General features: G+C 65.4%; 54 protein-coding genes, 1 tRNA gene and 2 pseudogenes (1 of these 57 only partly in view). 34 read left to right on the top strand and 23 right to left on the bottom strand.

Features of this window, described 5'->3' with window-relative positions; translation table 11 throughout:
- From QM590_RS19060 to QM590_RS19040, 5 genes are all read left to right on the top strand, one after another.
- Positions 1-1,069, top strand: partial view of a peptide ABC transporter substrate-binding protein gene (locus tag QM590_RS19060; protein WP_269595973.1) — the 3' portion only. It extends 554 nt beyond the left edge of the window; 1,069 of the gene's 1,623 nt are visible here — the last part of the coding sequence; its start codon lies beyond the left edge, outside the window; its stop codon occupies positions 1,067-1,069.
- Positions 1,070-1,216: 147 nt separating this feature from the next.
- Positions 1,217-2,140 (top strand): ABC transporter permease, encoded by a 924-nt coding sequence (locus QM590_RS19055; RefSeq protein ID WP_094612081.1) that lies wholly within the window; start codon positions 1,217-1,219, stop codon positions 2,138-2,140.
- Positions 2,133-3,071, top strand: coding sequence for an ABC transporter permease (locus QM590_RS19050; RefSeq protein WP_094638621.1), 939 nt, complete (start codon positions 2,133-2,135; stop codon positions 3,069-3,071). The genes QM590_RS19055 and QM590_RS19050 overlap by 8 nt, the downstream gene beginning before the upstream one ends.
- A gap of 1 nt (position 3,072) precedes the next feature.
- Positions 3,073-4,746 (top strand): ABC transporter ATP-binding protein, encoded by a 1,674-nt coding sequence (locus tag QM590_RS19045; protein ID WP_094638622.1) that lies wholly within the window; start codon positions 3,073-3,075, stop codon positions 4,744-4,746.
- A gap of 30 nt (positions 4,747-4,776) precedes the next feature.
- Positions 4,777-5,523 (top strand): oxidoreductase, encoded by a 747-nt coding sequence (locus QM590_RS19040; RefSeq protein WP_094638623.1) that lies wholly within the window; start codon positions 4,777-4,779, stop codon positions 5,521-5,523.
- Positions 5,524-5,882: 359 nt separating this feature from the next.
- Here the strand turns inward: QM590_RS19040 and QM590_RS19035 are convergent, their stop codons facing one another.
- Complete coding sequence (locus QM590_RS19035) at positions 5,883-6,728, bottom strand: HAD family hydrolase (protein ID WP_373454860.1); 846 nt, start codon at positions 6,726-6,728, stop codon at positions 5,883-5,885.
- A gap of 334 nt (positions 6,729-7,062) precedes the next feature.
- Between QM590_RS19035 and ssd the strand changes: the two genes are divergently transcribed.
- The 7 genes from ssd to QM590_RS19000 all read left to right on the top strand — a co-directional run bounded on the left by ssd (position 7,063) and on the right by QM590_RS19000 (position 11,668).
- Complete coding sequence (gene ssd, locus QM590_RS19030) at positions 7,063-8,178, top strand: septum site-determining protein Ssd (RefSeq protein WP_269595974.1); 1,116 nt, start codon at positions 7,063-7,065, stop codon at positions 8,176-8,178.
- Positions 8,175-9,359, top strand: coding sequence for a TadA family conjugal transfer-associated ATPase (locus QM590_RS19025; protein WP_269595975.1), 1,185 nt, complete (start codon positions 8,175-8,177; stop codon positions 9,357-9,359). The genes ssd and QM590_RS19025 overlap by 4 nt, the downstream gene beginning before the upstream one ends.
- A complete protein-coding gene (locus tag QM590_RS19020) occupies positions 9,356-10,135 on the top strand; it encodes a type II secretion system F family protein (RefSeq protein ID WP_269595976.1) in 780 nt (259 codons plus the stop codon). The genes QM590_RS19025 and QM590_RS19020 overlap by 4 nt, the downstream gene beginning before the upstream one ends.
- Positions 10,135-10,704 (top strand): type II secretion system F family protein, encoded by a 570-nt coding sequence (locus QM590_RS19015; RefSeq protein WP_411741364.1) that lies wholly within the window; start codon positions 10,135-10,137, stop codon positions 10,702-10,704. Before QM590_RS19020 ends, QM590_RS19015 begins: the two co-directional genes overlap by 1 nt.
- A gap of 63 nt (positions 10,705-10,767) precedes the next feature.
- The gene (locus QM590_RS19010) at positions 10,768-10,971 is read left to right on the top strand and encodes a DUF4244 domain-containing protein (protein ID WP_068054150.1); all 204 of its coding nucleotides are present in this window, start codon (positions 10,768-10,770) and stop codon (positions 10,969-10,971) included.
- Positions 10,972-10,994: 23 nt separating this feature from the next.
- Positions 10,995-11,306: a TadE family type IV pilus minor pilin gene (locus tag QM590_RS19005; RefSeq protein WP_269595978.1), complete on the top strand. Its 312-nt coding sequence runs from the start codon at positions 10,995-10,997 to the stop codon at positions 11,304-11,306.
- A gap of 20 nt (positions 11,307-11,326) precedes the next feature.
- Positions 11,327-11,668, top strand: a complete 342-nt coding sequence (locus tag QM590_RS19000; protein WP_269595979.1) for an Rv3654c family TadE-like protein — start codon at positions 11,327-11,329, stop codon at positions 11,666-11,668.
- 174 nt (positions 11,669-11,842) lie between these two features.
- On the opposite strand, the gene QM590_RS18995 is transcribed toward QM590_RS19000, so the two are convergent.
- Positions 11,843-13,105, bottom strand: coding sequence for an alpha-hydroxy acid oxidase (locus QM590_RS18995; RefSeq protein WP_269595980.1), 1,263 nt, complete (start codon positions 13,103-13,105; stop codon positions 11,843-11,845).
- Between the two features lie 52 nt (positions 13,106-13,157).
- Positions 13,158-15,045: pseudogene (locus tag QM590_RS18990) on the bottom strand (L-lactate permease).
- Between QM590_RS18990 and QM590_RS18985 the strand changes: the two are divergent.
- Complete coding sequence (locus QM590_RS18985; protein ID WP_269595981.1) at positions 14,963-15,730, top strand: FadR/GntR family transcriptional regulator; 768 nt, start codon at positions 14,963-14,965, stop codon at positions 15,728-15,730. The pseudogene QM590_RS18990 and the gene QM590_RS18985 overlap by 83 nt on opposite strands.
- 244 nt (positions 15,731-15,974) lie before the next feature.
- Here the strand turns inward: QM590_RS18985 and QM590_RS18980 are convergent, their stop codons facing one another.
- Positions 15,975-18,344 carry a DEAD/DEAH box helicase gene (locus QM590_RS18980; RefSeq protein WP_269595982.1) on the bottom strand — a complete coding sequence of 790 codons (2,370 nt, stop codon included), beginning with the start codon at positions 18,342-18,344 and terminating at the stop codon, positions 15,975-15,977.
- A 391-nt stretch (positions 18,345-18,735) separates the two neighbouring features.
- Here QM590_RS18980 and QM590_RS18975 point away from each other — a divergent pair, with 391 nt between their 5' ends.
- From QM590_RS18975 to QM590_RS18960, 5 genes and pseudogenes are all read left to right on the top strand, one after another.
- Positions 18,736-18,939 (top strand): cold-shock protein, encoded by a 204-nt coding sequence (locus tag QM590_RS18975; protein ID WP_005248460.1) that lies wholly within the window; start codon positions 18,736-18,738, stop codon positions 18,937-18,939.
- A 147-nt stretch (positions 18,940-19,086) separates the two neighbouring features.
- On the top strand, positions 19,087-19,674 hold the full coding sequence (locus QM590_RS18970) for a hypothetical protein (protein WP_269595983.1): 588 nt from the start codon (positions 19,087-19,089) through the stop codon (positions 19,672-19,674).
- Between the two features lie 109 nt (positions 19,675-19,783).
- Entirely contained in the window at positions 19,784-22,792 is a 3,009-nt protein-coding gene (topA, locus tag QM590_RS18965) for a type I DNA topoisomerase (protein ID WP_269595984.1), read from the top strand.
- Between the two features lie 116 nt (positions 22,793-22,908).
- Positions 22,909-22,947: pseudogene (locus tag QM590_RS25980) on the top strand (hypothetical protein).
- A complete protein-coding gene (locus tag QM590_RS18960; protein ID WP_397485500.1) occupies positions 22,944-24,080 on the top strand; it encodes a DNA polymerase III subunit delta' in 1,137 nt (378 codons plus the stop codon). Before QM590_RS25980 ends, QM590_RS18960 begins: the two are co-directional and overlap by 4 nt.
- Here the strand turns inward: QM590_RS18960 and QM590_RS18955 are convergent.
- Complete coding sequence (locus tag QM590_RS18955; RefSeq protein ID WP_121872065.1) at positions 24,077-24,595, bottom strand: CGNR zinc finger domain-containing protein; 519 nt, start codon at positions 24,593-24,595, stop codon at positions 24,077-24,079. The genes QM590_RS18960 and QM590_RS18955 overlap by 4 nt on opposite strands.
- A gap of 88 nt (positions 24,596-24,683) precedes the next feature.
- Here QM590_RS18955 and QM590_RS18950 point away from each other — a divergent pair, with 88 nt between their 5' ends.
- The 4 genes from QM590_RS18950 (at position 24,684) to QM590_RS18935 (ending at position 27,500) form a co-directional block, all read left to right on the top strand.
- Positions 24,684-25,379 (top strand): SDR family oxidoreductase, encoded by a 696-nt coding sequence (locus tag QM590_RS18950; RefSeq protein ID WP_269595985.1) that lies wholly within the window; start codon positions 24,684-24,686, stop codon positions 25,377-25,379.
- A gap of 68 nt (positions 25,380-25,447) precedes the next feature.
- A tRNA-Thr gene (locus QM590_RS18945) sits at positions 25,448-25,523 on the top strand.
- Between the two features lie 102 nt (positions 25,524-25,625).
- Positions 25,626-26,669 (top strand): zinc-binding dehydrogenase, encoded by a 1,044-nt coding sequence (locus tag QM590_RS18940; RefSeq protein ID WP_220709133.1) that lies wholly within the window; start codon positions 25,626-25,628, stop codon positions 26,667-26,669.
- Positions 26,670-26,690: 21 nt separating this feature from the next.
- Positions 26,691-27,500: an esterase/lipase family protein gene (locus tag QM590_RS18935; RefSeq protein ID WP_121872066.1), complete on the top strand. Its 810-nt coding sequence runs from the start codon at positions 26,691-26,693 to the stop codon at positions 27,498-27,500.
- Here QM590_RS18935 and QM590_RS18930 read toward each other — a convergent pair.
- From QM590_RS18930 to QM590_RS18915, 4 genes are read right to left on the bottom strand one after another with little or no spacing between them, the layout of a single operon-like run.
- Complete coding sequence (locus QM590_RS18930; protein ID WP_269595986.1) at positions 27,490-28,302, bottom strand: ABC transporter permease; 813 nt, start codon at positions 28,300-28,302, stop codon at positions 27,490-27,492. The two genes, QM590_RS18935 and QM590_RS18930, sit on opposite strands and share 11 nt — an antisense overlap.
- The gene (locus QM590_RS18925; protein ID WP_269595987.1) at positions 28,299-29,261 is read right to left on the bottom strand and encodes an ABC transporter ATP-binding protein; all 963 of its coding nucleotides are present in this window, start codon (positions 29,259-29,261) and stop codon (positions 28,299-28,301) included. The genes QM590_RS18930 and QM590_RS18925 overlap by 4 nt, the downstream gene beginning before the upstream one ends.
- A complete protein-coding gene (locus QM590_RS18920; RefSeq protein WP_269595988.1) occupies positions 29,258-30,385 on the bottom strand; it encodes a LolA family protein in 1,128 nt (375 codons plus the stop codon). The genes QM590_RS18925 and QM590_RS18920 overlap by 4 nt, the downstream gene beginning before the upstream one ends.
- Positions 30,386-30,407: 22 nt before the next feature.
- Positions 30,408-31,505 (bottom strand): DNA alkylation repair protein, encoded by a 1,098-nt coding sequence (locus QM590_RS18915; protein ID WP_269595989.1) that lies wholly within the window; start codon positions 31,503-31,505, stop codon positions 30,408-30,410.
- Between the two features lie 313 nt (positions 31,506-31,818).
- Here QM590_RS18915 and QM590_RS18910 point away from each other — a divergent pair, with 313 nt between their 5' ends.
- Together QM590_RS18910 and QM590_RS18905 are read left to right on the top strand one after the other, a co-directional pair.
- Entirely contained in the window at positions 31,819-34,344 is a 2,526-nt protein-coding gene (locus tag QM590_RS18910) for a putative bifunctional diguanylate cyclase/phosphodiesterase (RefSeq protein ID WP_269595990.1), read from the top strand.
- A gap of 47 nt (positions 34,345-34,391) precedes the next feature.
- Positions 34,392-35,483, top strand: coding sequence for a spore photoproduct lyase family protein (locus tag QM590_RS18905; RefSeq protein ID WP_317813760.1), 1,092 nt, complete (start codon positions 34,392-34,394; stop codon positions 35,481-35,483).
- Positions 35,484-35,535: 52 nt separating this feature from the next.
- On the opposite strand, the gene QM590_RS18900 is transcribed toward QM590_RS18905, so the two are convergent.
- From QM590_RS18900 to QM590_RS18890, 3 genes are all read right to left on the bottom strand, one after another.
- Positions 35,536-36,486, bottom strand: coding sequence for a manganese catalase family protein (locus QM590_RS18900; protein ID WP_269595992.1), 951 nt, complete (start codon positions 36,484-36,486; stop codon positions 35,536-35,538).
- Positions 36,487-36,596: 110 nt separating this feature from the next.
- Complete coding sequence (locus QM590_RS18895) at positions 36,597-37,628, bottom strand: DUF2087 domain-containing protein (RefSeq protein WP_269595993.1); 1,032 nt, start codon at positions 37,626-37,628, stop codon at positions 36,597-36,599.
- A gap of 61 nt (positions 37,629-37,689) precedes the next feature.
- Positions 37,690-38,058, bottom strand: coding sequence for a winged helix-turn-helix transcriptional regulator (locus tag QM590_RS18890; protein WP_269596010.1), 369 nt, complete (start codon positions 38,056-38,058; stop codon positions 37,690-37,692).
- An 81-nt stretch (positions 38,059-38,139) separates the two neighbouring features.
- Between QM590_RS18890 and QM590_RS18885 the strand changes: the two genes are divergently transcribed.
- From QM590_RS18885 to QM590_RS18875, 3 genes are all read left to right on the top strand, one after another.
- Positions 38,140-38,550, top strand: coding sequence for a RidA family protein (locus tag QM590_RS18885; RefSeq protein WP_269595994.1), 411 nt, complete (start codon positions 38,140-38,142; stop codon positions 38,548-38,550).
- Positions 38,551-38,619: 69 nt separating this feature from the next.
- Positions 38,620-39,177 carry a dihydrofolate reductase family protein gene (locus tag QM590_RS18880; RefSeq protein ID WP_269595995.1) on the top strand — a complete coding sequence of 186 codons (558 nt, stop codon included), beginning with the start codon at positions 38,620-38,622 and terminating at the stop codon, positions 39,175-39,177.
- Positions 39,178-39,217: 40 nt separating this feature from the next.
- Entirely contained in the window at positions 39,218-40,456 is a 1,239-nt protein-coding gene (locus tag QM590_RS18875) for an AGE family epimerase/isomerase (protein WP_269595996.1), read from the top strand.
- Positions 40,457-40,486: 30 nt separating this feature from the next.
- On the opposite strand, the gene QM590_RS18870 is transcribed toward QM590_RS18875, so the two are convergent.
- Together QM590_RS18870 and QM590_RS18865 are read right to left on the bottom strand one after the other, a co-directional pair.
- Entirely contained in the window at positions 40,487-40,798 is a 312-nt protein-coding gene (locus QM590_RS18870; RefSeq protein ID WP_269595997.1) for a hypothetical protein, read from the bottom strand.
- A gap of 83 nt (positions 40,799-40,881) precedes the next feature.
- On the bottom strand, positions 40,882-41,415 hold the full coding sequence (locus QM590_RS18865; RefSeq protein ID WP_068054245.1) for a CGNR zinc finger domain-containing protein: 534 nt from the start codon (positions 41,413-41,415) through the stop codon (positions 40,882-40,884).
- Between the two features lie 39 nt (positions 41,416-41,454).
- On the opposite strand from QM590_RS18865, the gene QM590_RS18860 reads away from it, so the two are divergent.
- Complete coding sequence (locus QM590_RS18860) at positions 41,455-42,456, top strand: EamA family transporter (RefSeq protein ID WP_269595998.1); 1,002 nt, start codon at positions 41,455-41,457, stop codon at positions 42,454-42,456.
- A 23-nt stretch (positions 42,457-42,479) separates the two neighbouring features.
- Here QM590_RS18860 and QM590_RS18855 read toward each other — a convergent pair whose 3' ends face one another.
- Positions 42,480-43,124: a TetR/AcrR family transcriptional regulator gene (locus QM590_RS18855; RefSeq protein WP_149406408.1), complete on the bottom strand. Its 645-nt coding sequence runs from the start codon at positions 43,122-43,124 to the stop codon at positions 42,480-42,482.
- Positions 43,125-43,197: 73 nt separating this feature from the next.
- Between QM590_RS18855 and QM590_RS18850 the strand changes: the two genes are divergently transcribed.
- From QM590_RS18850 to QM590_RS18840, 3 genes are read left to right on the top strand one after another with little or no spacing between them, the layout of a single operon-like run.
- The gene (locus tag QM590_RS18850) at positions 43,198-44,064 is read left to right on the top strand and encodes an SDR family oxidoreductase (protein WP_094638655.1); all 867 of its coding nucleotides are present in this window, start codon (positions 43,198-43,200) and stop codon (positions 44,062-44,064) included.
- A 26-nt stretch (positions 44,065-44,090) separates the two neighbouring features.
- Complete coding sequence (locus QM590_RS18845) at positions 44,091-45,581, top strand: flavin-containing monooxygenase (RefSeq protein ID WP_269595999.1); 1,491 nt, start codon at positions 44,091-44,093, stop codon at positions 45,579-45,581.
- A 39-nt stretch (positions 45,582-45,620) separates the two neighbouring features.
- The gene (locus QM590_RS18840; RefSeq protein ID WP_269596000.1) at positions 45,621-46,280 is read left to right on the top strand and encodes an NADPH-dependent F420 reductase; all 660 of its coding nucleotides are present in this window, start codon (positions 45,621-45,623) and stop codon (positions 46,278-46,280) included.
- A gap of 47 nt (positions 46,281-46,327) precedes the next feature.
- Here the strand turns inward: QM590_RS18840 and QM590_RS18835 are convergent, their stop codons facing one another.
- From QM590_RS18835 to QM590_RS18815, 5 genes are all read right to left on the bottom strand, one after another.
- The gene (locus tag QM590_RS18835; protein ID WP_269596001.1) at positions 46,328-46,609 is read right to left on the bottom strand and encodes a protealysin inhibitor emfourin; all 282 of its coding nucleotides are present in this window, start codon (positions 46,607-46,609) and stop codon (positions 46,328-46,330) included.
- A gap of 10 nt (positions 46,610-46,619) precedes the next feature.
- Positions 46,620-47,708 carry a M4 family metallopeptidase gene (locus tag QM590_RS18830; RefSeq protein ID WP_269596002.1) on the bottom strand — a complete coding sequence of 363 codons (1,089 nt, stop codon included), beginning with the start codon at positions 47,706-47,708 and terminating at the stop codon, positions 46,620-46,622.
- Positions 47,709-47,795: 87 nt separating this feature from the next.
- Positions 47,796-48,545 (bottom strand): 5'/3'-nucleotidase SurE, encoded by a 750-nt coding sequence (gene surE / locus QM590_RS18825; RefSeq protein WP_269596003.1) that lies wholly within the window; start codon positions 48,543-48,545, stop codon positions 47,796-47,798.
- A complete protein-coding gene (locus QM590_RS18820) occupies positions 48,542-49,495 on the bottom strand; it encodes a 1-phosphofructokinase family hexose kinase (protein ID WP_269596004.1) in 954 nt (317 codons plus the stop codon). Before QM590_RS18820 ends, surE begins: the two co-directional genes overlap by 4 nt.
- Before the next feature lie 55 nt (positions 49,496-49,550).
- Positions 49,551-51,224 (bottom strand): phospholipase D family protein, encoded by a 1,674-nt coding sequence (locus QM590_RS18815; RefSeq protein ID WP_269596005.1) that lies wholly within the window; start codon positions 51,222-51,224, stop codon positions 49,551-49,553.
- 54 nt (positions 51,225-51,278) lie between these two features.
- Here QM590_RS18815 and QM590_RS18810 point away from each other — a divergent pair, with 54 nt between their 5' ends.
- A complete protein-coding gene (locus QM590_RS18810) occupies positions 51,279-52,127 on the top strand; it encodes an aldo/keto reductase (RefSeq protein WP_068054275.1) in 849 nt (282 codons plus the stop codon).
- Positions 52,128-52,201: 74 nt separating this feature from the next.
- Here QM590_RS18810 and QM590_RS18805 read toward each other — a convergent pair whose 3' ends face one another.
- On the bottom strand, positions 52,202-52,840 hold the full coding sequence (locus QM590_RS18805) for a 3-oxoacid CoA-transferase subunit B (RefSeq protein ID WP_269596006.1): 639 nt from the start codon (positions 52,838-52,840) through the stop codon (positions 52,202-52,204).
- On the bottom strand, positions 52,837-53,598 hold the full coding sequence (locus QM590_RS18800; RefSeq protein ID WP_068053500.1) for a CoA transferase subunit A: 762 nt from the start codon (positions 53,596-53,598) through the stop codon (positions 52,837-52,839). Before QM590_RS18800 ends, QM590_RS18805 begins: the two co-directional genes overlap by 4 nt.
- Positions 53,599-53,741: 143 nt before the next feature.
- Here QM590_RS18800 and QM590_RS18795 point away from each other — a divergent pair, with 143 nt between their 5' ends.
- A complete protein-coding gene (locus tag QM590_RS18795) occupies positions 53,742-54,515 on the top strand; it encodes an IclR family transcriptional regulator (protein ID WP_269596007.1) in 774 nt (257 codons plus the stop codon).
- On the opposite strand, the gene QM590_RS18790 is transcribed toward QM590_RS18795, so the two are convergent.
- Positions 54,512-54,784 (bottom strand): hypothetical protein, encoded by a 273-nt coding sequence (locus QM590_RS18790; RefSeq protein ID WP_269596008.1) that lies wholly within the window; start codon positions 54,782-54,784, stop codon positions 54,512-54,514. The two genes, QM590_RS18795 and QM590_RS18790, sit on opposite strands and share 4 nt — an antisense overlap.
- A 142-nt stretch (positions 54,785-54,926) precedes the next feature.
- Here QM590_RS18790 and QM590_RS18785 point away from each other — a divergent pair.
- On the top strand, positions 54,927-56,826 hold a 1,900-nt coding region (locus tag QM590_RS18785; RefSeq protein ID WP_269596009.1), incomplete at its 3' end, for a DUF222 domain-containing protein.

Genomic DNA, 56,826 nt, shown 5'->3' with positions numbered 1-56,826 from the left:
GCTGGGATACACCGCATTCGACCCGCTGCCCGAGGCGTTCTATGCCGACCCCGACGCCTACGGCGCTCGCCCGATCGGTAACGGCCCGTTCAAGGCCGACGAGGACTTCGTTCCCGGACAGGGATTCACCGTCACCAAGTACGACGATTACGCAGGCGACAATGCGGCACAGTCCGCAGGCGTCAACTTCAAGGTCTACACCGAGGTGAGCACCGGCTACAACGACGTTCAGGGTGGCGGACTCGACGTCATGCTCGACCTCCCCGAGGACGCGTGGGCCACTGCCCGCGACACGTTCGGTGACCGGTACGGCGAGCGCGCTCGCCCGGACATCACCTCGCTCGGCTTCCCGACGTACGATCCGCGATTCCAGGATCCGAACGTGCGTAAGGCATTCTCGATGGCCATCGATCGCCAGGCCATCGCGACCGCGATCTTCACCGATACCCGCACTCCGGCAGGATCTTTCGCATCGCCCGTCGTCGACGGCTACCGCGAGGACGCCTGCGGTGCCAACTGCGAGCTCAACGCGGACGAGGCAAACCGTCTGCTCGACGAGGCCGGATTCGACCGCAGCCAGCCGGTGGATCTGTGGTTCAACGCCGGTGCGGGCCACGACTCGTGGATGACCGCCGTGGGCAACCAGTTGCGTGACAACCTGGGCGTGAACTACGCATTGCGCGGTGACCTCCAGTTCGCGCAGTACCTGCCGCTGCAGGACGCCCAGGGTATGACTGGCCCGTTCCGTTCGGGTTGGATCATGGACTACCCGTCGATCTACAACTTCCTCTCCCCGTTGTACTCGGCAGCCGCAACCCCGCCTGCAGGTAGTAACTACGTCTTCTTCAACGATCCGGCATTCGACGCCGCGCTGGCCGAAGGCAACAACGCTGCAGATATCGACGCTGCAACCGCGGACTACCAGAAGGCAGAGGACATCCTGATCGATCAGATGCCCGCTACTCCGCTGTTCTACGGCCTGAACCAGGCTGTGTGGTCCGATCGCGTCTCCGACGTCAAGATCGACAACCGAGGCAACATCATCCTCGAGGACGTCGTAGTCAGCTGACGACACACCCAGGTGGGTGGCAGCCAAGCGTGATCGGCTGTCACCCACCGGGTCTCGTTCAACCGTGGGGCGCATCCGCCCCACACCGACCTGCGCCGGCAAGACCCGAGGCGCAGGTTCGTCCCTTGTTCAAGGAGAAGACACACAGTGGGTCGCTACATCACTCGCCGATTACTGCTGACGATTCCCGTCCTGATCGGCTCCTCGTTCTTGATCTTCGCGATGGTCTACGCGCTCCCGGGTGATCCCATCCGCGCCCTCGCCGGAGATCGCCCCCTCGCCCCGGGCGTCGTTGCCCAGTTGCGAGACGAGTTCAACCTCGACGACAACCTCTTCGTGCAGTACTTCAAGTACATCGGCGGCTTCTTCCAGGGCGATTTCGGTACCGACTTCTCCGGACGCCCCGTTCTCGACACCATCGAGCGGGCACTTCCGGTCACGGTCCGATTGACCATCGTGGCCGTCGTCATCGAGACCGTCATGGGTATCGCTGCAGGCGTGCTCGCCGCCCTCAAGCGCGGATCCTTCTTCGACAACCTGGTGCTCATCTCGACGACGCTGCTGGTGTCGGTGCCGGTGTTCGTTCTCGGCTTCATCGCCCAGTTCACCCTCGGTCTCAAGTTGGGGCTCTTCCCGATCTCCGGCATCAACGACGGCTGGTCGAGTTACCTGCTCCCCGGATTAGTGCTCGCATCGCTGTCGATGGCGTACGTGGCTCGTCTGACGCGAACCTCGGTGGCCGAGTCGATGGCCGCGGATTACATCCGCACCGCGAAGTCGAAGGGAATCAGCAACCGGCGCATTATCGTTCGGCACGCGTTGCGCAACTCGCTGATTCCTGTTGTCACCTTCATCGGTGCCGACGTCGGTGGACTGCTGGGCGGCGCCATCGTGACCGAAACGGTGTTCAACCTGCCCGGGCTCGGCCGCGCCATCTACGACGGTCTCGCCCGTCAGGAAGGTGCCGTCGTCGTCGGCATCGTGACGCTCTTCGTGTTCTTCTACATCTTCTTCAACCTCGTGGTGGACGTTCTCTACGCGGTTCTCGATCCAAGGATTCGCTATGAATAAAGAAGATTCGAGCGCAGCTCAGCACGCCGCGGACGAGGGCCAGCCCGGAAACGTCGTCACCGGCGAGGCCGTCGAGCTTGTCGGTCAGGCCAGCCTGTGGGGCAACGCGTGGAAGTACCTGCGCAAGAGCCCGTTCTTCATCATCGGCACGTTCCTGCTGTTGGTGCTGTTGGTCATGGCGGTGTTCCCGCAGCTGTTCGCCCGCGGCATCGATCCGCGAGTGTGCTCGCTGTCCGATTCCGGTCAAAAACCCAGTGCAGCACACTGGTTCGGCACCGACATCCAGGGCTGCGACTACTACGCCAACGTCATCTACGGTGCGCGGATCTCGCTGTCGATCGGTGTGCTCTCGGTGATCGGCGTGCTGATCATCGGCGTCCTCATCGGTGCTCTCGCCGGGTACTTCGGCGGTGCGATCGACAGCATCCTGGCGCGCTTCACCGACGTGTTCTTCGGTATCCCGCTGCTGCTCGGTGCTCTGATCCTGCTCACCGTCACCGCCCAGCGCACCATCTTCACAGTGTCGCTGGCCCTGGTGGCCTTCGGTTGGATGACGGCGATGCGCCTGGTGCGATCGTCGGTCATCTCCATCAAGAACAGTGAGTACGTCCAGGCCGCACAGGCATTGGGAGCGTCGACCTACCGCATTCTGGTGCGACACATCCTGCCCAACGCGCTGGCCCCGGTGATCATCTACGCCACGATCTCGGTGGGTACGTTCATCGCGGCCGAGGCGACATTGACGTTCCTCGGAATCGGACTGCAAGCCCCCGAGATCTCCTGGGGCCTACAGATCAACCTCGGTCAAGCCAGGTTCCTGACGTCACCGCACCTGGTGCTGTTCCCGGCCGCGTTCCTCTCCGTCACCGTGCTGGCGTTCATCATGCTCGGCGACGCACTCCGTGACGCACTCGATCCGAAACGGAACTGACATGAGTATTCAGAAGGACACGGTTCTCAGCGTCACCGATCTGACGGTCGAGTTCGAGGTCGAGAAGGTCTGGCGCAAGGCGGTCGACACCGTCTCGTTCACGGTCGCCTCCGGTGAAGTTCTCGCCATCGTCGGTGAATCCGGATCCGGTAAGTCGACGACGGCGATGGCCGTACCAGGCCTGCTGGCCGATAATTCGCGGGTGTCCGGCAGCATCAAGCTGGGCGAGAAAGAGCTGGTCGGGCTGCCCGAGAAGCAGCTCGCACCCATCCGCGGCAAGAACGTCGCTGTAATCTTCCAGGAGCCCATGACGGCGCTCAATCCGGTGTACTCGATCGGCTGGCAGATCACCGAGGCCATCCGCGCGCACACCTCGCTGTCGAAGAAGGAAGCGAAAGCGCGGGCCGTCGAGCTGCTCAAGCTCGTCGAGATGCCGGATCCGGAGACGCGGGTCAACTTCTACCCGCACCAGCTCTCCGGTGGTCAGCGTCAGCGCGCCATGATCGCCCAGGCGCTGTCCTCGGACCCGTCGCTGCTGATCGCGGACGAGCCGACCACGGCCCTGGACGTGACGGTGCAGGCCGAGATCCTCGACCTGATGCGTGATCTCCGGAACCGCATCGACGCGTCGATCGTCCTGATCACTCACGACATGGGTGTGGTGGCCGACATGGCCGACCGCATCGCGGTGATGAAGGACGGCGTCATCGTCGAAACAGACGCTGCGCAAACCATATTCAAGAACGCGTCGCATCCGTACACGCAGCAGTTGCTCGCCTCGGTTCCACACTTGGGCAGCAGCATCGAGGCCGTGACCGCCGGGAAGATCGCCGAGCCCAGTGCCGTCGAGGAGACCCGGGCTCTGAGCATCGTCGACGGTGTCATCGAGTACCCGGGCCGCACCGTGTTTCGGGCCGTCGACGGGGTCAGCCTCGACATCGAGATGGGTGAGGTGGTCGGCCTCGTCGGTGAGTCCGGCTCGGGCAAGTCCACGATCGGCAAGGCCGTGGTGGGACTGAACAAGCTCACCGGCGGCTCGTTGTCGATCGCAGGCGTCGACATCACCAACCTGTCGAATCGCGAACTGCGTTCGGTGCGAAGCAAGGTCGGCATCGTGTTTCAGGATCCAGGTTCGTCGCTGAACCCGCGCTGGCCGATCGGACAGTCCATTGCCGAGCCGATGCTGTTGCACACCGAGCACAGTGCTGCAGACCGAAATCGAAAGGTCGAGGAACTGCTCGACCGGGTTCACCTGTCGCGGACCATGCGCAACCGCTACCCCCACCAGTTGTCCGGTGGGCAGCGTCAGCGCGTCGGTATCGCCCGGGCGCTCGCCCTGGAGCCGACGCTGCTGGTGGCCGACGAACCGACGTCCGCACTCGACGTGTCGGTGCAGGCCAAGGTGCTCGAGCTGTTCAAGGAACTGCAGCGTGAGTACGGCTTCGCGTGCCTGTTCATCAGCCACGACCTCGCGGTGGTGGAGGTACTGGCCAAGCGCATCGCGGTGCTGAACAAGGGCAAACTCGCCGAGTTCGGTACGACGGATCAGATTCTGCGTCGTCCGACCAACGAGTACACCAAGCGGTTGCTCGCGGCCGTCCCGGTGCCCGACCCGGCCGAACAGGCCAAGCGTCGCCAGGCCCGTGCCGAGCTGTTGGCGGCAGGGGCAAAGTAGGGGTGAGGGGAGGGGGTACCGTCGTCTGTCGTGACGGACCCCCTCGCCCCGCTGCTGGAATTGCCCGGAGTTGTCGACTCCGCCGAACGGGCGCGTGACGCTCTCGGCGCGGTGCATCGACACAAGGCCAACCGTCGCGGCTGGCCGGCCACAGCGGCCGAGGCCGCGGTCCGTGCGGCCCGCTCGTCCTCGTCGCTCGAGGGCGGGTCGATGGATTTCCCCCGCGAGGGCGAAGAAGGCGACCCCGTGCTCGCCGGCGCGCTTCGAGTCGCGGCAGCCCTCGATGGCGACGCCCTGCAGAACACGCTCTCGACGTGGAAGCGCGCTCCGCTGCAGACCCTGGCTCGACTCCACTTGTTGGCAGCTGCTGATCTCGTCGACGACGCCTCCGCGCTCGGTCGTCCTCGTGGTGATGCGGGGGTCGGCGAGCGACTCGACCTGCTCGCTCAGCTCGTGACCGGTGGAACCTCTGCACCCGCTCCGGTGATCGCGGCGGTGGTGCACGGTGAGTTGTTGACGCTCAAAGCTTTCGGATCGGCCGACGGCATCGTTGCGCGGGCTGCATCGAGACTGGTGGCGGCGTCGTCGGGATTCGACCCCCACAACCTCGGAGTGCCGGAAGTGAGCTGGATGCGTCGAGCAAATGCCTACCGGGACGGCGCGACCGGATTCGCCGAGGGCACGGCGACGGGCGTCGGGAGCTGGGTGATCCTGTGCTGTGGAGCCTTCGAAGCCGGTGCAGCAGAAGCGACTTCGATTGCCGAAGCCGCGGTCTAACCCACACATAAAAGGGCGGCGATGCCGACTTGCGTCGACTTCGCCGCCCGTTAGCACGGAGCGCCTGGTTACCAAGCGTGCTCAGGTGGGCTGTGATGGAAAACCACGTGGCCTCGGCGAGGGTTCGACGGTGATGAGGTCATCCCTGCAACCGGTGCAGGGTTCTTGCTGATCATCGACGAATCTCGCAGGCCCACAGCGCTTCTGCCATTAGGTGGCCGCTCCGCGTGGGTGCCTGGTGTCCGTGCTGGGAAGGGCGGTCGGGAGAGCGAATCTTCTCTTCCGATTCGTTCTTGGCCTTCCGTTCTTCCGTACGTCATTTGTACCCCGTGACGCGCCTCACATCAAGGGGTTGAGCGTCATCTTTTTCTTCGGAGCAGTCCGTAGGTGATCGCGCCGGCCGCAAGAGCGCTGAAACCTGCTGCCGCACTTGCCGCTACGGTCTTGCCGGACGGGGTCTGGATCCGTGATCGCAGCGAGACCGGGTTGGAGAACGTGAGGATCGGCCAGCCGCGGGACGCGGCTTCCTTGCGCAGCGCTCGGTCGGGGTTGACGGCCGTGGGATGCCCGACGGCGCGCAGCATCGGCACGTCGGTGATCGAGTCCGAGTACGCGTAGCTCGACGCCAAGTCGTAATCATGTTGCGCGGCTAGGGAGTTCATGGCGTCGACCTTGCCCTCGCCGTAGCAGTAGAAGTCGACTTTGCCGATGTACTTGCCGTCCACGGTCACCATCGTGGTGGCCATGCTGTGATCGGCACCCAGGAGTTCTGCGATGGGGTGCACGATCTCGTCGCCGGACGCCGACACGATCACCACATCGTGGCCGCGGAGCTTGTGGTCTGCGATCAGGTCGGCGGCTTCGGCGAACACGAGGGGGTCGACGATGTCGTGCAGGGTTTCGGCGACGACTGCTCGTACCTGTTCGACGTCCCAGCCGGCGGTCATGCTCGCGATGTGTGCGCGCATGCGCTCCATCTGGTCGTGATCGGCTCCGGAGAGCAGGAACAGGAACTGGGCGTAGCTGCTCTTGAGAACGGCGCGCCGGTTGATGAGTCCTTGGTCGAAGAACGGTCTGCTGAATGCCAACGTGCTGGACTTGGCGATGATCGTCTTGTCGAGGTCGAAGAATGCCGCGACGCGCGCTGCGCGTCGGCCGGCCGGGGCGTCGTCGGTGCTCGCGCTCTGGGTCACGTTTGTCACCATAGTGGCCGGTGGTGACCGGTGGATGTTGCGCGGCGCCACTGGCGGACTCGGTCCGAAACCGTCGAGAAAAAGCGACGGTTGAACTTGCAAACAAGGAAGTCCACGGGTGTAGTATTTGCTATGAGCCCGGTTCATTCCGGGCGGTGTTCAGCCCGACCCCCCGGGGCTGAACCAGACGACCCTCGCCTCCTCCCCCCCTGGCGAGGGTCGTCCTCTTTTCCGGGTCGGGGCAAAAACTGGTACAGCAGTACCGGTATTCATCCACAGGCCCCGATCTATCCACATTTTCCCAAGTCGCGCGCACCTCGAGCAAATTCTCACGCAGGCTTGGCGCATGGAAACGGACCTGCGCCAGCGAATCGCGCACCCGACTGTGGCGATGTCGATAGAACTTCGCGGACTCCGCGAGGACGTCTATCGAATAGCCGCGGCCGCGGATTGTGTTGTGGAAGAGCAGAACTTACTGGTCGGTATCGGTTCGGCACGGTCGATGTGGGACCGATCCGGAACAATTTTGGTCGATTTCGATTCTGCAGAGACGGCATTGGCGTCCGGATTTCCGCGACGCTCGGGCGTCATTCTGGTCACCGACGAGCAACCGACACTCGACGACTGGCGCATCGCCACATCGCTCGGTGCCGAGCATGTGATCTCCCTGCCGCAGGACGAAGACGCACTCGTGCGCATACTCGGCGAACCCGCGTCGGTGCCGTCGGGAGACGGTGGAGTGATCGCCGTGGTCGGCGCTCGCGGCGGCGCGGGCGCATCGACATTCGCTGCCGCACTCGGACTCCGCAGCAACGGCTCGGACCGACGTGCCCTCCTCGTCGAGGGTGATCGGTACGGCAGTGGCCTCGACCTGTTACTCGGCTGGGAGAACGCTCCGGGTCTGCGGTGGTCCGGCCTGGTCGTGGAAGGCGGCCGAGTCTCCGGCGACGCTCTGCACGGGGCGCTGCCTTCCCGCGGCGGGTTGTCGGTGCTGGCGCTCGGCCGATCCGAGGACCGGGGTGTCGGACTCTCGGCCGTTGCAGTGGCGGCTGTGGTCGATGCAGGACGCGCAGCGGGAGATCTGGTGGTGTGCGACGCTCCGCGCCATCCGAGCGACGTCTCCGACGCTCTGTACGCCGCGGCGGATCTGGTCGTGCTGGTACTACCGGCCGAACTGCGAGCCGTGACGTCGGCTGAGGCGGTGGCAGCGCAGGTGGTGGATCGAAACGCCAACGTCGGCCTGGTCGTTCGTGGGCCTGCGCCGGGTGGGCTGAGGGCAGACGACATCGCCGTCGCCCTCGGTCTTCCGCTGCTGACCTCGATGCGCGCCGAGCCCGCGTTGGCCGAGCGCCTCGAACGAGGAGGTCTGGTGCTGGGCCGACGGTCGCCGCTGGCCGCGGCAGCCGACGCTGTGCTCGATACGTTCGCGCACAAGCCCGGTGGTCAGCGGTGGGCGGCATGAGCGCCGTCGTCACCGCGGATCTGCTCGACCGCGTCCGTGATCGCCTGGCGGCATCGGCCGATGCTCCGGTGCCCGCGACCGTCGCCGCGGCGATTCGAGCGGAAGCAGGCGGGGTGATCGGCGACACCGATATGCTTGCGGCCCTTCGTGTTCTGCAGACCGAGCTGACCGGTGCGGGGCCGTTGGAGCCGCTGCTGTCCGAGCCCGGAGTGACCGATGTGCTGGTCACCGCACCGGATCAGGTGTGGATCGATCGTGGTCGCGGACTCGAGCGCACCGGCATCCGCTTCGCCGACGAGGCTGCCGTACGTCGTTTGGCGCAGCGGCTCGCGTTGTCGGCCGGCCGCCGCTTGGACGACGCGCAGCCCTGGGTCGACGGTCGATTGCCGGGCGTCGGGCAGGGGGCGTTCGGAGTCCGCCTGCACGCGGTGCTGGCACCGGTGGCGAGCGGAGGAACGTGTGTCTCGCTTCGGGTGCTGCGACCGGCAACTCAAGGACTCGCCGCGCTCCGTGCATCGGGAGCCGTGACCGAAGACGGGTACGAGCTGCTGCGTCGAATCGTGCTCGGCCGCCTGGCATTTCTCGTTGTCGGCGGTACCGGCGCGGGAAAAACCACACTCTTGGCCGCCCTTCTCGGAGAGGTGGATCCGGCCGAACGGATCGTCTGCGTCGAGGACGCCGCCGAGTTGGCCCCGGCACATCCGCACGTGGTCCGGCTGGTGGCCCGCGCGCCCAATGTCGAAGGCGTGGGTGAAGTATCGGTGCGGCAGCTGGTGCGTCAGGCTCTGCGAATGCGACCGGACCGGCTCGTGGTCGGTGAAGTGCGCGGGGCCGAGGTCATCGACTTGATGACGGCTCTCAATACCGGTCACGACGGCGGAGCCGGAACCATTCACGCGAACTCCCCGGCCGAGGTACCGGCCAGACTCGAAGCCCTTGCGGCACTGGGCGGAATGGGCCGAGACGCGCTGCACAGCCAACTCGCCGCTGCGGTCCAAGTGGTGTTGCACGTCCACCGAAGTTCCGACGGTACTCGACGACTACGTGAGATCGGAGTGGTCGACGTCGATCCCACCGGGCGAGTGCACATCGCGGCGGCCTGGTCGGTGACTGCCGACGCGACGCCGGGTGAAGGTCGGCTCCTCGAACTGCTCGACCGCCGTTGCGGTGACGCGCGATGACGGCGGCGGTGATGGTCCTCGCCCTCGCGGTTGCCCTGTGGCCGAGCAGTTTCCGTCGGTTGCCTGGTGAAGAACGGGCGGCTTCCTCCGCGCCGCGATGGCTGGTGCCGGCCTGCTGCGTTCTGCTTGCGGCAGGGGCGGCGTTGTGGCTCGGCGGAATCTGGGCCGTGAGCGCAGCAGCGGTGGCGGGCGGTACCGGATGGCGGCGATATCGTCGGCGACTCGAACGCGACCGGCGTGCCGACGAATTGAACTGGCTCGCAACCGGCGTCGAGGTGGTCATCGGCGAGCTACGCGTCGGATCCCATCCGGCCACGGCCAGCGCGGTCGCGGCGGACGAATGCGGCGGTATCGCGTCGACGGCACTGCGCGGTGCGGCATCGCGGTCCCGACTGGGCGGCATGGCTGCCGACGGTATCGCCTCGTCCGATTCGTTGTTGGACGCCGAGCTCGGCCGGCTGGCAGCCGCGTGGAGAGTCGCAGACGAGCACGGGCTCGCGCTCGCCGAGCTGCTCGACGCGGTCCGCGAGGACATGCTGGGACGCAGACGGTTTCGCGAACGAACCGACGCATCGCTCGCCGGTGCCCGTGCCACCGCACTGGTGCTGGCCGGTCTACCGATTCTCGGGGTCGCACTCGGCCAGCTGATGGGAGCCGATCCACTGCATATTCTGCTCGGCGGTGGGCTCGGCGGAATGCTGCTGCTCATCGGCACGGCGCTGGGCTGTGCGGGACTGCTGTGGACCGATGCGATCACCGGCAAGGTCACGACGTGATGTGGGTTGCGCTGCTGTGTCTGGCCACGGCATCGATCACGCTGCCCTCGGTCTCGGGTGGGTTGCACAGGCTGGCATCCGAGCGCCGGGCGGACACCGACACCGTCGATACGCCGACACCCGACCCGCTCGCAGTGGCCACGACCTTCGATCTGCTCGCCGCCTGTCTGCGGTCAGGCTTGCCGATATCGACCGCCGCTGCGGCAGCGGCACATTCCGCTCCGACCTCGTTCGGAGTCGCGCTCCGCAAGGCAGCCGATTTGCTCGAACTCGGTGCCGACGCCGCGACCGCATGGGACGCCGTCGCGCAGGATCCCGAGACCGAGGCTCTGGCCAGGATGGCCCGCCGATCTGCCCGGGCCGGGTCGTCCATGGCGTCGGCGATGACGGAACTCGCTGCGACACAACGAACTCGCGCCGAGGACGCGTCGGCCGCTGCGGCCGAACGTGCCGGTGTGCTGATCAGCGGGCCGTTGGGCCTGTGCTTTCTGCCTGCCTTCATCTGCCTCGGCATCATCCCCGTGGTGATCGGACTGGCGGGCAACGTACTGGGCGGCGGTCTGCTGTGACCGCCGCGCCGACAATCTTCCGTTGCGGAACTACCGCAGCGGACAACAGGGAGGGGAATCGAGATGATCGAGAACGCGCTGCAGGAGTTGAAGACTCGAATCGTTCTGTTCGGCGTGGAGGACGATGGCATGTCGACCGCGGAGTACGCGATCGGGACCATCGCGGCCGCGGCGTTCGGGGCGGTGCTGTATACGGTGGTGACCGGCGACAGCATCGTCACGGCGTTGACGGGGATCATCGATCGAGCGCTGAACACAGCCGTCTGATCCTGGCCGATGACGACGGTGCCGTGACGGTGGAGGCGGCGTTCGCGATCGCGTCCATCGTCGCGGTGATCGTGGTGTGTATCGGGGCGATCGTGTCGGTGACGATGCACATCGGCTGCGTCGATGCGGCCAGGGAGGCAGCGCGGTTGGCGGCCAGAGGGGATGCGGCCCGGGCTGTTTCGGTGGGGGAGAGGGTTGCGCCGGACGGCGCGCGAATCACGGTGACCGAGGACGGGGAGTTCTTCGTCGCGCGGGTGGAGGTGGCGAGTCCGCTGCCAGGGTTGACGTTGTCTGCTGAGGCGGTTGCTGCTGCGGAACCGGTTGCAGCGGAATGAGGCTCGCTTTCGGAAGGGCGATGCGTGATGACGAGGGTGGCGCGACGGTGTTGGCGGCGCTGGCGATGTCGGCCTTGATCGTTGTGGTGGTGATGGTGATGCACGTCGGCTCGGCGGTGGGTGCTCGTCATCAGGCGCAGTCGGCGGCGGATCTCGCGGCGCTGGCCGGGGCGGGGGCCCTCGATCGCGGAGTGGCCGATGCGTGCGAGACGGCGCGGGGTTTGGCGGGGCGAATGGGGACTCGGTTGCGGGAGTGCACGATCGACGAGTGGGACGTGATCGTGACGGTGGGGCAACCGGTGTTCCTCGGACGCTTCGGAATGTCCGACGCCATCGCCTCGGCGCGGGCGGGTCCGGGGTGAGGGTCCGCCCGCCCCCGCCCGCTGGCCCGCCCGCCCGCTCCCGGCACCTGGCGGCCGAATCCGCAAATGCGCGCGCGTTTGTCAGGTGCGCGGGAATTCGCCCCGTCTGGCCAGCGATTTCGCGAGCATTCAGCGAATGCGCGCGCGTTTGCCGTGAACCCCGGCCTACAGCGGTCAGCGTGGTGTGAAGGTGCGGGCCCCGGACTGTAGAGGAGCGAATCGAGTGAGTTGAGTGACGTGCTCCGGGGTCAGTTCCGCGAGTGAATTGACCTGCAGCAGTTGCATGGTGCGCACTATTTCCTCGCGCAGGATCTCGATCATGCGGTCGACGCCGGCGCGACCTCCGGCCATCAGACCGTACAAGTAGGCCCGGCCGACGAGGGTGAACGACGCTCCCATCGCGATGGAGGCGACGATATCGGCACCGTGCATGATGCCGGTGTCGACGGCTACTTCGAAGTCGGAGCCGACTTCGCGGACGACCTGAGGCAGCAGATGGAAGGGAACAGGAGCCCGATCGAGTTGTCGGCCTCCGTGATTGGACAGGATGATTCCGTCGACTCCCAGTTCGGCGAGACGGACCGAATCCGCTACCGACTGAACACCTTTGACGACCAGCTTGCCGGGCCAGATCTCCCGGATGACGTCGAGATCCTCGAACGAGATCGATGGATCCATCGCTGAATTCAGCAGCTCTCCGACCGTGCCGCCAGTGGAGGACAGCGATGCGAACTCGAGCTTGGCCGTGGTGAGGAAGTCCCACCACCACCAGGGCCGCGGAATGGCGTTGGCGATCGTCGACGCGGTCAACTGCGGCGGGATGGAGAATCCGTTGCGCTTGTCGCGCAGGCGTGACCCGGCGACCGGCGTGTCGACCGTGAACAGGAGGGTGTCGAAGCCTGCCTTCGCGGCGCGTTCGACCAGCCCGAACGAGATGTCGCGATCTCGCATCACATAGAGCTGGAACCAGTTTCGTCCGTTCGGATTAGTGGCCTTGACGTCCTCGATCGACGTGGTGCCCAGCGTCGAGAGGCAGAACGGAATTCCAGCAGCTCCGGCCGCGGCAGAACCGGCGTATTCGCCCTCGGTCTGCATGAGTCGAGTGAATCCCGTCGGTGCAATGCCGAACGGCAGCGCGGACGGCCCGCCGAACACCGTCGTCGAGGTGTCGACGTGGGAGACGTCCCGCAGGATCGAGGGGTGGAATTCGACGTCGCGGAAGGCCTGTCGAGCCCGCGAGAGCGAGATCTCGGCGTCGGCGGCACCGTCGGTGTAGTCGAATGCGGCCCGTGGGGTGCGTCGACGGGCGATGGTGCGGAGATCGTCGATGGTGAGTGCGGCGCTGAGGCGTCGTCGACGCAGATTCAGATCGGGCTTCTTGAACGAGAGGACCTCGCGCAGGTCGGTCGCTTTGGGCATCTGCCGGGTGATGGGCATGTCACGTTCTCGATTCTGTGGGCTGATTGCGGTGAGTGATGGTGACGACGGGTCAGGGGAGCATCCAGGCCAGGACCGAACTCTGGAGTCCGACCAGAAGGCAGATGGCAAGCAAAAGGCCGAGACTCCACCCGATGACCTTTCTGAATATCTCGGACTCCCGCCCGACCAACCCCACCGCGGAAGCAGCGATGGCGAGATTCTGCGGGCTGATCATCTTTCCCACCACACCACCCGAGGTGTTGGCGGCGACCAGCAGGGTGGGGTCGATGCCGGCGTTGATCGCTGCAGTCTGCTGCAGCGTCGCGAACAACGCGTTCGCGCTGGTGTCCGAGCCGGTGACCGCGGTTCCCAGCCACCCGAGAATCGGGGAGAGGTAGGCGAAGAATGCGCCGGTGCCGGCAATCCAGGTTCCGATGGTGATGGTCTGCCCCGACTGGTTCATCACGTAGGCGAGCGCCAGAACCGCGCCCACCGTGAGTGCGGAGAATCGCAGTTTGATCAGGGTGCTTCCGAACAGCCGGGCGGCGTCGGGAGCGCTGACGCGGTAGACGGCGGCGACGATGACACCGCAGATCAGGAGCAGTGTTCCCGGCGTGGACAACCAGGTGAACTTGTAGATGGTGGTGGTTGCGGGGGAACCGGCGGCGGTGAGGATGTTGCCGTCGAGACCGGGCCACGGTACGGCGATGTCGGTCGAGGCGAGGAACCTGGCCACCGGGGACCACAGTTTGGCCACCGAGAACACCGCGATGACCAGCAAATAGGGAAACAGTGCGAGCCACACTCGTTGGGTCGTCAGCGGCGCGGCCTCGATGGTGCGGGTGGCGATCGGTGCAGGCGTGATCGGGGCGCTGCCCGAGCTCCCCGAATCGAGGTCCGCATCCCGGGCCAGGAGGATGCGTTCGCGGGCCGCGTCGGATCCGGCCGGCTTCCAGAACCGCAGAACCACGACTGCTGCGGCGATGCCCGCCAGCGAGGCGATGATGTCGGTCAATTCGACCGAGATCCAGGTTGCTGACCCACTGCGCGACGGCGAACACGACACCGACGGCCAGGGCGACCGGCCACGTCTGGGCGACGCCGCGTCGACCATCGGTCAAGAACGCGATGAACAGCGGTACGAACAGGGCGATGAACGGGGTCTGGTGGCCCACGTACGCGCCGATCTCGTGGTAGTCGATGCCCGTCAAGTTGCCGGCGGTGAGGATAGGAATGCCGATGGCGCCGAAGGCGACCGGCGCGGTGTTGGCGAGCAATACGACGACGGCTGCGCGCATCGGAGCGAAGCCGATAGCCAGCAGCATGACACCGGTGATGGCGACGGGAGCACCGAATCCGGCGAGGGCTTCCAGTAGCCCGCCGAAGCCGAACGCGATGATGATCGCCTGGATACGCGGATCGTCGGAGATGGCATCGATGATGCGGCGCAGGTCGTCGAATCGTCCGCTTGTCACGGTCAACTCGTACAACCAGATCGCACAGATCACGATCCACACGATGGGAAACAACCCGAAAGCGAAGCCCTGTGTGGCCGACAGCCCGGCCAGATTCACCGGCATGTCGTAGGCCAGAACCGCCACTGCCAGCGCGACGACGAGCCCGGCCAGACCGGCGAAGTGGGCTTTCCAACGAAGAAGGCCCAGCGTGACGAAGACCGTCAACAGCGGCAGGCACGCGACCGCAGCGGACAATCCGATGCTGCCCGCGAGCGGTTCGAGATCGGGTGTGTACACGGCTACTCCATTCAAGACCTTCAATGTGTGTGAGGTCTGACCACTCGACGAATGATATGGATCACACCCGATGGGGTCAAGAGGCTCGAGGCACAGACCTTCTTCTGGTTGGATGATCGTTATGGCTGACGACGCTGGACGGGCGCAGAACGAACCGCTTCCGTGGAAGCCGGTCCGGCGCGCACGGGCGCACGAACTGGTCATCGACGCGATCGAGGAGCGAATCATGGCAGGAGATCTCCGCGTCGGAGATCCGCTGCCGCCCGAGCGGGACTTCGCAGCTCAGCTCGACGTCAGCCGGGCCGGGGTCCGTGAAGCGGTACGCGTCCTCGAAAGCAGTGGAATCCTCCGGTCGTCACCGGGTTCGGGTCCCGGAGCCGGCACCTTCGTTGCGGCGCTGCCGCGGCCGGCGCTCACACGTCTCCTTCGCCTGCACGTCGCGCTGACCAACTTTCGGATCGACGACTTGATCAGCACGCGAGTTGCGCTCGAGCGGGCAAGTGTTCACCTTGCCGCGGTGGCCCCCGATCAGAACAAGCTTGCGCAGGCGAGGGCCGAAGTGGACATCATGGCAGCGCGGGGTGTCACCCGAGAGGTCTTCAACGACGCCGACACGAACTTTCATATCGCCCTGGCCGAGGCCTCGGGTAACGACTTCGTCGCGTCCCTCACCGCAGCAATCCGGGAGTCGATGCGTGCGCCGATCCTCGCCGCGCTGTTGGAGATCGAGGATTGGGACTCGTTGGCCGACAAGCTGAATACCGAACACCGGCAGATTCTGGCGGCCGTCGAATCCGGTGACGCGGAGCTCGCAATGAAGTCGGCCGAAGAACACATCCGGTCGTCCGCTGCGGCCCTGTCCATTCGCAACAGCCCGGAACCGACGTAGCATCGGCTGTCGCAGATTCGTGTACCCGCCGGCTTTCGAATGGCGTTGTGCGGGTAACGCATTCCGCTGTGAGCCTGTGAGGTCACGCCCTGCGCCCGGACGCCGCAAATGCGCGCGCTTTTGTCAGAAGCGCGCGATATAGCCCCGTCCAGCAGCCGATTTTGCACGCGTTCCGCGAATGCGCGCGCGTTTGCGTTTATCGCTGGACCGGCGCTGGACCGGCGCTGAATCGGAATCCGTGGACTCACCCCTCCCGAGTGATGGCCGCCAGTACCGCAGTCAACACTCGAACAGCACCGTCTTTGTCCAGTGGATCGTTGCCGTTTCCGCATTTGGGTGATTGCACACAGGAGGGGCAACCTGTTTGGCATTCGCAGGAGACGATGGCGTCTTTCGTGGCCGTGAGCCAATCGGCGATGGCCACGTGACCGCGGTCGGCGAAGCCTGCTCCGCCGTCGTATCCGTCGTAGACGAACACCGTGGGCAGGCCCGTATCGGGGTGCAGAGCCGTCGACACTCCGCCGATGTCCCAGCGATCGCACGTTGCAACCAAGGGCAGCAACCCGATGGCCGCGTGTTCGGCGGCGTGCAGTGATCCGGGGAATCGTTCGTACGGAACTCCGCTGTGCTCGAGCAACTCCGGGGTGATGGTGTACATGACGGCTCGGGTGTCGAGTGTCTGTGCGGGCATGTCGAGTTCGATGGAGTCGAGTACCTCGCCGGAGAGGAGGCGTCGCAGATATCCCACGACCTGATGGGTGACGTTGACCTGCACCAGTGCGACGCGTACCTCGCCGTAGTCGACGGATTCGTGCACCGCGGTGATCGAGATGTCGGTGATCTCGCGGGCCGAGGTGTTCCACTCGGGCTGCTCGGCGTGCACCAGTGCGAGACCGGCATCGAGATCGAGCTCGTCGACCACGAACGACTCACCCTGGTGAATGTGGACGGCACCCGGGTGGGCGGTGGCGGGCGCTCTGCCGCCGTCGACCGTGCCGAGCATGCGACCGGACTCGCCGTCGACGATGGCCACCTGCACCCCGGTGCCGCCGCGAATGTTCACCGCACCGTGCGGCGACAGCTGCTGCCCCTCGGGGGTGATGAACCACCCGTGCGGACGCTTGCGCACATAGCCTTTCAGTTCGAGTTCCTCAAGCACCGATTCCGCGCTCAGTTCCTCGGCCTCGACGAGGGTGATCGGCAGTTCCACTGCAGCGCAGAGCAACTGCGGAGCCAAGATGTACGGGTTGGTGGGGTCGGTGACGGTGGCCTCGACGGGCTTGTCCAACAGAGCCGCCGGGTGATGCACCAGATAAGTGTCGAGTGGATCGTCGCGCGCAACGAGCACCAGTAGCGAGCCCTCCCCGCGTCGTCCGGCGCGGCCGCCCTGTTGCCAGAACGACGCGACGGTGCCGGGGAAGCCCGCCACGATCACTGCGTCCAAACCGGCGATGTCGACGCCCAGTTCGAGCGCATTGGTGGTGGCGACGCCGAGCAACGTGCCGTCGGACAGATCGGATTCGAGTTTGCGCCGATCCTCGGCCAAATACCCTGCGCGATAGGCGGCGACGCGTCGTATCAATTGCGGATCGACGTCGGCGAGAATTCTCTGGGTCCCCAGCGCGGTCACCTCGGCTCCGCGCCGGGACCGCACGAATGCCAGAGTTCGCGCGCCCTCCACCAGTAGGTCGGCCATGATGCGCGACGCTTCTGCGCCTGCGGATTTCCTTACCGGAGCGCCGTTTTCGCCGGTGATCTCCTTGAGCAGCGGTGGTTCCCACAGCGCGACGGTGCGGGCTCCGTGCGGGGATCCGTCCTCGGTGACTTCCGCGCACGGCGCGCCGATGAGTCGGCTCGCGGCCCGCCCGGGTTCGGACGTCGTGGCGCTGGCGAGAACGAACACCGGCGATGCTCCGTACCGTGCGCACAGGCGTCGTAGCCTGCGGAGCACGAGCGCGACATTGGACCCGAAAACTCCACGGTAGTAATGGCATTCGTCTACCACCACGTAGCGGAGGTTGCGGAGGAAGCGCGACCACCGCTCGTGCGAGCCGAGGATGCCGAGATGCAGCATGTCGGGATTGGTGAAGATCCAGCGCGCGTTCGCGCGGGCCCACTGGCGAATCTCGATCGGCGTATCGCCGTCGTACGCGCTCGGAAACACTTCGGCGAGTTCGTCTGATACCGAACGCAACTCGTCGGTTATCGAGATCGTGGTGCGCAGCTGATCGGCACCGAGGGCCTTGGTGGGGGCCAGATACAGCGCGGTCGCTCGGGCATCGGCGGACAGCGTCGTGAGGATGGGGAGTTGATACGCCAGCGACTTACCCGACGCGGTACTGGTCGAGAGCACCACATGACTGCCCTCGGCGGCGAGTGTTGCCGCACGTGCCTGATGCGTCCAGGGTTGTGAGATCCCACGAGAGGTGATCACCTGCACCACTTCCGGGCCCACCCACGACGGCCAGGAGGAGAACTGGGAGGCGCGTGCCGGCAGTTCGGCGACGTGGGTCAACGGGCTCTCGCTCGAAGGCGATCCCGCCAATACTCGATCCAGCAACCGCTGCCCGTAGCTCCCGGCATCCGCACCGCCCAGCGGATTCTTCTCGCTCACGGGCCTCCATGCATTCGTTCGATCTACAAGCGCCGTCGGGCTGTTCGCGACATCCCCATGCTAGCGGGAACCTGCTCAGCTCCTTCGCGCCCTGGTGGAAGCAGCAATTCGCCTGTCGGATGTTGTCCGTTTCTACAACACGGACAAAATGTTCGAAAACGGTCGACTTTCGACTGTTGCGAACGCGGAGTTCATGGTTCACTTGACGCGGTCGCAGCTTCTGTGTTCGTTCTACGCTCGCAGGATCTAATGTTGCGGGCGCGGTACTGGAAGAGCTCGTCCGTCAGGGGGAATCCTGAGGGGGATTCGTAGAAAGTGCAGCGGTCGGAACCGGCCCGATGGACCGAAAGTGCGCTCCATCGAATCCGGTGTTAGAAAGAGAAGGAAAAGCATGGCACAGGGAACTGTGAAGTGGTTCAACGCCGAAAAGGGCTTTGGATTCATCGCACCAGAAGACGGCTCCGCTGACGTCTTCGTTCATTACTCCGAAATTCAGGGCAGCGGCTTCCGCACCCTCGAGGAGAACCAGCGCGTCGAGTTCGAGGTCGGCCAGGGCACCAAGGGTCCTCAGGCCACGGGCGTTCGCGCGGTCTGATTCTCTTCTCTTTGGAGTCGAGAACCGTCATCCCCCTTTTCATCGGTCCTACAAGGCCGATCGAAAAGGGGGATGTTTCGTTTCCACGAACCACCGGGGAGCGCCGAAAGCCGTGAGCGCGGGCGTCGATGTCCTAATGTCCATGCTGTGAACCAGCTGTCCTTCTTCTCCGCCGAGTCGTTGCCGCCCGCGGTGACCGATCTCAGTGGGCTGCTGGCTGCCACCGGCCATGTCGTCACCTCGGCGGGTGCGGCCCGAATTTCCGTCGTGGTCGACGCTCAGTGGCGCGCGGACGCCATCGCCGAACTCATCGAACAATGCGGTCTGACGCCGGAGCTCGGTCAATCGGAGGAGGACAGGCCTCTGGTGCGTACCGCGTCGGTGCCCGAACTGTCCGCATTGGCGTCTCTGTGGACCAAGGGCGCTGTCAAGGCCGTCCCGCCCGGTTGGGTACCGGGCTCTCGCGAACTGCGCGCCTGGGTGCTCGCGTCGGGTCGTCCCGAGGCGGAAGGGGAGCGGTACGTGCTCGGTCTGGATCCGCACGCGCCGGAAACTCACGCCGTCCTCGCCCAGTCGTTGATGCGCGCGGGCATCGCGCCGACACTCATCGGCACGCGTGGGTCCAATCCTGGCCTCCGAATAACCGGTCGACGCCGGCTGCTGCGGCTCACCGAGAACGTCGGTGACGCTCCACAGAACGTGGACGCACGTACCAATTGGCCCCACGCCGAGTAGGCCGATCTGTGACTGATCTGCGAGTATTTGGCCGACGTATGTCAGTCTGTTAGTAGTGGGACAGGCAAATCTGCCTGTGAAAACGCACTAGGGAAGGTTCGGCAGCAAGGTGGCAGCACGTAACAACGGCACGGGGGACAGCTCCGCCGAGCCACGTCGTCTGGTCATCGTCGAGTCTCCGACCAAGGCAAAGAAGATCGCCCCGTACCTAGGGAGCAACTACGTCGTCGAGGCCTCCGTCGGCCATATTCGCGACCTTCCCCGCGGTGCCGCGGACGTTCCCGCCAAGTACAAGGGTGAACCATGGGCACGTCTCGGCGTGGACGTCGACCACGACTTCGAGGCCCTGTACGTCGTCTCGCCCGAGAAGAAGGGCAAGGTCGCAGAGCTGAAAAGCCTGCTCAAGGACGCCGACGAGCTCTATCTCGCCACTGACCCCGACCGCGAGGGTGAGGCCATCGCCTGGCATCTCCTCGAGACCCTGAACCCCAAGATCCCGGTTCGACGCATGGTGTTCCACGAGATCACCAAGCCGGCCATTCTCGCTGCCGCCGCCGATACCCGTGACCTCGATCAAGACCTCGTCGACGCCCAGGAGACCCGTCGTATCCTCGACCGTCTTTACGGCTACGAGGTCAGCCCGGTGCTGTGGAAGAAGGTCATGCCGAAGCTCTCGGCAGGCCGAGTGCAGTCCGTCGCCACCCGCATCGTCGTCCAGCGCGAGCGCGAGCGGATGGCGTTCCGCAGTGCCGAGTACTGGGACATCTCCGCCACGCTCGACGCCGGAGCCGACGCCACCCCGCGCAGCTTCGGAGCCCGCCTGGTCAATGTCGACGGCAATCGCGTCGCCGCAGGTCGTGACTTCGGGGCCGACGGCAAGCTCAAGTCCGACTCGGTGACCGTCCTCGACGAACCGCGTGCCCGACGCCTCGCCGAGGCTCTCGAAGGCGTCGACCTGACGGTCGCGTCCGCCGAGGACAAGCCGTACACCCGCAAGCCGTACCCGCCGTTCATGACGTCGACGCTGCAGCAGGAAGCCGCCCGCAAGTTGCGCTTCAGCTCCGAGCGCACCATGCGCGTCGCGCAGCGGCTGTACGAGAACGGCTACATCACCTACATGCGTACCGACTCGACGACGCTGTCCGCGTCGGCGATCTCGGCGGCACGTACCCAGGCGACCGAGCTCTACGGGCCGGAGTACGTCCATCCGTCGCCGCGTCAGTACACCCGCAAGGTCAAGAACGCGCAGGAGGCCCACGAGGCCATCCGCCCGTCCGGTGATGTCTTCCAGACGCCCGGTCAGTTGCACTCGGCCCTGCAGACCGACGAATTCCGCCTCTACGAGCTGATCTGGCAGCGCACGGTCGCGTCGCAGATGGCCGACGTGCGCGGCACCACGCTGACACTGCGCATCACCGGAACGGTCGGAACCGGCGAGGAGTGCACGTTCTCCGCTTCGGGGCGCACCATCACGTTCGCCGGCTTCCTCAAGGCCTACGTGGAGAGCGTCGACGATCAGGCCGGCGGACAGTCCGACGACGCCGAATCACGTTTGCCCGCACTGGTTCAGGGTCAGGCCGTCACCGCCACCCAGCTCGATCCCGACGGTCACACCACAAACCCGCCCGCGCGTTTCACCGAGGCGTCGCTCATCAAGACGCTCGAGGAACTGGGCATCGGTCGGCCGTCGACGTATTCGTCGATCATCAAGACCATTCTCGACCGCGGTTACGTCTACAAGCGCGGCAGTGCACTGGTGCCGTCGTGGGTGGCGTTCTCGGTGGTTGCGTTGTTGGAGGCGCACTTCGGGCGTCTGGTGGACTTCGACTTCACCGCAGGCATGGAGGACGACCTCGACGCCATCGCGGGAGGCCGTGAGCGACGCGGCAATTGGCTGCAGAGCTTCTACTTCGGCGGCGACACCGGTGCCGAGGGCTCGGTGGCTCGCTCCGGTGGCCTGAAGAAGATGGTCGGCCAGAATCTCGAAGAGATCGACGCCCGCACCATCAACTCCATCCGTCTGTTCGACGACTCCGAGGGTCGCGAAATCCATGTGCGCGTGGGCCGTTACGGTCCGTACCTCGAGCGCATGGTCAAGAACGATGACGATCCGGACGGCGATCCGATCAGCCAGCGCGCCAACCTGCCCGACGATCTTCCGCCGGACGAGTTGACGATCGACTTCGCCGAAAAGCTTTTCGCCACACCGCAAGAGGGGCGCAAGCTCGGTGTCGATCCGCTGACCGGTCACGACATCGTCGCGAAGGAAGGCCGTTTCGGGCCATACGTCACCGAGATCCTGCCCGAGCCGGAACCCGAACCCACGCCCCCCGAGCCCGATATCGTCCCGGTGCCGTCCGGCAACGACGGTGACGGTGGCGGCGGAGTCAAGACCGCGGTGAAGAAGGCGGCGGCCAAGAAAGCTCCGGCCAAGAAGGCGGCTGCGAAGAAGGCGACCGGCCCCAAGCCGCGCACCGGTTCTCTGCTCAAGTCCATGGACCTGGCGACCATCACGCTCGAGGATGCGCTCAAGCTGCTCTCGCTGCCTCGCGTCGTCGGAGTCGATCCGGAGTCGAAGGAAGAGATCCTTGCGCAGAACGGTCGCTACGGCCCGTACCTGAAGAAGGGCACCGACTCTCGCTCGCTCGCCGACGAGGATCAGATGTTCACCGTCACCTTGGAAGAGGCGCTGAAGATCTACGCCGAGCCCAAGCGTCGGGGTCGTCAGGGCGAAGCCAAGCCGCCGCTGCGCGAGCTGGGCGTCGACCCGATCAGTGAGAAGCCGATGGTGATCAAGGACGGTCGCTTCGGGCCGTACGTCACCGACGGCGAGACCAACGCCAGCCTGCGCAAGGACGACGAGGTCGAGTCGATCACCGACGATCGTGCGTCGGAGTTGTTGGCGGACAGGCGTGCTCGTGGTCCGGTGAAGAAGAAGGCACCGGCGAAGAAGGCTGCCGCCAAGAAGGCTCCGGCCAAGAAGGCCGCAGCGAAGAAGGCTCCGGCAAAGAAAGCTGCTGCCAAGAAGACGGCCACCAAGACCACTGCCTCCAAGACCACTGCCGCGAAGAAGTCACCGGCCAAGAAGGCCCCGGCGAAGAAGACCGACACCGAGTAACCGCCGAGCTCGAAGTTATGGATGTGAAAACGGTTCAAAGCCGCCGTAACTTCGAGTTCGCGGGTTCGGGTTGTCGGCCCCAACCACTAGGGTTGCGTGCATGGCGGGTGTGTTCGATCGATTGGTCGGTCAGGAAGATGTCGAGGCCGATCTGACGGCCGCTGCGGTGGCTGCGCGCACCGGCGTCGACTCGTCGGCGATGACGCATTCGTGGCTGTTCACCGGCCCGCCCGGGTCCGGCCGATCCATCGCTGCCCTGTGCTTCGCTGCGGCATTGCAGTGCACCACCGAGGGCACTCCCGGGTGTGGGCACTGCCAGGCCTGCTCGACCACCATGGCTGGCACTCACGGCGATGTGCGACGCGTCGTGCCCGAGGGGTTGAGCATCAGCACCAAGGAGATGCGAGACATCGTCTCCATCGCCTCGCGTCGACCCAGCACCGGGTTGTGGCAGGTGGTGGTGGTCGAGGACGCCGACCGGCTCACCGAGGGTGCCGGAAACGTGTTGCTCAAGGTCGTCGAGGAGCCGCCGGCCAAGACGGTGTTCCTTCTGTGTGCGCCGTCGGTCGATCCGCAGGACATCTCGGTGACTCTGCGCTCGCGGTGCCGTCACGTCTCGCTGGTCACGCCCACGGTGCCGGCGATCGCGCAGGTGCTGCAGACTCGCGACAAGCTCGACGCCGAGACGGCGGAGTGGGCCGCGTCGATCAGCGGTGGTCACGTGGGCAGAGCGCGTCGCCTCGCCACCGACGAGGATGCGCGGGCGCGTCGCAAACGTGCCCTGGCGCTGGCGTCGGCTGCAGCTCGGCCCAATCAGGCGTACCTCGCGGCCGAGGAGTTGGTGAAGGCGGCCGAGGATGAGGCCAAGGAGATGAGTGCCTCGCGCGACGAGGCCGAAACCGAGGAATTGCGTACGGCTCTGGGTGCGGGCGGTACAGGCAAGGGCGCGGCGGGTGCGCTGCGCGGCTCGGCCGGGGTGCTCAAGGATCTCGAGAAGCGGCAGAAGTCGCGTGCCACCAGGACCGGTCGCGATTCACTCGATCGCGCGCTGATGGATCTGGTGGGCCTGTATCGAGATGCGCTCGCTCGCTCGTACGGATCGACCGCCACGGCAACCCATCCCGACATGGCCGAGCAGGTCGAGCGCATGGCGAAGGCCGTCTTGCCCGAGGCGCTGCTGAAGAGCATCGAGGCGATCCTCGAATGCCGAGAGTCGTTGGCAGTCAATGCAAAACCCAAGTTCGCGATCTATGCGATGGTGGCGACGCTGGGCGACGTGCTCCGCTAGGTCTGCGCTTTCTTGCGCGCCCGCGAGGCGCGGAGATTGGCCACGTTGCCGCAGGTCTTCACGTCGTGCCAGACGCCGCTGTTGTTGCGGGAGCGGTCGTAGAACGCCGATCCGCACGCCTCGTTCTTGCATCTCTTGAGCCGGGGCCAGGTACCCGATTGCTGGGCGAGCAGTATTTCCGCCCAGATCTGTGACGCGATGTAATCGGCCCCGGTGCCGGTGGGCGCGAGCCGGACGCTGCCGTCGGCGTCCGCTACGAGTTCGACTCGAACGGCCGGCCGTGCGGCCATGTCGCCTGCGATGGCCGCTTCCACGTCGGATCGCAATGTCCGTAGCGCCGCTGCATCCTCGTCCGAGAGCGTCGTCCCCCAGGTAGTCGATGCGGTTTCACCGTCGGCGATGAGGTCGGGTAGTCCGTAGGGGGCGATGGCGCGCGTATTCAGCAGATCCTGGACGACGTGCAGCCCATCGGGTGCAGAAGCGAGGTGGAAGCGCTCGGTGGGTGTCGGCGACATAGGTGAACACTATTTGACTATGTCGAAGCGGTCAACTATGAATGACAGAATCAAAAGCAATTGACCTCTGTCTCGAAGGGTGAACTTCATGGTGTCGATTCAAGGAGCAACGGTGTTGGTGACCGGCGGTCAGCGCGGCCTGGGCAGAGCGACGGTCCACGCGTTGCTCGAGCGTGGGGCCGCGAAGGTCTACGCAACGGCGAGGAACCCGCGCGAGGACTCCGATCCTCGGGTGGTGCCGGTTGCCCTCGATGTTGCCGAAGCTGATTCCGTTGCAGCGCTTGGTGATATCGCGTCCGACGTGTCGATCGTGTTCAACAACGCCGGTGCTCCCGGAACGACACCGTTGCTGACGACGTCGATCGACGACGTTCGCGCAGTGTTCGAGACCAACGTGTTCGGCGCGCTGCGAATCGCTCAGGAATTCGCGCCGATCCTGAAGGCCAACGGCGGCGGCGCGCTCGTCGACATCCACTCGGTGCTGTCCTGGCTCGGCGGCGCAGGCGCGTACGGGGCGTCCAAGGCGGCGATCTGGTCGGTCACCAACTCGCTTCGGCTCGAGCTTGCGCCGCAGGGAACCCTCGTCGTCGGGGTGCATCTGGGGTACACCGACACCGACATGATCGCCGAGCTGGATGTCCCGAAGAACGACCCACGCGATGTAGTACGCCAGGTGCTCGACGCCGTCGAGGCAGGGGAGAACGAAGTGCTCGCCGACGCTGTGACCAGGCACGTCAAGTCGCTTCTCGGTGGGCCGGTGGAGGGACTAGGTCTCGCCGGCTGACCCCGTCGCGGGAGGCGATTTTCGTTTCGATGTGCTGCTCCGTTAGACTCACCAACGCCGAAAGGCACGCCGCCTTAGCTCAGTCGGTAGAGCATTTCACTCGTAATGAAAAGGTCAAGAGTTCGATTCTCTTAGGCGGCTCCACCAGCAGGCCCTCGATACGCACCAGCGCGTCGGGGGCCTTTTTGGTTGTCGATCCAGCGCTGCATCGGCCTGTTCGTGACGTCGGTCCTGCAAGATGACTTCATGCGAACCGGAAGAGCCAGCGGTGACCTGATGACAGCCATCGTCACCACCGGCATCGGTGGGTACGACAAACTCGTCGTGTCCGAGGTGCCGATACCCGTGCCGGGCCCTGGTGAGGTGCTCGTTCGAGTGTTGGCCGCGGGGATGAACAACACCGAGATCAACACACGCGTGGGCTGGTACGCGGACGGCGGGTGGAACGACGCGACGCCGTTTCCGCTGATTCAGGGCACGGACTGCTGCGGTCTGGTGTGTGCGAGTCCCGGGACGGACGAATCCATCGTCGGTAGCCGAGTCCTGGTTCGACCGTGCATGCGTGTCGACGGCTTCTCGTCGGGCGAGACGCGCTGGTTGGGTTCGGACATGGACGGCGCGTTCGCGCAGTTCGTCGTCGTTCCGGCGAGCGAGATCTTCGCGGTCGACTGTGGGTGGACCGACGCCGAGCTGGCGACCATTCCGTGTGCCTACGGCACGGCGGAGAACATGATCGCTCGCGCGGGAGTGCATCGAGGGTCGACAGTGCTCATCACCGGCGCGTCGGGCGGAGTCGGTTCTGCCGCAGTGCAACTGGCTGTTCGACGCGGTGCCCGCGTGATCGGCGTCGCGAGCCCTACCAAGCACGACCAGCTCCGCGAACTCGGCGTCCACGAGGTGTACGGGCGCGATGTCGACGTGGTGGACGCCCTCGGCAAGCGCAGCGTCGATGTGGTGATCGACAATGTCGCGGGCGACGGTTTCGGCCCTTTGCTCGACGTCCTCGTTCGTGGGGGAACATACGTGTCCTCCGGCGCGATCGCAGGACCCGTCGTCGCGTTGGATCTACGGACGATGTACCTGAACGACCTGACTCTCCTTGGCTGCACAGCGTGGGACGAGGACGTGTTTCCGAACCTCGTGTCGTACATCGAAGCCGGTGAGATTCGTCCCTTGTTGGCCGAGTCGTTTCCGCTCGAGCAGATCGCGGCCGCGCAGCAGCGCTTCCTGGAGAGGGACCACGTGGGGAAGTTCGTGCTCGTTCCTCCGGTGGTCCGCGATCAGGCGTGATCTGCAGGCACACTGGACAGAGTGTTCGCCTCCCTCGCCCCGGCTCGCCGTCGTCTCGTGTTCGTCTTACTCGCTCTCGTTCTGGTCGGGATCGTCGCGGCTGTGGCGGCCTTCGTCGCATCACGCCCCGCGAACGACCCCGTCGCCAGCGTCGACCAGTCCGTTCCCGGCCCGGTGCTGCTGATCCCCGGGTTCGGCGGATCCACCGACTCGCTGGAGGTGCTCGCGGCCGAACTACGGGAGGACGGTCGCGACGCCACCGTCGTAGCTCTGCCCGACGGTGGCGTCGGCGATCTGACCGTGCAGGCGCAGACCCTGCGCGACGCCGTCGACGCGGCTCTGGTTCGGACGGGAGCGACTTCGGTCGACGTCGTCGGGTATTCCGCCGGTGGGGTGGTGGCCCGGCTCTGGGCCGCCGACCTGGGCGGTGCCGAGCAGGCCCGACGCATCGTCACTCTCGGCTCCCCGCACCACGGCACTCAGGTGGCGGCTCTGGCGGCCCAGTTCGTGCCCGACCAGTGCGCCACCGCCTGTCAGCAGCTCGCCCCGGACAGTTCCGTGTTCGCCGCCCTGAACTCCGGGGACGAGACCCCGGAGGGGCCGCAATGGGTGTCGATCTGGACCGAGTTGGATCAGGTGGTGACCCCGCCGACGTCGGCCGAACTCGACGGGGCCGTCAACATCCCTGTCCAGAGCGTGTGTGCGGACTCGACCGTCGATCACGGGAACCTGCCCCGCGATCCTCTGGTCGGCGCGATGGTCTCTGCCCAGTTGGACGGCGACTCCACCACCCAGCTCGGCGCAGGTGATTGCAGCCGTCTCAGCTCGTGATGTCCTTGGTGGTGAAGTTCGCCCACGCCGCGCCGAGAAGAACGACGACGTAGACGCCCTGCACACCGACGCCGCGCATCAGGTCCCGCGTCGGCACCGGGTCGCGGAACAGGTCGACGAAAGCCAACCAGTATCGCGTCGGTAGGTACGGCGCGATGGCGTCGGCGGCGTCCAGCGTCAGCAGCAGCGAGCTCGCGATGAGGAACGCCAACGCGCCCAATGTCGCGGCGAGCGGGGAGTCGGTCAGGGTCGACAGGAACAGGCCCATGGCGGCGACTCCGAGCATGGACATGGTCACGTAGAGCACGGCGATGACGGTGCGCGTGGCGACCTGTTCGTCGGTCAGCACTGTGCCGGACACGCTGGAGACGCCACCCAGAGTCGTGACGTCGAACAGCGTCGTGCCGACGAAGTATGCGATGACGGCCACGACGACGACGGCCAGCAGCACGAAGGCGGCAACCGAGATCAGCTTCGCCACCAGTAGTTTGGTTCGTCCCACCGGGCGGGCGAGCAGGTAGCGCAGCGTGCCGGCCTGGGCCTCGCCGGCGACGGCATCGCCTGCGATCACCGACACGGCGACGGGCAGGAACAGCGGGAGCACGATGGCGAGCGCGGCGAGCGGAAACAGCTGGCCGTTGGTGGTCACCGCAGAGAGGAAGGCGGGGCCTTCGCCGGGACGCGGACCGACGTCGGTCAGGGCGAGGAGACCCGCGACGATGGTCGGCAGCAGATTGAGCAGAAGGATGACGACCCAGGTGCGGGGTCGGCTCAGCATTGCGCGCAGTTCGACGCCGATCATGCGGTCACCTCGGTCCGGGTGGCGTTGTCTCGAAGTGCGCCGGGTGCGTCGACTCTGTCGGAACTGGCCCCGGTGACAGCCAGCACGGACTGTTCGAGGCTCATCCGTTGCTCGCTCAGCTCGCTCACCCGGACTCCGCCCTCCACGAGGAGCCGGTTCAGCGCGGCTGGGTCCCGGTGCTCGACGATCAGTTGCTGACCCACACGTTCGAGCACCGTGGCCCCCTCGACGCCGGAGAGCAGGGAGACGGCGTGGGCGGGATCGGCGGTGCGCACCGACACCCGGCCGGTGGACCGCTGCATCGAGGACAGCTGGTCCTGTAGGACGAGTCGACCTCGGTCGAGCACTCCCACTCGGTCGCACAGTTGCTCCACCTCGGCCAGCAGATGGCTGGAGAGGAACACCGTGGTGCCTCGAGAGTGCAAGCCCAGCAGCAACTCTCGAATCTCGAGGATTCCCTGTGGGTCGAGTCCGTTGGTCGGCTCGTCGAGGATCAGCAGTTCGGGGGTACGCATCAGCGCCGCCGCCAGCCCGAGACGCTGCCGCATGCCGAGCGAGTACTGCTTGACCGGTCTGCGTCCCACCCCGGCGAGGCCCACCTGCTCGAGAGCTTCACCGACCCTGGTTTTCCGGGTACGCCGGGACCCACCCGGACCGGCCGCGTCGAGCAGCGTGAGGTTTCTGCGTCCGGACAGGTTGGGGTAGGCGGCGGGGTTCTCGATCAGCGCCCCCACCCGTGGCAGCACGCTTCTGCGTCGCCGGGGCATCTCCTCGCCGAGCACCTGTATCTGCCCGGAGGTCGCCAGTACCAGGCCGAGCAGCATGCGCACGGTCGTCGTCTTGCCGGAGCCGTTCGCGCCCACGAAACCGTAGATGTCGCCGGCGCGTACGTCGAGGTCGACACCGTCGACTGCCCGCACCGATCCGTAGCTCTTGGTCAGGCCGGTCGTGCGGATCATGTGGCTGCTCCTCCGAGCTGTTGGGCGGCGGTCGTCAGGGTCTCCGCGGTGACGGTGCCGGACAGCAGATAGCGACGCCGGTCGTCGGTGGGTCCGGTGACGAGGACGTTGAGTGGACCGAGCGACACCGCGACGCTGTCGTCGGTGACGATTGCCCCGGGGGCGGACTGCAACTGTTCGACGAGTCCGCCCGCGGCGCGTCGCGGCAGGGGAACGGCGAACAGTTCGGTCACACCGCGGCCGTAGATTCCCACCGACCCCTGGCCTTCGCGGGGGCGCAGATCGAGGCCGGACAGGGTCGACGGCAGGCCTGCGGTGTCGAGCCGGTCGGCGAACGAGGCGATGTCGCCACCGTCCTGCTGCTGCACGTCGGTACCGGGCGGGGGAACGAAACGGACGGTGTCGGCATCGGGGGTCTCGGAGGAGAAGTCGAGGAACGCGGTGCTAACGACCGGACGGGTGGCCCCGGCTCCCAGCAGGTCGACCTGCAGCGGGAGCCCGCTGCCGGGGTCGACCCAGACGTCGACTCCGGTGACGGTGCTCTGCGGCTGGCTGGGGACGAGCCTCAGGCCAGGGGCGTCCCGGCCGGCGATCCGGCGTGCCGGAAGCCGGGTGACCTCATCCGCGGTCGCCTCGCTCAGCAACCGCTGCCCCAGCTCCGGGGGTAGCAGGTCGGCCTCGCGTGGCAGGCGCAGGCTCGGTTCGGGGACCGGGGTGACCACGGCCGTGTTCTGCTCGTAGTCCCATCTCCACAGCCGCGTCGGGCTCCGGTAGAGACCGCGCTCACCGGCCAGACGCACGGTGTCGACGCGCCAGCTGTCCGGGGCGCGATACCAGGCACGCAGAGTGGTGGTGTCGCCGAGCAGATCCGGCAGGCCGCCGAGCCCCTCGGTCACGGGAATGATGACACCGCCGACCGCCTGGGCGTAGCCCGAGTACGGCGTCTCGGTGGAGGACTTGACCTGTTCGAGCAGTTCGGCTGCGCCGATGTCGGACGGGTCGACGGGTAAGCGCGCGATCACCGAGGGAGTTGCGACGAGCACGGCGATGCCGAGCACCACTGCCAGCCACCGCCACTTCTTGCGCACCTCTTCGACCGTACGGACGTACCCGAGGTGCTGCATGTGAGCTGCACGACGCTCGCCGCTAGCCCCTGAGCGTGAACTCCGCGTGACCGTAACTCACACCGTTGATCTGGAGCTCGATGGAGTGTGGGCCGGGGTAGTACTTCCGTGTGGTTAGCGGCTTGAACGAATGTTGCCGTCGCACATCGATGCTGTCGCCGGGCGTGATCGTTCTCGTCGTCAGCTTGAACGTCTTCCCCGTCACCCCACCGTTGGCTTTGGTGTGGTGCACGATGTAGTCGATCGCAACCTTGGCCGGTTCTGCGCCGACGTTGCGGATCGAGGCCGTGAACTCCACTTCGCCGCCCATGGGCAGCTCCGTGACGTCGAGGGTGGGGCCGTTCACTTCGAGGTCGGCCGGAGCGAACCCGAGCAGCTCGAGTGCGTCCCGGTTTCCCTTCTTGATCACCGTCCGAAGTGCATGTCGCACAAGCTGTTCGGTGTGCGCGTCCGGGTCGTCGAGCCACCGGGTGGCGGTCCTGACGACCAAGTCCGGGGCGTCTCGGCTGACATCGTTGAGATGGTTCGCGACAGAACGTCGAACGTAATCACTGTCGTCTCGGTAGAGCCGGTCCAGGATCGGCACCGTGACGCCCGGGCGCGCGAGTATTTCGGGGACGCGCACCGACCACGGAAGATACGGGCGGGTGCCCTCCGACGCCAGACGCCGCACATGCTCGTCCGAGGATGTCGTCCAGTCCGACGCGATCGCGAGCGACCGATCCAGGTCGGCTCGAAGAAACGAGCGGATGGCGAATTCCGAGCTGAGTCGGCCGGTGAGCTCGGCGAGCAAGGCCATTCCGTCGTCGAATGCGCTCGAGGTGTTCTCCTCGACGGCCTTCGATGCGACAGCGCTCGTGACCGGCCAGACCGCCCAGCCCTGGAAGTCGGGATCGGTGGCGGCACGTCGGATGATGCGAGCGAACTCCGTGTAGGTGCCGGGCAGTCCCGTGAGCAGGCCGTCTCGCAACAGATCTGCGCGGGCTCGAAGTGCGAGTGGACCCAGACGATCGATCGATCCTTCGAGTACCGACAGGTCAGCCTTCGGAGCGGCGGTGCGCATGGTCCGAAACAGCGTGCCGGCCGCATCCGGGCCGAGGAGTTCGTCGGCGAAGGGCATGAGAGCTTCTTACCCGACGACTCTGCTCCACGGGGTCGTCGGGGTTCGACGCTGTGTCGAGGGCTGCGCGGGAGGGTGAAATCACCAGGCCGACACCTATTTCTCGAGCTGCGCCAATGGCGGCTGTGGTAACCGGAGTGGGATAACCTTCGTCGAATATCAAAGTGCTGAGCGGCTGGTCGACTCGGTTTCTTCGGCCGTACCGGTCTTTCTGCGCGGTGGGCTACAACCCTGGGGGTCGCGCCATGCCCGTCGTCTGTGTCGAGTGGAACCAGAGCGCCTGTTGTCGGACTCGATTCGGTGAGCACGCACTGTGAGCGGCTGGGTGTGGGTGGTGGTCCTCAACGGGATCACCGCTGCCGCGTATCTGGGGATCGTGCTGTTCATCGTCCGTGGGCTGATGCGGACCGGACAGCTGCGCAACAACAGGTTGGCGGTGGCCACAGCGGCGATCTTCCTGACCTGCGCCGCGCATCATCTGGTGCACGCGGTGCACCTGTGGACAGGATTCGACGGCCACGCCTCGCATCTCGCTGCAGGCTCCGGCGGGGGGATGCTCGACGCGATGCGGGAGTCGATGGGCGGCCCCCTCGACGTCGCGGTGACGGCATCGACGGCACTTGCCGGTGTGATCTACCTGGGGATGCGTCGTTTCTACGGTCCGTTGCTCCGCTCTCCCGCGATGTTCGACGATGCGAGCGAGGCTCGATACCGGCAGTTGGCAGCCAACCTCCCACACACGTCCGTTCTGGTCGTGGACTGCGATCTACGATTCGTCCTCGTCGAGGGTGCCGGTCTGGTGGCCGAGGGCTATGCCCCGCGACGGATGGAGGGGCAGCTGCTCCGAGACACGGTGTCGCCGGAAGCCTTCGCGTTGCTCGAGCCGCATTACCTGGCGGCCGTGGCGGGTGAGGAGATTTCGTTCGATTCCGTCAGCCCCCGAACCGGCGCGATCTTTCAGGTCGAAGCGAGGCCGTTGCGCGATGATTCGGGCCGGATAGTCGGTGCCATGGTGCTCTCCGAGGACGTCTCCGCCGAGCGGGCGGCGCTGGCCGAACTCGAGCAGGCCCGGGCCTTTCGCGACGCGGTGTTGACTGCTTCACCGGACATCACGACCGTCACCGCCGTCGATACCGGCCGGGTGACGTGGGCTTCTCGCAGCCTGCGGTCGTTGCTGACCGGACCACCTTCGGATGGAGCGGTCGAGGACGGTCGGGTGCCGTGGCTCGGACTCGGTCGGTCCGACGACTCCACTGACGGCGAGGATCGATTGGACGGGGTGGTGGAACAAGATGTCGAGGTCGTCCGAGCGGCGGACCGAACCGCGGCGTCGCTTCCGGAGGGCGAGAGCGTCAGTATCCGGTATCGGGTACTCGCGGCCGACGGCTCGCTGCGGTGGTTGTCCCGACGCACCACGCCCTTTCGACGTGGGCCGTCGGGTGAGGTGTCGGAGGTCCTCTCGGTGGTGCGGGAAGTGACCGACGTCGTCGAGGCAGAACTCGCGCTCGAGCGAGCGGCCCTGCAGGATCCGCTGACCGGGCTGCCCAATCGGATGCTGCTGCTCGACCGTATCGGCTCGGCGATCGCACGCGGTGAGAGCACGGGAGCCGCTGCTGCGGTGCTGTTCTGCGATCTCGACGGATTCAAACGAGTGAACGACACCGGCGGGCATGCTGCCGGTGATGCGGTTCTCGTCGAGGTTGCGCGACGGTTGCGGTCGGTGCTGCGAGCCAACGATTCGATCGCCCGTGTCGGCGGTGACGAGTTCGTCCTCGTCGTCGATGCGTTGCCGGCCGAACGTGGAACCGACAAGCGTGCCGGTGCCGGGTTGGCGGAACGCGTCGCCGAGCGCATCCGAGCGGTTCTCGCCGCGCCGATCGTGTATCAGGGCAGCCAGTACGTGGTGTCGGCCAGCGTGGGCATGGTTTTGGTTCGCAAGGGTGCCAGCGCGCAGGAGGTACTGCGGGACGCGGATTCCGCGATGTACCGGGCCAAGCAACTCGGTAAGGACCGGATCGAATTGTTCGACGACGCGCTGCGCGCGAACGCCCTCGAGCGTGCTTACATCGAGCGGACCTTGCGGAGTGCCCTCGATCCCGAACACCGCGGAGCCGCGAGGCTGAACGTCGTCTATCAGCCGGTCTACGACCTGAACAGCAGAGCGCTCACGAGCTTCGAGGCACTCGCGCGCTTACGTGACGACGACGGCGCAGGAATTACGCCGGACCGATTCATCCCGGTGGCCGAGGACACGGGTCTGATCTCCGAGCTCGGCGAGCGTGTGCTCGATGACGCACTGGGCACTCTGGTGCGATGGCGCGCGGCGAACCCGCGCGATTCGGACTCGGGTGTCCCCGTCCAGATCGCCGTCAATCTCAGTGCCCGGCAGGCTCAACACGTGGATATGGCTGCTGTGGTGAGCGCGGCTCTGGGACGGCACCGAATGGCTCCGGCGGACCTGATTCTCGAACTCACCGAGTCGGTGCTTCTCGAGTCCGGCTCCTCGATGCTGCGTCAGCTCGGTGAACTGCGTGAGCTGGGTGTCGGCATCGCCATCGACGACTTCGGCACCGGATTCGCGAGTTTGCGGTACCTGGCCACACTGCCGGTGAGTGCAGTGAAGATCGATCGGTCGTTCACCGCCACGATGACCAGCGACGAGACGAGCAGCAGCATCGTGCGGGCGATCATCAACCTCGCCCGAGATCTGCATCTGGGGTGCGTGGTCGAAGGCATCGAAACCCCCGACCAGCTCGACGCCTTGCCGAGTTTCGTTCAAGGACAGGGCTATCTGTTGGGCAGGCCCGCCGAAGTACCGACGAACACCTGGGTCTCGTAACCCCGAAACGGGAAGGATCCACCGTGTGCGGGCGTTGACTCCAGGTAATGGACGACACCCTCTCTGCACCCACTCGACTCTGGACGCCGTCGCGCGTCCTGATCACGCGGTCTGCATCGGAGCTTCCCCACACTGCGGAGATAGTTCGCCGGTGCGAAGCGGCCGGCGTGACCGAGATCGACGTGCTGCCCGGTGACCGCCTGACGGGTCTACGGGGCGAGACCGAGCGAGAGACCTACGCGCGAGCCAAGACGACGATGGCCGTGGTGGTCGCACCACCGAGTGTGCTGAAACCACAACCGATTCCGCCGAGCGCCGACTGGCGTATCGACCTGGCGAAGGGATGCCCTGCTCACTGTCAGTACTGCTATCTGGCGGGATCGTTGTCCGGGCCGCCCATCACCCGGGTGTTCGCCAACCTCGACGACGTCCTGGCGGGGATCGGTACCCATGCAGGCCGCGGCACGATCACCTCCGGTACCGAGGAACGTGGGCACGAAGGAACCACTTTCGAGTTGTCCTGCTATACGGATCCGTTGGGTATCGAGCATGTGACCGGATCCCTCGCCGAGGCCGTTCGTCGAGTGGGCGCGGGGGATTACGGCGATGACGTGTCGTTGCGCTTCACGACCAAGTTCGACGACGTCACCGAGTTGGTGGCGTTGGACCACCGACGCCGTACCCGAGTTCGTTTGTCGGTCAATGCCGATGACATCGCGCATCGATTCGAGGGCGGAACTGCGCGGATGCCTGCTCGAATCGAGGCGCTACGGCAGCTTGCGCTGGCCGGATATCGAGTGGGGCTCACCATCGCTCCGATCATGCCCATCCCGGGGTGGCGAGAGCAGTACGGCCGACTTCTCTCGAATGTCGCCGAGGCGTTGGGTGACGTTCCCGATCTGGACCTGACCGCCGAGATCATCACCCACCGATTCACTCCGTCCAGCAAGGACGTGCTGTTGAGCTGGTACCCGGGGACGAAGCTGGAGATGGACGAAAGTGCCCGCACAGCAAAGAGAAACAAGTTCGGTGGCGTGAAGTACGTCTACCCGAAGGACACCATGTCGGAAATGCGCACGTGGTTCGTGGAAGAACTCGAATCAGTCCTACCCGAAGCGCAGCTGCTGTACTGGACCTGACGAAGCCCGACCTCCGTCGTGCGATGGAGGCCGGGTTACGAAAGCGTCGGAGTTACTTCATCTTTCCGAACGTGGCGTCGATATCGGCCATCTCCATCTCGGCCGTCTGCTGAATGAGCTCCATGAGGTCGGTGTCCAGTCCGGGCGCGAACTCCTCGAGACGTTCGGGTGAGATCTCCATCGGAGCGCCGGCGGGGGCCTGCTCACTGGCATCGAGGTCGGTGCCGTCCTTGGACGGCGACATGCCCTGGTAGATGCGTCCGGCCTCGGACGCCCCGGTCAGGTCGAAGCTGTACTGCTTGCTCTGCAGACCGAGTTCGACCAATTTCTGGACCTCCGGGAACTTCTCGGCATTGGTCTTCGGAATCGGCAGCGTCTTCTTCCAATCGACGCCGAGGGTTTCGAGGGCCTTCGCGTATCCGTTCTCGTGCGCCTGGTCGCGCACGATCAGGTACGAAATGGTCGATCGCGCAGCCTTGTTGGCGGTCATCTCGTACATCCGGCACTTCTGCAGGCGGCCGGTCGACTCGAGCATCAGGTTGTACATCAGGTCGAGAACCAGATTGCCGGAGTTGTAGACGTAGCTACCGCTCCACGGGTTGCCGACGGAGTCGACCGGAAGCGCGCCCTGCGCGCCGACGAGGTAGTGGTGGATATTGCCCTGTGACAGAGCGAGATTCAATGGGGTCGCCCCACCCGCACCGGGCGTGTCCAGTGAGTCTTCCAGCTTGCCCTGGTACTGCGGCGAGCCGTCGAGCAAGCGTGAGATGGTGGTGCCGATGAGCTCGACGTGACTGATCTCCTCGGTGCCGATTCCCTGGATCAGATCGCGATACGGCTTGGCTGCAGCCCCGCGAAAGTTCATGGCCTGGAACAGATATTGCATCATCGTGCGCATCTCGCCGAACTGTCCCCCGAGGCCCTCCTGGAGGGCGTTCGCGGCGGCCGGGTCGGGCTCGTCGGTGGCGATGTCGTGTATGAGTGACTGAACGTGCAGGTACATGGAAACCTCCGAATGGCGACCAGCAAAGTTTGCTGCCCTCACCCAGTGGTTGCCCGCAACGCCGTCGTCCGAATCCTGGGCCCCCTCCGCATGGCCGTGGACCAGGCGATCTAGTCGTTGCTCTGCGCCCGGTACATCGAACCTGCGCTGTTTCGCTCGAGGAATCCGGCGTCGACGAGCTCGCGTCGCAATGTCGCGTAGTCGTCGTCGAAGAAGCTGCACAATTCGTTGACCTGACGCTCCGAGGACCATCCCGTCGTACTCAACTGGCGGGCGATCGCCCTCAAAAATTCGCCTCGGTCCCGGCTGTGCCGAGGCATGTCGGTCGGTGGGGGCGTCGTGCGCGGGAGATTCCGAAAACTCTTCAGCGTGTTCTCGTCCACAACGAGTCGATCGCCCACCCGGGTCACCACCGACAGGGTCAGCAGGCGTGCGATCGCCTTGTGTGTCGCACGGACCGACAGTGACGTATGGGATTGCAGCGCAGCCACTGTCGAGACTCCACTGCCGATCGCGAAGAGGACCGCCCGAAGATCCGAATCCGCGAGAGCATGAAGCACGCCGGTCGCGTGGTCCAGCAGCGGGGCATCGTCGTGCACGCCGATGGACTCGAACCGCAACGGAACCCCGGTGGCGGACACCATCTCGTCGGTGAAGTCGACCTCGCGAACGGGCTCCGATCGCTTCCTCAGAAGGCCGATTCCCGGAAGCGTCAGGGTCTCGATGTCGTCGGCACCGAAACGCAGAATGGCATTCCACAGAGGATTCGACCCAGCCGGAGAGAACGAGTTCTGCACGGCCAGAACCCCTCCCTCCGCCACGTGTGGCCACAGAGCCCGCAGGATCCGTGCGTTCGTCACCAGAGATTCACCGTTGATCCACACGAGGTCGACCGGGCCGATCTCCTCCAGCGAGCGCGGTGGCAGGTCGAACAAGGACTCGGTGACCGACTCGCTCGGACCGGCGACGAAGTTCCAGAGTTGGGGCGAGACTTCGGGTGCCACCGATTCGAGAGCCCTCGACAAGGTGATTCCGGCACTGCTGTCACCCACGGTGACCACTTTCTTCGGTTGCAGCATCGCAACCAGGCCGGACAGCAACGCGTCAGCGCGCCCGGTGGAGTGCTGTGAATTGCTCGCCATGGGTGTACCTCTCCTCCGAGATCTCGGAACATTCGGGCAGCACGCTGCTGCGGTGAGCGGATCAGAGAGCGTCGAATCGATCTCGTGCGCTGTCGATTTCGTACATGTGAGCGGCCGCCCAGGCCAACAGCACGTCGACGGGTGCCCGAAGAGTTTTGCCCAGTTGCGTCATTCGATACTCCACCGCCACCGGGCGAGTGCTGAGAACAGTGCGTTCGATGATGCCGTTGCGTTCGAGTTTTCTCAGCGTTGCGGTGAGGGATTTCTGAGTCACCGCCGGAATTGCACGGCGCAGATCGTTGAATCGGCAGGGGCGCTCGCACAGTTCGTTGAGCACCTGAAGCGACCATTTGTCCAGCACCTGATCCAACAGTTCACGGTGAGGGACGCTGATCGTCAGTTCTGTGGCGCCATCGGCGGTATCGGTCATGAAACCAGGTTCCCTTGAAGTGTCCTTTGTGTACCAAGTATCAATGCTATACCGCGATTCGGTCACCACGAAAGGAACTTCATGAGCGTCACTCGGTTCACCCCGTCCGGCATGATGCAACCCACCCCGTATCACCACGTAGCAGTGGGCCAGGGGTCTCGACATATCCATGTCAGCGGTCAGATCGCGCGCAACGAGGACGGGTCGGCGATCGCCGAGAACGACCTCGCCGGGCAGGTGGCGCAGGCGCTGCGCAACACCGCGATCGGATTGGCCGGTGCAGGAGCAACATTCGACGACGTCCTGCGGCTGACGTTCTATGTCACGCACTGGGCTCCGGAGCGCATCGGTGAGTTCATGGACGGCGTCACCCGCGTCGCCGAGGAGATCGGACTACCTACTCCGATGCCACCCGCGTCGTTGATCGGTGTGGACTACCTGTTCGAGCCCGACGTTCTCGTCGAGGTGGAGGCCACTGCGATCCTGGACTGACCTGCTTACCGGTGAATTCCGGGGACCGTCGAAGTCATACTTTCGAATCCACCCGACCCCAGGAGCGACATGGCCATACTGACCTACAACATGCATGTTTCCCTCGACGGCTACATCGAAGACTCGGCGGGCAGTCTCGACTTCTCGGTGCCCGACGCGGAGTCACATCGATTCTCCAATCGGCAGACCGAAGCGACCGCTGCGTTTCTGTTCGGACGCCGACTGTACGAGGCCATGGAGGACTTCTGGACAGATCCGGAACGCCTCGACGGCGACGAAGTAGAGGCGGAGTTCGCCGAGCTGTACAAGGCCACTCCCCGGATCGTCTTCTCCGACACTCTCGAGTCCGTTGCCGACGGCTGCCGTCTGGTGCGCAGCGCAGACGCGATCGCCGAGGTGGAGCGGCTCAAGCGGGAGACCGAGGGAACGCTGGCGGTGGGAGGAGCAGCCTTGGCAGCCTCGCTGGTCGACCTGATCGATCAGTTCGAGGTCATCCTTCTGCCGACGATCCTGGGCAGTGGCAAGCCTTACTTTCCGGTGGGTCATCACCTCGACCTCGTTCTCGCCGAACAGAAGCTCTTCCCGGTGTCAGGATGGATGTACCTGCGCTACAGCGTCTCTCGCTGACCGGCGTCGGATGGTTTCTCGTCGGGCGCACAATGAACACATGGACACCGGAGATGGTCGCAGCTGGCTGACGCTGCCCTCGCATCAGTTGTGGCTCGACATCGAATCATCGAGGCTTCTCGATTTCGGAACCACACTCGACCACCCGGCCGGTGGTTCGGCGTGGTTGGACGGCCGAGGGAACCCCGACCTCGATCATCCGGCCCATACGTACATCACCGCGCGGATGGCGCATGTGCACTTCCTCGCCTCGATGCTGGGACGGCCGGGGTCTCGGAGGAAAGCCGATCGGGTGTTCGAGGGATTGCTGACGACGTTGCGAGACAGCACGAACGGCGGTTGGTTCGAGTCCAGTGCCGACGCAACCTCGCCCGATGCCGTGAAATCGGCCTACACGCATGCCTTCGTGGTACTTGCCGCGTCGGCTGCCACCGCAGTGGGGCACCCCCACGGCCTAGAGCTTCTCGACGAGGCACTCGATACCGTCGAACGTCGTTTCTGGGACGATCACCACGGGATGTGTTCGGACACATGGACTGCGGACTGGTCCGTGCTCGACGACTACCGCGGCATCAACGCCAACATGCACATGGTCGAGGCACTGCTGGCCGCTGCAGATGCCGGCGCACCGCAGATCTGGCGCGAGCGGGCACTGCGAATCTGCGACAACGTATGTCGCTGGGCCGAAGCGAACGACTGGCGTGTTCCGGAGCATTTCACCGCCGAGTGGATCCCGCAGCTCGAGTACAACAGTGACGACACCGCCAACCAGTTCAAGCCCTACGGAGCCACAGTCGGTCATGGATTCGAGTGGGCACGGCTTCTCGTGCAGGCGAGTCTCGTGGCCGCCAGCCCCCGCGGCCATGATTACGTTGCCGCCGCCGCATCGCTCTATCACCGTGCGGCACAGGACGGGTGGCAGCCAGGTCCGACGCCCGGGTTCGTCTACACGACGGACTGGACCGGGCGACCGGTGGTTGCCGAGCGCTTGCACTGGGTGCTGTGCGAAGCGATCGCCGCAGCCGCAACACTGGGCCGTCGCACCGGAGAAGATCGGTACGCCAAGGACTATCGCGAATGGTGGGACGTCGCCGCGGACGCTTTCGTCGACTGCATCGACGGCTCCTGGCATCACGAACTCGACAGCCGAAACGTCCCGGCTGCGACGGTGTGGAGTGGCAAGCCTGACTTGTATCACGCTGTTCAAGCGACGTGGATCAGCCGATATCGGATCAACTCGAGCATGATGGCGACGCTGAGAGGACCGGATACCCGCTGAATACAGTCGTGATGAATCGCACCGATCGCGCTACTCGCGGTGAGGGGTTCGCTCACCCGTGTTCGGGTCGACGTCGAACAGCTGGTCGGTGTTGTCCGGGGCGTACACGACGGTGTTCGTTTCGAGGGCTCGTCGTCGAGCGCCGTCGCGAATCGCGAGGAATCCGGCACCGAACAACACGATCACGGAGATTCCGGCGACGATCGCCCAACCCTCGAATCCGCCCGCCAATGCGGCGATCAGACCGCCTGCGGCGGCGATACCGGCGAAGATCAGGATGACGGCCAGCATGTTCTCTACAGCTCTGGCCCAGCTCGTTTTGGTAGGCCTTTTCTCGACCATAGGGGTAATTCCTTTCGATCAGCTCGGAGCGGGGGATACCCGAAAGCCGACCGATTAAGCCCCGCACTGCCCAGTGGCCGTCGTCACTGAGCCTTGCGCGCGCGGTACGCGGCAACGGCCGCTCGGTTCCCGCAGGTAGTGCTGCAGAACCGGCGGGATCGGTTGCGCGAGAGGTCGAGGACCAGCCCGTTGCAGTCCGGATCCGCGCAGACGTCGAAGCGCGAGAGCTCGTCCGCTCGGATGACGTCGATCATGGACATCGCGGTCTCGACGACGATGCGGGTCGCGAGCGGACTGTCATCGGCGACGGCATGGATGTGCCAGTCGAGATCTCCGTGGCGAACCAGTCGGGGCAGGGCCGAGGATTCGGCGAGCAGACGGTTCACCTCGACCACGGCGTCGTCTCGGCTGCTGGTGAGCAGCGCGCGCAGGGTCGGGCGCAGTGCTCTCACCGCCTCGAGCTCGGCGTCGTCGCCATCGAAGCGGCCGGAGTAGCCCTGTTCGGTGAAGAACTCGGCGAGCTGCTCTCGGGTGGTCAGCGTGTCCGGCTCCTCGGCGGAATTGATCAACGCCACGGCCGCCAACAGTGACAGTTCCGCGTCATGAGCAAAAAGCATGTTGACACCTTACCAAGTCGGTCCCTACTGTCACATGTCATGACGGCTTACACTCATGACGCGAATGCGGATCTCGCGGCCACCCACGATGCTGCCGCGCGGTCGCGTCGACTCTCGGGACTCGGCTTCGCGCTGCTCTCCGCGGCGTCCTTCGGGCTTTCCGGCTCACTCGCCACCGGGCTACTCGACGCAGGCTGGACGGCCGGGGCCGCGGTGACCGCGCGAATTCTGCTCGCCGCAGCCGTCCTGCTGATTCCGTCGATCCTCGCGTTGCGCGGGCGGTGGAACCTGCTGGCGAAGAACTGGAAGCTGCTCCTCGCCTACGGTGCCTTCGCGGTCGCAGGGTGCCAGCTCGCCTTCTTCAACGCCGTCGGACGCATGGAGGTGGGTGTCGCGCTGCTGATCGAGTTCACCTCGCCCGTGGCCGTCATCGGGTGGATGTGGTTCCGGCACCAGCAGCGTCCCGGTCGCCTGACCGTGGTGGGGGCACTGCTGGCCGCGATGGGTCTGGTGCTCGTGCTCGATCTGATCTCCGGTGCCGACGTGGACTCGGTCGGCGTGCTGTGGGCGCTGGGCTCGATGGTCGGTGCGGCCGTGTACTGGGTGCTGTCGGCGGACGAGAGCAACGCCCTCCCGCCGATCGTGCTCGCCGGAGCCGGTCTGTTGACGGGTGGGCTCATCCTGCTGGTCGCCGGGCTCATTGGGATCGTCCCGTTCGCTGCTCCGCTTGCCGACGTCACCTTCGTCGATGCGATCGTTCCGTGGTGGGTTCCGATCATCGGCCTCGGCGTCGTGACCGCCGCGCTGGCCTACGTTCTCGGGATCGCGGCGGGCCGACGTCTCGGGTCTCGGTTGGCGTCGTTCATGGGTCTGATGGAGGTCGTTGCGGCACTGGTGTTCGCGTGGCTGCTGCTCGGGCAGGCACCGGCACCGGTCCAATTGGCCGGTGGCGCACTGGTTCTGCTCGGCGTGGTCGTCGTCAAATCAGGAGAACGCGCCACGGCTCACGAGCCGGTGGAGCCGTTGCAGAGCAGGCCGTGAGCCTGTAGGTCCTACATCGCAGCTCAGCTGTCGACGCGTCCGAACACCACGGCGGCGAGAATGGTGTGGGCGCTGGCGATCACCGAGTCCAGTGGTTCGCGTTCGGGAGAGAGCAGCCATTGTTGGGCGATGGTGAGGACCGCGCCCACCAGGCCCATCGCCAGTGTTCGACGGTTGGGCCCGGCGAGCCCGCGGCTGGATCCGGCGGCCTCGGCCACCTGTAGCACCGTCTCGGAGAACGAGGTCGTCGTCTTGCGGTAGAGCGCGTCGACGGTGGGCGAGACTCCGAGAATCTCGACGAAGGCGATGCGCGCGGATGCAGGATTCTCGGCGACGAACGTGAAGAAGCCGGTGAGAGCTCCCCGGAGAACCTGTTCGGTGGAGTCGGCCTCGGCCTGCGCACCGGCCAGGATGTTCTCGCGCATGGCGTCGGTCGCTCGGCCGTATGCGGCCATGAGCAAGTCCTCGCTGTTGGAGAAGGACTCGTAGAAGTAGCGCTTGGTCAGGCCGGCCTCGCTGCACACCTTCTCCACGGTTGCCGTCCGGTAGCCGGTGGTGCCGAAGACCTTCACGGCGGCGTCGAGCAGGCGAATTCGCCGCTCCTGCTGCCGCTGCTGCGGGTCGGCGCCTCGGTAGGTACGGCCGGGTTCGCTGTGATGGGTAGTCACAGACAGATCTTGACACCGCTCGGTATCAGATGCAAAGTGTTCGCAGACAAGCATTCCGATCGAGGGGGAGCAGATGGCGGCGTCGACGCTGCGGAACAAGGTCGTTCTGATCACCGGAGCGGCACGGGGAATCGGTGCCGCAACGGCGCGTGCGCTGGCGGGCCGAGGTGCCCAGCTGGTTCTCGTCGACGTCGACGAGGCACCGCTCCTGGAACTCGCAACCCAGCTGAAAGCAGCGGCATTCGTTGCAGACGTGCGGAATCTCGACGACATGCAGCGCGCCGTCGACGGGGGAATCGAGGCGTACGGCGGCATCGATCTGGTGCTGGCGAACGCAGGCATCGCCAGCTACGGATCGATCATGCAGGTCGATCCGGCCACGTTCCAACGCGTCATGGACATCAACGTGATGGGCGTGTTCAACACCGTCCGCGCGGCCTTGCCGTCGCTCATCGAGCGCAACGGCTACGTCCTCGTCGTCTCCTCGCTCGCGGCGTTCACCCCGTGCCCCGGCCTGGCCGCGTACAACGCCAGTAAGGCTGCAGCAGAACACTTTGCCAATGCCCTCCGGCTCGAGGTCAACTATCGAGGTGTCGATGTCGGCTCCGCGCACATGGCATGGATCGACACTCCGATGGTGCAGGACGCCAAGTCCGATCTCACCGCATTCCAGGATCTGCTCGCGGTGCTGCCCGGCCCGCTGGGTAAGACGATGACCGTCGAGCAGTGCGTCGACGCGTTCGTCGACGGCCTGGCCAAGCGCAAGCGGCGCGTCTACGTGCCGCGGTGGGTGGGCGCAGCGTCGTGGTTCAAGGCCGTCATCACCTCGCGGGTCGGTGATCGCAGCATGCTCGAGCACGTGCCGACGATCCTGCCGAAGATGGACGAAGAAGTAGCCCGCCTCGGCAGGTCCGAGAGCGCTCGCAACAAGACCAGCTGACACCGGACATCGAAGGAATCGCTGACATGACTGCCGTACTGCCCTCTCCCGAGGTCGACGTTCTCATCATCGGTGCCGGCCTGTCCGGGATCGGGGCCGCGCGCCACCTCGGGCACAATCTGCCCGGTAAGACCTACGCCATCCTCGAAAGTCGCGGCGCGATCGGAGGAACATGGGATCTGTTCCGCTACCCCGGGATTCGCTCCGACTCCGACATGTACACCCTCGGATACAGCTTCAAGCCGTGGATGGGTGAGAAATCCATCGCCGACGGCACCGACATCCGCAACTACATCGTCGAAACCGCGCAGGAAGCGGGCGTCGACAAGCACATTCGGTTCCATCACAAGGTCGTCGCGCTCGAGTGGTCGTCCGAACAGCAGTTCTGGACGGTGACCGCGCACCGTAGCGACACGGACGAGACAGTCACGATCACCGCGTCGTTCGTGTTCTCCTGCAGTGGCTACTACAACTACGACAAGGGATTCACCCCCGAGTTCGCCGGGCAGGAGAATTTCGGCGGCCAGGTGATCCACCCGCAGCACTGGCCCGAGGATCTGGACTACTCCGGCAAGAAGATCGTCGTGATCGGTAGCGGTGCAACGGCAATCACGTTGGCACCCAACCTGGCTCGCGACGCCGAGCACGTCACGCTGCTGCAGCGCTCGCCCAGCTACGTTCTCTCGCTTCCGTCGCAGGATCCGATTGCGCAGACGCTACGCAAGCGCCTGCCGAAGAAGTTGGCGTACAGCGTCACTCGGCTCAAGAACGTGTCGATGGCCATGTTGATCTACACGCTGAGTCAGAAGTACCCGGAGTTCATGAAGAAGCGGATCCGGACGATGCAGGAGGGGTGGTTGCCGAAGGGATACGACCTCGACACCCACTTCACCCCGTCCTACAACCCGTGGGATCAGCGCCTGTGCCTGGTGCCCGACAACGATCTGTTCCGTTCGATTCGCAAGGACGAAGTCTCGATCGTCACCGATCACATCGACACGTTCACCGAGACCGGCCTGAAGCTGAAGTCGGGCCAGCACCTCGACGCCGATATCGTCGTCACCGCAACGGGATTGAATCTCTCCGCTCTCGGCGGTGCGCAGTTCCGTGTCGACGGCAAGGACGTCGACCTGCCCAGCACCATGGCCTACAAGGGCATGATGCTCACCGGTATCCCCAACTTCGCCTTCGTCGTCGGTTACACCAACGCCTCGTGGACGCTCAAGGCCGACATGGTCTCGAACTACGTGATGCGACTGCTGGCGCACATGGACGAGAAGGGCTACAGCACAGTCGAGCTCGAACGTGACCCGTCGATCGACGAGGAACCGTTCCTCGACTTCGCGGCGGGATACGTGCTGCGGGCGGTGGACAACTTCCCGAGACAGGGCAGCGAGACCCCTTGGAAGCTGCGCATGAACTACTTCCGCGACCTGCCGGTGCTGCGCTACGGCAAGGTGGTGGACAAGGCCATGAAGTTCGGTCGTCCCCGGTCCAAGGTCTCCGTCGGATCCTGACGGGAATTGTTCGGGGTCGGGCGTGCGTTGGTTCCGAGTATGAAAATTGGAATCATCGGAAGCGGATTCATCGGCGGTACTCTCGTTCGTCGCCTGACGGCACTCGGTCACGAGGTTCGGTTCTCCAACTCACGTGACCCGGAGACCCTGGCAGACCTGGCGGCGGACACCGGGGCGACGGCAGTGTGGGCAGCCGACGCGGCTCAGGACGCAGACCTGGTGATTCTGAGCATTCCGCAGAAGAACGTGCCGGATTTGGCACCGGGAATTGCCGGTGCCCGTAAGCCCGGGGCACCGATCATCGAGACCAACAACTACTACCCGCAGCAGCGGGACGGGTTGATCGAGGAGATCGAGGGTGGGACACCCGAAAGTGTGTGGGTGTCTCAGCAACTCGGCGAGCCGGTGATCAAGGCGTTCAACGGAATCTACTGGAAGCACCTGTTGGAAAAGGGTGTGCCCAGCGGTACCAGCGGTCGTATCGCACTGCCGATCGCAGGCGACGACGAGGACTCCAAGAAGCTCGTGTTCTCGGTGATCGACGAGCTCGGATTCGACCCCGTCGACGGCGGAACCCTCGCCCAGTCGTGGCGTCAGCAGCCGGGAACGCCCTCGTACGGCAAGGACTTCGGAGTCGACGCCCTCGTCGAGGCGCTGGGGCAGGCGACGAACGAACGCAGTGCGGAGTGGAAGGCCTGAGCTCGATTCCTCTTGCTACCTGACGCGACAGCTACCTGACGCGGCAGCTACTTGACGCGGCCCTCGCGGAGTGTGCGCTCCGCGAGGTCGCGTAGCGGCCCGGTCAGGTTCGAATCGCCGACGCGGCACGAGTGCTCACCGACCGACACGTTCCAGACGAACGTGTCGCGGGCATTCGAGTCGGCCGAGTCGGTGGCCTGCTGATCGGCAATGTACGGCTGCGCAGCCTCGACCAACGACTGCCATTCCGGCTCGTCGGTCTCGATTACTCCGCGCTTGGACATACCGGCGACACCGCCGGTTCGCAGTACCTCGATGCGCAGGCTCATCTACCCTCGATCACACCCGATCGTCACTCGGCTTCGGTATGGACTCGATCCCCGTTGTCTGAACTCCCACGGTAGACCACCCGGTCGCCACAGCCTCGGCAACGTCGGAACCGGCTCCGTACCGCTTGTTCGCCGAGGTGAGCGTGGCAGCCGCGAAGCCGGCGAAATCGACCATAGGAGAAAGTCCGCCGACCGTCATCGTGTCGAACCACACCTGCCCGACGCGATCCCAGGCCGGACCGCCCAAAGTGGTGGCGGCGACGGCGAATGCGCGGTTGGGGATACCCGAATTGATGTGCACACCGCCCTCGTCCTCGGTGGTGACGACAAAATCGTCCATGCTGGCCGGCTGCGGATCCTTACCCAGCACGTCGTCGTCGTACGCGGTGCCGGGCTTGAGCAGAGAACGCAACGCTTTCCCCTGAACGGCCGGAAGGAACAGCCCTTCGCCGATCAGCCAGGACGCGTCCTCGGCGTTCTGCCCGGCGGTGTACTGCTCGACCAGTGCGCCGAACACGTCGGAGATCGACTCGTTCAGCGCGCCGGCCTGGTCCTTGTATTCGAGCGGGGTGGTGTACTGCGTGAACCCGTGCGCGAGTTCGTGTGCGATGACGCCGAGCGAGACGGTGAACCGAGCGAACACCTCGCCGTCACCGTCGCCGAACACCATGCGCGAGCCGTCCCAGAACGCGTTGTCGTAGTCCTGCCCGTAGTGCACCGTCGCGTCGAGGGGCAGGCCGCTGCCGTCGAGACTCGAATAGCCGTAGACCTCGTCGAAGAATGCGTACGTGGCCCCGAGTCCGTCGTACGCCTCGTCTGTCGCGGCGTCGCCGGTGGCTTCCTCGCCCTCGGCACGCACCTGCTGGCCGGGGAGATCCCGCGTGGACTTCGCGTCGGAGATGGTGCGTTCGAGCGTGCCGCCGGTGCGCGGAGCGATGGCGGTGCGCGCCTGCACCACCTCGCGTCCGGCACGCATTTCACGATCGGCGAGCAGGGTGGCGCGAGCGCCCGCACCCTGGAGCCTTTCGAGCAGGAACGGTGGAACAACCCCGTGGAAGTGCTGGCTGCGCGATGATCCGGAATCGAGAACTGACGTCATACTCGGTGACCCCCTAGGTCCGTGGCATGTGCGGTGATGGTTTCAGTGTGCCCGAGGGCACCGACACAGTCGGTCTCGTCGGTGAGATCACGCGCCCATCGTGGACAGGTCGACGCCGTCCACCTCGCTCGGCGGACGCAGCGCAGTGACGGTCGCCCAGTGTCGGGCCAGCAGGGAGGCGTCGGAATCGTCGTCCTCGGCTCGGATCTCGTCGAAGCGAACGGTGACGAAATCCTCCCCGCGATCGCCTATTTCAGCCTGTACCGCACCGTAGCGGGCGAGCGATGCCGGCACGATCCCCGCCAGATCCGCCAGCGGAACGTCCGGGATGTTGACGTTGACGACGGCGTCGGACGGGCCGTGCGACACCATCCACGTCACCGCGAGGTGTGCGACGTGCTCGGCGGTGTCCCAGTGAGCAGGCTCGGTGGCGATCGACGACAGGGCCATGGCAGGAACTCCATGGGTCAGCGCAGTCAATGCGGCCCCGACGGTGCCCGAATGCAGCACGGCTGCACCGGTATTGGGGCCGTGGTTGATGCCCGAGAGCACCAGGTCCGGCGCGTCGCCGAAGGCTCCTCGGGTGGCGACGAACGCGATCAGAGCAGGCGACGCCTGCACCGCGTACGCAGGAACATCGGGCAGGCCGTCGAGCTCAACCTCTGCGACGCCCAGATGATCGTCGACGCCCATGCCGGTCAACGATGCGCTGGCCCCGCTGCGCTCCTCGTGGGGCGCGGCCACGACGACGTCGAGACCGGCAGCGACAGCCACGCGCGCGAGCAGGGCGATGCCCGCGCTGTGCACGCCGTCGTCGTTGGTGATCAGGGCTCTCATTTCTTGCCTGCCTTCTTGTACGGACGAACCTCCACCGATTCGGTGAGGCCGAGAACCAGGTCGCGTCGCCCGCTGCCGAGGCCGCGTCGGGTGACGTTGGCCGTGCCCGCGCCGCCGCCGAGACGCAACGCCTCCGGGACCGACAATCCCTGAGCGAGCCCTGCGGCGATGCCTGCACTCATCGAATCGCCTGCTCCGTGGTGATCGACCATGCGTAGACCCGGCGTGACAATTTCGAGCACGTCGCCGTCCACCAGCGCCAGGGCTGGATCTCCGGCCCGCGAGACCACGACGATCTCCGCGCCGTCGTCGTGCATCTGCCGCATCGAGTCGATGAGGTGCGCCGGGTCCTCGGACTCGGCCCGGCCGTCTGCGATGAGGTCCTCGTGGCTGACCTTGAGCACCGTGAGGCCGCCGGCGAGCGCAGCGATCATGGTCGGCCCGGATAGGTCGGCCACCACCGTCTTGCCCAGGGCGGTGAGGTCCGCGCACAGCCGCTCGTACACCTCGGGCGGGACGATGTCCTCTTCGTGCGGTCCGCCGAGGATGGCGACGTCGCTGCGGGCACCGGCTGCGAGTGCCGCGCTGAACAGGTCGTCGAGCGCATGCCTGGCCAGGGGCGGCGGGTCGACCGTGGCCAGAATTTCACGCTCACCGCTGCGGCGATCGTGCACGTACGAGCCGCTCTCCTGGCCGATGTCGACCGAGACGACAGAGATGCCCTCCCGCTCGACGATGTCGCGCAGAATGCCCCCGATCTCGCCGCCGAACACTCCCGTCAGTGTGACGTCGAGACCGAGCACCGTGGCCATCCGGGCGATCCAGTGGCCCTGACCACCCGCGTGCACGTGCAGTTCGGTGTTGCCGTTGGGAGCTTTGTCGAGAGTCACCGTCAACAGCGGAGACGGAGCGAAGACCAGTGCGCTGAGGGATTCAGAGGAGGGAGGCATCGGATCCGAATGCCCGGTATGTCAGGTCCGAAACGGCTGATGCTCGGGGAGAGCCTCAGAAACGACGACGCAGACGCATTCCGATCGGGCGGCCGTCGGGGTCCACGAACAGGCGATAGGCGAATGCGGCGAGTCGCTGCTGCCACACCGGTGGCACGGAAATTTCGTGTCGGCGAAGCCTGCCGGCAGGGCGCGGGCCCGAGGACGGGTTGCGGTGCCACTCGTCGAGCGCGGTCGCACTCGCCGAAATGGCGTCGAAGAACTGCTGCGGATCCACCAGATCGGCGTCGTCGCCATCGGCCCGGCCGAGGTGTTCGCGAATCAGTTCCAGGCGCAGGTTGCGGGCGTGGGTTCGGGCACCGTCGCCCAACCCGGCGGGGTCGAGAGGTTCGCGGTCGTCGCGTTCTTCGTCGACGATCGCCGCCGTCAGCTCCGAATCATGAGTCCAGGACCGACGATTGAAGTTGTCCGAGCCCACCGCGGTCCACACGTCGTCGATGATGCAGACTTTCGAATGCACGTATACCGGTATGCCGCGGTCGTTTTCGATGTCGAGAACCAACACGCGATCACCTCCGGCGGCGCGGATGACCTCCAGTGCAGCCGAGTGTCCCAGCAGCGCAGAGGGAATGGTGAGTGCACTGTCGTCGTCGAGGTGCTTGGGAACCACCACCACCAACCGCAGGTTCGGCTTACGGCGCAGTGCCGCGGCGAAGACGCGCGCGACATCCACCGACCACAGGTACTGGTCTTCGATGTAGATCAGCTCGGTTGCCCGGTTGAGTGCCTTGGCGTACGCCCGTGCCGCGCTGCGCTCGCCTTTGGTGGCGAACGGGTAGGCGGGGCGTCGACGCGGGTAGGTGCGCAACAACTGCACCGAGCACGTGCCCTGCGTTTCCGGCGGCGCAGCCGCAGGCGGCAGTTCCGACGGCTCCCGAGTCACTCCGCGCAGCATGTCGGGGATGGCGTGCCAGGGGAGGCGGGACAGGGCTGCGGGATCCTCCCAGCGCTCGCGGAAGACGTCCTCGACGTCCCGCACCGCGGGTCCCTCCAACTGGACCTGCACGTCGTGCCAGGCCGGGATCTCGCCGTACTCGGGAGGGAAGGGACGGGAGACCGGATCGCCGAAATGATCGGCGTCGTCGCGTCGAGCACGGGCCAGGTCGATGCCGCCCACGAACGCGACGTCGGGCAGATCTTTCCTGCCGTACCGCACGACCACGAACTTCTGGTGGTGGCTTCCGGTCACCAGCACGCGCTGGTCGAGGATCACCTCGCCGCCTGCCTCTTCGAGCTTCATGGCGAGCTTGCGATTCTTCGGGCCGGTGAATCCGAGCGTCTCCATGTGCGAGCGCCACACCATGCCCTTCACGACGCCACCGCGGTGCGCGACGCCCGTGAGCGCGTCCTCGACGGTCACGCCGTCGTCGGTGAGCAGCTGTTCCGGATCTCCGCGCCAATCGGTGAACAGCACCAGGTCGTCGCGCTCGGTGCGGTCGAGGGCTCGGGCGAGTGCGGCGAAATAGGTCTTGCCGTGCACCAAGTTCTCGACGCGGTTGCCCTCGGTCCAGGCGGTGATTCGGGTGTCGTCGTTGCCGCGCTCGACGGCAGTGAGGAACCACGGGTGCGCCGGATCGAAGTGTCGCTCCGGTGCGATGAGGGCGGAGGTGGATCTGCCGAGGCTCTCGGCGACACCGTCGACGACGCGCCGGATGCGCTGCACTATCACGGTGGCATCATTTCATCCGGTTTGAAGCGCGGGGAGGGCGGGCACCCGAGCGATATGACTCAGGTACCCAACGTCACGCTCAGAAACGGCAAGCAGATCCCGCAGCTCGGCTTCGGCGTGTTCCAGATCGATCCCGAGAAGACAGCCCAGGCCGTCGAGACGGCCCTCGAGATCGGCTACCGCCACATCGACACCGCCGAGATGTACGGCAACGAGAAGCAGGTCGGCGAAGGTATTCGGAACTCGGGTATCGACCGCGACTCGGTGTTCGTCACCAGCAAACTCAACAACGGCTTCCACAAGCCCGACGACGCGCGCAAGGCGTTCGACAAGACGCTCAGTGACCTCGGCACCGACCACGTGGATCTCTTCCTCATCCACTGGCCGCTGCCCACCCGCTACGACGGCGACTTCGTCTCCACCTGGAAGACGCTGGAGGAGTTCGCCGCAGACGGCCGTGCACGCAGCATCGGCGTCTCCAACTTTCAGCCCGCCCACCTCGATCGCCTGGCGGAGGAGACCGAGACGGTCCCCGCGGTGAACCAGATCGAGGTGCACCCGTACTTCGTCAACAACGACGTCTGGGCATACGGGCGCGAGCATGCGATCCCCACCGAGGCGTGGTCTCCGATCGCCCAGGGCAATGTTCTCGACGACGCGGAATTGAAGCGAATCGCCGACGCGGCAGGCAAATCCGTCGCACAGGTGGTGCTCCGCTGGCACATCCAGCGCGGAAACATCATCTTCCCGAAGTCGGTCACGCCGGAGCGAGTGAAGGCCAACTTCGACATCTTCGACTTCGAGCTCAGCTCGGCCGATGTGGACGCCATCACGGCTCTGGACAAGGGTGAGCAGGGTCGTACCGGACCGAATCCGGACACCTTCGACATGATCCCCGACTGATCACGTAACCCTGTGGGCTCGAACATCTTCGGATGTTCGAGCCCACAGTCGTTCGATCAGTGCATCAGGGCCGATCAGTGCTTCAGGGCCGATCCTGTTGCCGCGGTGACCTGCTCGGTGGTCACGCCCGGTGCGAGTTCCACCAGTTCGAGGGTGCCGTCGCCGACGACGTCGATGACAGCGAGGTTGGTGATGATGCGATCGACGACGCCTTGGCCGGTCAGTGGAAGGGTGCAGGCGTCGAGGATTTTCGGGTTACCGTCGCGGTCGGTGTGTTCCATGACGACGATGACGCGTCGGGCGCCGTGCACGAGGTCCATCGCGCCGCCCATACCTTTGACCATCTTGCCGGGCACCATCCAGTTGGCGAGGTCGCCGGTGCGCGAGACCTGCATGCCGCCGAGTACGGCGGTGTCGATGTGGCCGCCGCGGATCATGCCGAAGCTCAGTGACGAATCGAAGTATGCGGCACCGGGATTCACGGTGACGGTCTCTTTGCCTGCGTTGATGAGGTTGGCGTCGACTTTATCCTCGGTGGGGTAGGGTCCGGTGCCGAGGATGCCGTTCTCCGAGTGCAGGGTGACCTTGACCGCGTCGGTCAGGTACCCCGGGATCAAGGTCGGTAGTCCGATGCCGAGGTTGACGTATTCGCCGTCGACCATCTCCGCTGCGGCGCGTTCGGCAATCTGATCGCGGGTCCATCCTGTGCTCATGCTCGAACTCCTGAACTGACGGTGCGCTTTTCGATGCGCCTGTCCTGTGGGCCGGTGTGTACGACGCGTTGGACGAACACGCCGGGAAGGTGTACGTGGGCCGGGTCGATTTCGCCCGGTTCCACGAGGTTCTCGACCTGGGCGATGGTGATCTTTCCTGCCATCGCGGCGAGTGGGTTGAAGTTCATCGCAGTCTTGTCGAACACGAGATTGCCTGCCGTGTCGCCGATTTCGGCGTGCACGAGTGCGAAGTCGGCGTTGATCGACTCTTCGAGTACGTACCGTTTGTCGCCGAACACTCGGGTCTCTTTGGGTGGGGAGGCGATCGAGACGGAGCCGTCGGGGTCGTAGCGCCAGGGCATTCCGCCGTCGGCGATGGGGCTGCCGACGCCTGCGGGGGTGAAGAATGCGGGGATTCCGGTGCCGCCGGCGCGGAGTCGTTCGGCGAGTGTTCCCTGTGGGGTCAGTTCCACTTCGAGTTCGCCGGCGAGGTACTGCCGGGCGAACTCTTTGTTCTCGCCGACGTAGGAGGCGGTGACGCGGCGGATTCGTCCGGCGGCCAGTAGGATTCCGAGTCCGTAGCCGTCGACGCCGCAGTTGTTGGAGAATACTTCGAGTTCGGTGGCGTCGGTGTTGGCGATGGCCTCGATGAGTGCGTCGGGGATGCCGCACAGTCCGAAGCCGCCGACCGCGAGGGTCGCTCCTCGGCCGATGTCCGCAACCGCGTCGGCGGCGGACGCGTAGGTCTTTCCAGTCACTTGCAGCTCCTGATGTGTTCGTTGAGCAAACGTTCTAGTCAGTGAACCTGAGCTGTGTATTTCGGTGAAGCGAATGCTGGAATCTGCTCGTTCGGTGAACGGATGTGGACCAGGCGTCCGGTGAGTGGACGTACGATGGCCGGGTGACGACACCGGATGCCAACGCAAGTGTGATCGACAAGATCTGTTCGTTGCTGCGCGCAGCGGGGAGCGAGGAGCCGTCGGGTGCCTCGACCACCGCGCTCGCGCGGGCAACCGGTATCGCGCGACCGACCGCACATCGCCTACTGGCGTCGCTGGCCGACCAAGGATTCGTCGACCGCGACGCTACCGGCAACTGGTCACTGGGCCCGGAGATCTATCTGCTCGGATCGATGGCGGCATTGCGGTACGACATCACCGACCAGGCTCGAAAGATAGTGCAGGCGTTGGCCACCGAGAGTGGAGAGAGCGCGTTCCTCTCGGCCCGGCGCGGGGCGGAGACCGTGTGCCTGCTTCGGGTGGAAGGGAGCTTTCCGTTGCGCTCGCACGTGTTGTACGAGGGCATTCGGCTACCGCTCGGGGTGGCGTCCGCCGGTTTGGCCATTCTTGCGCACCTGCCCGATCGGGAGGTCGACGAGTACCTCGGCGACGTCGACCTGGTGCCGGAGTGGGGCGAGACTCATTCCGCCACAGCGATTCGGCACCGCGTCGGCCACACTCGGACAACAGGTTTCGCCGTCAATCCAGGGTTGCTCGTGGAAGGCAGCTGGGGTCTCGGTGCTGCTGTGTTCGACCGCGCCGGAGGTCCTGCGTGGGCACTGAGCCTGACGGGCGTCGAGACGCGATTCCGTGACGACCGACGCCGGGAATTGGGCAAGATGCTGCTCGACGCGGCACACCGACTCACCCTGCAACTGGGGGAGCGTCCCGCTTAGCTATCTAGTTCCTCCAGAATGTCCGCGGCGTCTTGGCTGCCTGCGGCGGCCAATCTCTGCAACTCGGCGCGGTCGCCACGTTCACCGGCGAGCTCGACGAGGATGTCGACGGCATCGCTGCTGCCTGTGCCGGCGAGAGAGCGGAGTTCGTCGAGGTCGTTTCGAGAGCCTGCGAGTTCGACCAACTGGTCGATGGCGTCCTGATCCCCGCCGGCCGCACGCCGGCGTAATTCGATCGGTTCCGAAGACGTGGAATCGGGCTCGCTCATGGAGTGGAGTGTAGAACGATGTCGACGAACAGCGGCAGGTCAGCTGGTGCTTTTTCGGCTCGAGCGTTCTTGTCGGTGGGTCGGGTTACTGTTCTTCTTGTTCGAACAGGCGTTCTTGTTTCGGCTCACCGGGGGGTGAAAAATGGGTGCAGTACCGACCGTGTCACTGGAGGCGTTGACCGCTGCCGCGCGTGAGGAAAATCGACAGGCCGCCCGCAAGATCACCGCCTGCTATCGCGTGCACTGCGACTGGATCACCCGCGACACCAAGCACAAGCACTACAGCCGATACGGGCGCACCGAAATGTCAGTGGCGTTGGGCTGCTCGGCGACCGTCGCCGAAGCGTATGTCTCCGTCGGGGTTGCCCTGCATACCCGGATGCCTCTGGTGAAGACCGCGTTCGAGGCAGGTGAGATAGACCTTCCCCGAGTGCGGACGGTATGCCGGATCCTCGACAACCTCTCCGACGACATCGTCACCCGCGTCGAAGCCGAGGTCGTCGAAGCGGCGCGAAGGTCGTCCCCCGGTCCGCTCGAACAGGCGATCTGGGACATCCTGCTACGCGTCGCACCCGAGGAAGCCGCCGCGTTGCGGGAGTTCGCGAAGAAGTTCCGCACCGTCACCTACAGTCCCGCCGGAGAACTCGCCCGCATCCGAGCCGAACTGACCGCCCCCGAGGCCGCCGCCGCATGGCAACTCCTCGAAGAAATGGCCGACACCCTCTGCCCGAAAGACCCGCGCGGGAAGAAAGAACGACTGTGCGATGCATTCATGGCCCGCATGCACGGCGAACCCCGACTGGCATGCCTGTGCCAACGCGAGGATTGCCCGAAGAAAGACGCAGCGTTGCCGGATCGGCGGGTGCCGCTCACGATGATCACCGTCGACATCGCCACCCTCATCGGGTTGTTGGCGAACCCCGCCTACCTCGCCGGGCATGGATCCATCGACCCCGACCTCGCACGAGAGTTGGCACGCAACAGTCACTGGCAGATCCTGCTCACCGAAGCAGTGACCCTCGCCGAGAAACTCGGCCTCGCTGTGCAGAACCCAGAGACCGGGGAATGGGAACGAACACCGAAAAATCACAAGCAGGAGTCGGACTCAGGGTCGGATCCGGCGAACGACCCGGACACGAAATCTGAGACGAACGCTGCTCCGGCAACAGACGCTACCGAGACTCGCAGCTGGACCGGTAGCGACTCGAAAACGGTGACCGAATCCGAATCATGCATTAGTACAGGCACTTCCGCCGACGCCGACACCGACACCGACGCGGCGACCGCCACCGCAGCCACCGACACTGACACGGCGACCGCCACCGACACCGACACGGCAACCGCCGCCGACGCCGACACGGCGACCGCCACCGCAGCCACCGACACTGACACGGCCACCGCCACCGCAGCCACCGAATCATCCACGGCACCATCTCCCGACTCCGCACCCTCGCCGACCAGCGCGACGACCTTGGCCACTGCGCCGGCACCGGCGACAGCAGCGGACTCTGCCGCCGGCACAGGAACGGATCCGGGCCGTGGCTCCGATCCAGCACCACCGCCGCATGCAACATCGGCCCGAGGTCCGGTCGGCACATCGAGTTCGACACCCGAACCGACCGGCGAATCACCTCGAACATCGGACGCAGCACAAGCACCTGTGCCGGAGCCGGACCCTGACCCGATGCCGGAGCCCAGCAGTGCATCCGATCGAACCGAAACCCGCACTGCTCCAGATGAACCCGAGGAACGCAGGACAGTCGCACCGGCACCTGGACCAACACCGACAACAAACCTCGCGCGAGGAACAGCTCGCACGCCGGAACCGGGGACAACGACATCACCGGCTCCGATAGAGGGGCAGGCAGGGGACACCCCTGCCCATCCAGCGGCAGACACAGCTCCACCCGACCTCGGCGGAGGAGAAGACAGACCACGACGGACCCAATCGTTGACGTCCGCCGCAGCCCTGTTCTGCACCCACACACCCGTCGGCCGGGGCACACGGCACAGCTCTGCCCTCGACCTGGACGACATCAGAC

The organism is Rhodococcus sp. IEGM 1372 (assembly GCF_030056835.1).
Lineage (GTDB): Bacteria > Actinomycetota > Actinomycetes > Mycobacteriales > Mycobacteriaceae > Rhodococcoides.
Note: the sequence above shows the minus strand (reverse complement) of the source record. Positions and strands in the feature narration are given on the sequence as shown.

Coding starts and splice junctions, on each gene's coding strand:
- QM590_RS19050 (WP_094638621.1), top strand. CDS start 2,133: ATGAATAAAGAAGATTCGAGCGCAGCTCAGCACGCCGCGGACGAGGGC.
- QM590_RS18880 (WP_269595995.1), top strand. CDS start 38,620: ATGGCCATACTGACCTACAACATGCATGTTTCCCTCGACGGCTACATC.
- QM590_RS18930 (WP_269595986.1), bottom strand. CDS start 28,302: ATGATCGGCGTCGAACTGCGCGCAATGCTGAGCCGACCCCGCACCTGG.
- QM590_RS18925 (WP_269595987.1), bottom strand. CDS start 29,261: ATGATCCGCACGACCGGCCTGACCAAGAGCTACGGATCGGTGCGGGCA.
- QM590_RS19025 (WP_269595975.1), top strand. CDS start 8,175: ATGAGCGCCGTCGTCACCGCGGATCTGCTCGACCGCGTCCGTGATCGC.
- QM590_RS19000 (WP_269595979.1), top strand. CDS start 11,327: ATGCGTGATGACGAGGGTGGCGCGACGGTGTTGGCGGCGCTGGCGATG.
- QM590_RS18790 (WP_269596008.1), bottom strand. CDS start 54,784: ATGAGCGAGCCCGATTCCACGTCTTCGGAACCGATCGAATTACGCCGG.
- ssd (WP_269595974.1), top strand. CDS start 7,063: ATGGAAACGGACCTGCGCCAGCGAATCGCGCACCCGACTGTGGCGATG.
- QM590_RS18900 (WP_269595992.1), bottom strand. CDS start 36,486: ATGTACCTGCACGTTCAGTCACTCATACACGACATCGCCACCGACGAG.
- QM590_RS18950 (WP_269595985.1), top strand. CDS start 24,684: ATGGTGTCGATTCAAGGAGCAACGGTGTTGGTGACCGGCGGTCAGCGC.
- QM590_RS18955 (WP_121872065.1), bottom strand. CDS start 24,595: ATGTCGCCGACACCCACCGAGCGCTTCCACCTCGCTTCTGCACCCGAT.
- QM590_RS18840 (WP_269596000.1), top strand. CDS start 45,621: ATGAAAATTGGAATCATCGGAAGCGGATTCATCGGCGGTACTCTCGTT.
- QM590_RS18870 (WP_269595997.1), bottom strand. CDS start 40,798: ATGGTCGAGAAAAGGCCTACCAAAACGAGCTGGGCCAGAGCTGTAGAG.
- QM590_RS18915 (WP_269595989.1), bottom strand. CDS start 31,505: ATGCCCTTCGCCGACGAACTCCTCGGCCCGGATGCGGCCGGCACGCTG.
- QM590_RS19045 (WP_094638622.1), top strand. CDS start 3,073: ATGAGTATTCAGAAGGACACGGTTCTCAGCGTCACCGATCTGACGGTC.
- QM590_RS18860 (WP_269595998.1), top strand. CDS start 41,455: ATGACGGCTTACACTCATGACGCGAATGCGGATCTCGCGGCCACCCAC.
- QM590_RS18885 (WP_269595994.1), top strand. CDS start 38,140: ATGAGCGTCACTCGGTTCACCCCGTCCGGCATGATGCAACCCACCCCG.
- QM590_RS18940 (WP_220709133.1), top strand. CDS start 25,626: ATGCGAACCGGAAGAGCCAGCGGTGACCTGATGACAGCCATCGTCACC.
- QM590_RS18985 (WP_269595981.1), top strand. CDS start 14,963: ATGGCTGACGACGCTGGACGGGCGCAGAACGAACCGCTTCCGTGGAAG.
- QM590_RS18890 (WP_269596010.1), bottom strand. CDS start 38,058: ATGACCGATACCGCCGATGGCGCCACAGAACTGACGATCAGCGTCCCT.
- QM590_RS18920 (WP_269595988.1), bottom strand. CDS start 30,385: ATGCAGCACCTCGGGTACGTCCGTACGGTCGAAGAGGTGCGCAAGAAG.
- QM590_RS18905 (WP_317813760.1), top strand. CDS start 34,392: ATGGACGACACCCTCTCTGCACCCACTCGACTCTGGACGCCGTCGCGC.
- QM590_RS18835 (WP_269596001.1), bottom strand. CDS start 46,609: ATGAGCCTGCGCATCGAGGTACTGCGAACCGGCGGTGTCGCCGGTATG.
- QM590_RS18805 (WP_269596006.1), bottom strand. CDS start 52,840: ATGAGCACAGGATGGACCCGCGATCAGATTGCCGAACGCGCCGCAGCG.
- QM590_RS19035 (WP_373454860.1), bottom strand. CDS start 6,728: ATGGTGACAAACGTGACCCAGAGCGCGAGCACCGACGACGCCCCGGCC.
- surE (WP_269596003.1), bottom strand. CDS start 48,545: ATGAGAGCCCTGATCACCAACGACGACGGCGTGCACAGCGCGGGCATC.
- QM590_RS18850 (WP_094638655.1), top strand. CDS start 43,198: ATGGCGGCGTCGACGCTGCGGAACAAGGTCGTTCTGATCACCGGAGCG.
- QM590_RS18875 (WP_269595996.1), top strand. CDS start 39,218: ATGGACACCGGAGATGGTCGCAGCTGGCTGACGCTGCCCTCGCATCAG.
- QM590_RS19015 (WP_411741364.1), top strand. CDS start 10,135: ATGTGGGTTGCGCTGCTGTGTCTGGCCACGGCATCGATCACGCTGCCC.
- QM590_RS18830 (WP_269596002.1), bottom strand. CDS start 47,708: ATGACGTCAGTTCTCGATTCCGGATCATCGCGCAGCCAGCACTTCCAC.
- QM590_RS19020 (WP_269595976.1), top strand. CDS start 9,356: ATGACGGCGGCGGTGATGGTCCTCGCCCTCGCGGTTGCCCTGTGGCCG.
- QM590_RS18995 (WP_269595980.1), bottom strand. CDS start 13,105: ATGCCCATCACCCGGCAGATGCCCAAAGCGACCGACCTGCGCGAGGTC.
- QM590_RS18845 (WP_269595999.1), top strand. CDS start 44,091: ATGACTGCCGTACTGCCCTCTCCCGAGGTCGACGTTCTCATCATCGGT.
- QM590_RS19010 (WP_068054150.1), top strand. CDS start 10,768: ATGATCGAGAACGCGCTGCAGGAGTTGAAGACTCGAATCGTTCTGTTC.
- QM590_RS18810 (WP_068054275.1), top strand. CDS start 51,279: ATGACTCAGGTACCCAACGTCACGCTCAGAAACGGCAAGCAGATCCCG.
- QM590_RS18865 (WP_068054245.1), bottom strand. CDS start 41,415: ATGCTTTTTGCTCATGACGCGGAACTGTCACTGTTGGCGGCCGTGGCG.
- QM590_RS18895 (WP_269595993.1), bottom strand. CDS start 37,628: ATGGCGAGCAATTCACAGCACTCCACCGGGCGCGCTGACGCGTTGCTG.
- QM590_RS18820 (WP_269596004.1), bottom strand. CDS start 49,495: ATGCCTCCCTCCTCTGAATCCCTCAGCGCACTGGTCTTCGCTCCGTCT.
- QM590_RS18975 (WP_005248460.1), top strand. CDS start 18,736: ATGGCACAGGGAACTGTGAAGTGGTTCAACGCCGAAAAGGGCTTTGGA.